Here is a 57671-nt window from a genome sequence, read left to right on the forward strand (position 1 = left end):
GAGCCATCGCCAAAGGTTGGGTTCTCAGAGATGTGTGCATGCCGTAGCCGCTTTGGGGGGGGCGAGGAACCGCTGCCGCGATGCCAGCGCTTCTCCAGCTTGGGTTCCTCGCCCCCCCCAAAGCGGGGGAGAGGTGGCGAGCCCGAAGGGCGAGACGGAGAGGGGGGTGCCTTGTCGGTCAAAACTTGCCTGAACAGTCTATAGCTTCTCGGGCTCCAACATCCCGCGAACGGCATCCACGCTGTCGGCATGCCACAGGGCACCGCGAGCAGCGGCCGCGTCTGGCCCCGTCGCGCGATCGGCATCCAGCTCGGCGACGACGGCGCGCAGGCGCCGGTAAATCTCCCCGGCCGCCCGGCCCAGCGTCAGGCCGGGCTCGCCGCGGCGGCGCAGGTCGACCGCCTTTGCGGCGACCATCGCCTCGATCGCGATCAGCCACCGCATCGGCTCGAGCTGCTCGCCGAACTTCGAGACGGCAAGCACGCTGTTGGTGGCGATGTCCTCGACCATGTCCGACACGACCACGCCGTCGATGCTGGCTGGCGTCGCCTTCAACCGGATCTCCGCGTGCAGGGCGGCGAGCGACTTCTGCATCGGGACGAAGCCGGCGGAGGCGCCGCCGACCGGTGAGAGATAGTTGGGCAGGCCGGAGAGTCGCCCCGTCATCAGCTTGATCGAACGCTGTACCGACGCGGTCGCAAGCTGCGCCAAGGCGATCGCCAGCGTGTCGAAGGCGAGCGCCAGCGACGGCGTCAGGAAGTTGGCCGAGGGCCGCACCACGCCGGCCGCGCCGAGCACGAGCGGATTGTCGGCGGCGCCGTTGAGCTCGACGCGGACCTCCCGCGCCGCCGCCTCGCGTGCGGCCATGACGGCGCCCGTCACCTGCGGCAGGGCGCGGAACGAAATCGCGTCCTGGACCTTGGCCGGCGCGCGCATGAAGAAGTCGCCACCGGCCAGCGCCCGGCGGAACAACGCCGCCGCCTCGACCTGACGCCCGGCCGGCCGCGCCGCCACGACTTCGGCGTCGAACAGGTGCGGATTGGCGCCGAAACCCTGGCAGGCGAGCGCCGCGGCGGCGACGTGCATGGCCAGCAGGTCGTCCAATTCGGCCAGTGCCAGCGCGGCCATGGCGCAGGCGACGGAGGAAGCGCTGCCGATGGAGAGCCCGTCCTTCGGCGCCAGCCGGGCAAGCGTCAGCCCGGCGGCCGCGAGCGCCTCCGCCGCCGGCATGGTCCGGCTGCGCCAGTGCACCGCGCCGGCGCCGATCGCAGCGGCGGCTAGGCTCATGGTCTGGACGAGGTCGCTGGCGCCGGTGGAGCCGCGCGACGGGATGACCGGGACGATGTCGGCCGCCAGCATCTCGACCAGCGTGTCGAAGACCGGCAGCGAGATGCCTGCTCCGCCCTGCGCCAGGCCGGCGATGCGGCAGAACAGGACGGCGCGGCTCACCTCGACCGGGAGCGGTGCCCCCACCCCGGCGACGCGCGCCATGACCAGGTCGGCCTGCAGCAGCGCCGCCTCCTCCGGCGCGATGCGGTGGCCGATATTGCCGCCGAGGCCCGTATTGAGGCCGTAGACCGGGATGTCGCGGCGCAGATGGTCGTCTAGGACATCGCGCGCCTGCCGCATGCGCTCGCGCAACTCCGCCGTCACGGCGATGCGCAGCTTTCCCCGCGATGCCGTGACGACGTCGACTATGTCCAGATTCCGCTCGCCGATCGTCAGCGTGGTCATGCCGGCCCCCTCGGTCAGGCGTAGCGCAGGCGGTGGCCGACGCCCAGCGCTTCGGCCTTGGTCAGGAAGGCATGGCCGAGCGCGATGTCGGAGAGCGACAGGCCGCGATGCCAGAACAGGTTGGTCTCGTCCTCGCTCTCGCGGCCGGGCTTGAGGCCGGCGACGATCTGGCCGAGCTCGGCGTGCAGCGTCTGTTCGGAGAGCTTGCCGGCCTCGACATGGGCGCGCAGCGAGCCGAATTTTCCAGCCTTGCACTGGCCCCAGTCGTCCACCACCATCTTGGCCATGATGTCGGTGAGCGACAGCTCGACCGCGCTCATCGTGCCGTAGGGCACGACCAGTGCGCCGCGCTTGATCCAGTCCGTCTTCAGCATCGGCTCCGGCCTGCTCAGGCGCGACGCCTCGACGACAATGTCGGCGCCGTCCACGCAGCTCCGCCAGTCCTCCGTCGCCACGACCGGCTTGCCGAGGTCGCGCGACAGCCGCTCGGCAAAACCGTTGCGGCTTTCCGGGCGGCGCGAATGCACGCGGATCTCGTCGAAATCGAAGAGATGGTCGAGCAGGCGGACGTTCCAGTAGGCAGTGCCGCGCGCCCCGACATGGCCGAGCACCTTCGAGCCCTTGCGGGCGAGATGCTTTGCGCCGATCGCCGTCACCGCGCCGGTGCGCATGTCGGTGATGCCGCTGGCGTCGAGGATGGCGGTCGGCTTGCCGGTGCGGGGATCGAACAGGTTGAGCACGCCGAACTCGGACGGCATGCCGTGCTTGTAGTTGTCGACGAAGTCGCCGACGACCTTCACGCCGGCCGCGTCGATCCCGCCGCCGATCCAGCCGCGCAGCACGTTGAAATGTCCCTCCACGCCGGCCCGCGGCTCCAGATGCATGCGCGGCTCGATCACCGTCTCTCCCCTCCCCTGCATGCCGAGGCTGGCCTCGATCGCCTCGAGGATCTCGGCGTCCGACAGCATCGCCGCCTCGATGTCGAAGCGGTTGAGATAGGTGATGTAGATGGGCTGCATCCGGCTGCTCCTGTGCGTGGGATCGACGGCTCGGTTTCGTATAGGCGCATATGAGGCATCGGTCGAACTCTCGAGCCCGCCGCCGTGCCCGTTGCAGCATCTGCCGATCGATGTCGAGCCGGAAAGCGCGGGAAAGCCCGCATTCAACTGTCGCCGCGACGCGCCTCGGCGACGGCCACGGCCAGCGTGATGGCGACGGCCATCGTTGCCGCAAGCGAACGGAACCCGGCGTGGTCGGCCTCGGCGATCTCGAACCATTGGCTCGCCGACTGGGCGAGCGGCGAGAACGCGCTGTCGGTTATGGCGATGACGTCGACCCCGAGCTCGGCCAGCGCGGTGGCATGGGCGAGGGTGGCCGGGGCATAGGGCGAGAAGCTGACGACGATCGCGGCATCCTTCTCCGTTGCGAAATTCAGGATCTCGGGATCCAGTCCCGCCGACGAATCGACCAGCAGATAGCGGATCCTGAGCTTGCCGAAGGCGTAGGCCAGATAGGTCGCGACAGGATAGGCCCGGCGGCGGGCGACGATGTAGATCGTCTCAGCCTTTGCCAGACGCACCACGGCTCTGTCGAGCTCCTCCTCCCCGAGCTTGTGCAGCATGGTTTCGAGCGACCGGATCGAGGCGCCGACGAAACCTTCGGCAATGCGGCGATTCCGGCTCCCCGCTCCGCTGCTTCGAAGCGCGTTCAGTCGCTCGTCATAAGACGAGGTTCGTTCCCGCAACCGTTCGCGGAAGACAGTTTGGAGGCTGGTGAAGCCGTCATAGCCCAGATGATGCGCGAAGCGGATCAAGGTGGATGGCTGAACGCCGGAGGCCGCCGCGATGCTGGCGGCCGTGCCGAAGGCGATCTCATCCGGATTATCCAGGGAATATGCGGCGACCTGGGCGATCCGCTTCGGCAGTTTCTGCCGCTGGCGGAGGATGAGCTCGCGAAGCGACTCGTAGTCCCGGGGCACCGTCAGGCCTTCGCTCATTCGTCCTCCGAACCAGATGCGGCCGCGCACAATGAACTAGTTATTCCATCCTGAAAAGTTGTGGAGTATCAAATGCGCCGCGAGCGTCCCTGGCCATCGCCCCATGCATTGCAAGAGGCAGCGCCGGACGGCCACGGCGGTCGTCCCGTCCGGGGCTCCAGCCCAAGCGGCCGCCCTGGTCCATGGCCGCAGGAGATCACTCCCCCACGACGCCCGCGACGTTCTGGTCGTAGTCGACGAGCGCTCCCGTCATGACGCCCCGACTGCGGACTGATCATATAGGTGATCAGCGCGGCGAGCTGGTGCGGCTTGACGAGTTGGCCCATGGGCTGGTCGGCTTCGGCCAGTTCGAGCCAGTTGTCAGGCGCGTCGTGGAATTTCCTCTGGACCGCGTCCTCGCCTTCCGTGTCCATCCATCCAGGGAGCACGGCGTTGCAGCGGATGCGGTTCTTCCGATAGCTCGCGGCGACGTTCTTGGTCAGGACGGCAAGCGCGCCCTTGCTGCTCGAGTAGGGCGTCAGGAACGACTGGCCGGCATGCGCCGACATCGACAGCACGTTGACGATGGAGCCCGGCGCCCTGGCTTGCAGCAGGCCCTTCACCACGCCCTGCATCAGGAAGAAGGGCCCGCGCACATTGGTGTTGAAGAGGAAGTCGAACAGTTCCGGCGTGGTTTCCGTCAGCGAGCCCCGGGCGGAAGAGGCAGCCGCGTTGACCAGACCGTTGATCGTGCCGAAACGCTCGGTCGCCTCCGCGACCGCCCGTGCACAATTGGCGGGGTCGGAGACATCGGCGCGGATGAAAAGCGCCTCGGCGCCGAGCCGCTCCAGTTCGGCGACCGCGGCCGCGCCCTTCTCCCCGGAACGCCCGACCAGCGCCAGCGCTTTGCAGCCTTCGGCGACGAGCTGCTTCGCGACGGCAAAGCCGATGCCTTGCGCGCCGCCGGTGACGATCGCCCGGGTAGCCTCGTTTCTTGCATTCGGATCCGACATTTTCATCCTCCGGGCTCAACCACCTATCCGCACTGCCTGTTGCCACGATCCGCTACCAGGCGCCCGGTTGACGGTCTGCAACAAAAATGCCGAAAACTCCAATTCGGCAAAATGGTCTTCAGGACGGAGCGGCAATGCAAGAGGCTATTCGCACCTGGCCGCACAAATGCCTGTCGGCCGTCGTCAGACGCTTTCCGGAACGAATATGTCGAACGGCAGGAATGTCTGGCTCGGCACCGCGGAAGCGCCCGCTGCCACGGCACCGGCCATCAGGTCCACGAGCGTGCGGCATAGCGTGGGAAGGGGCGTATTGATGACCATGGTCACCAGCCCCTCCGCAAGCGCGGCGCGACGGTCGGCCGTGATCTCGTTGCAGATCACCACCGGCATCCGAGCCGGTTTCACTTGCCGCATCGCCGAGATCGCGCCCTCAGCGCCACCACCGGCGACATAGCAGCCCACGAGATCCTCGTGCCCGGCCAGCAGGCCGACGAGCGACTCGCGCGTGCTTTCATGCGACTCGTGGTTGACCAGCGTCTCCAGCACCGTGAAGTCCATCGCCCGCTCGCGAAAGAAGGCGCGGAAGCCGATCTCGCGCAGTTCGTGCCCGTGAAACCGGTGGCTGCCGACGAACAGCGCCACCTTGCCCGGCCGAGGCGCGCATTTGGCGATCATCCAGGCGGCCGTTCGCCCCACCTTGAGGTTGTCGATGCCGATATAGCCAGCGCGCACCCCCGCGCCGAAATCGGACAGAAGCGAGAATACCGGCACGCCACGCGCCTTGAGATCGACGACCGCCGCCGTCAGCGTCGGATGGTCGGGGCTGACCAGGGCGACCGCCTCGCATTTGCCGGCCAGCCGCGACAGCCGCTCCACCATTTCTTCCGGTTCGAGGGATTCGGCGAACTCGATCACGGCGGCACCGCGAAAGCGCTGCGCCTGCGCCATCGCCCGCTCCAGTTCATCGGCGAACGTCCCATAGAAGCCGTCCTTCGACCGTAGCAGCAGGAAGCCCAGCCGGAATTCGGGCAATTCCTTGCGCAGCCGCTGCTCGATCAGCCCGGCCGCATGGTAGCCGATGTCGGCGGCGGCATCGCAGACGCGCCGGGCGGTCTCCTCGCGTACCGGCAGGCGCCCGTTCAGGACGCGGTCCACGGTCGCCACGCTGACGCCGGAAGCACGCGCAAGGTCCGATATGGTCGGTCGCTTGGCCAAGGTTACCTCTTATAATGATGATAGATAATGATAGAAAGTCTTGCAATATCATTGAGAGGAATGACCGATTTTGATATCCCACATGCGAGGCAGCGCGGCCGGCATGGCGGTTCCGCTGCAGGGAGGTCATCATGAGCATAGTCGCCAACGGTGCCAGGGGCGCCCGCATCTGCGTCGACCTCGGGACCTGTCCGGCCAAGGTCGAGGCAGGCAAAGTTCTGATCCGGATCGGGTGATGGCGGTGGATGGAGGCATGGTCATCGTGGGAGCGGGCGAGTGCGGCGCGCGCGCCGCGTTTGCGCTGCGCGAAGCAGGCTATGGCGGTCGCGTCACGCTCATCGGCGAGGAACGGCATCCTCCCTATGAACGACCGCCGCTCTCAAAGGATGCGATCACCGGCCCGCAGGCTCCCGGCGCGAAATCGATAGCGGAACCGGGCCGCTATGCGGACGCGGCGATCGAATTGATGCTGTCCTCGCCGGTTGTGTCGATCGACCGGGCAGCCCGTCGAATCTCCCTGGCCGACGGCGGCACCCTCCCCTACGACAGGCTGCTCCTGGCGACCGGCTGCTCGCCGCGCCGCCTCGCGCTGGCCGGCGAAGGCCCGCGCATCGCCTATCTGCGCACGCTGGACGATGCGGGCAGGATCGCCGAGCGGCTCGGTCCGGGAAAGCGTCTCGCCGTTATCGGCGGCGGTTTCATCGGCCTTGAACTCGCCGCTTCGGCGCGCCAGCGCAGGACGGACGTCACGGTCGTCGAAGCGCAGCCGCGCATCCTGATGCGCGGCGTTCCGGCTGACATCGCCGAACGCATTCACCGGCTGCACGCCGACAACGGCGTTCGCATCCTCTGCGGCGTCGGCATCGCCGCCATCGGGGACGCCGGAGACCGAGTCGCCGTGAGGCTGGCGGACGGCCGCACCGTCGAGGCGGAACTGCTGCTGGTCGGCATCGGCGCCGTGCCCAACGTGGCGCTCGCCGAGGCCGCCGGCCTCGCGCTCGACAACGGCATCGCCGTCGATGCCACGCTCGCCACCTCCGACCCCTTCATCTTCGCGGCGGGCGACTGCTGCTCCTTCCCGCTGGCTAGCCACGACGGCCGGCGGACCCGGCTGGAATCCTGGCGCAACGCCCAGGAACAGGGCGCCCTCGCCGCCCGGAACATGCTGGGCGCAGGCGAGGCCCACGCCGCCGTTCCGTGGTTCTGGTCCGATCAGTACGACCATACGATGCAGATCGCCGGCGTGCCCGATCACGCCGCGACGACCGTGCGGCGCGATCTCGCTGACGGGGCCTTCATTCTCTTCCAGCTAGCCGAGGACGGCCGGCTCATGGCCGCCGGAGGTGTCGGTCCCGGCAACGTCGTCGCGAAGGACGTCCGCCTCGCCGAGATGCTGATCGCCAGGGGCGCCAAGCCGGACCCGGCCAGCCTTGCCGACCCGGGTTTCAGGCTGAAGTCGCTACTGGGATAAGGTCGGCGCCGCGGTGCCCCGTAAGGCGCCGCGCCAGCCTTTCACGCGACGCCGCGGCGATCACGGCCGGTCCGTGGCGATTGCCACGCGACGGCCGCTCTCGAGCGACGCCAGCGCGGCTTCCGCGACCAGCGTGGCTGCAAGTCCGTCGCTGGCGTCGGCGCCGGCCGGCTCCTGTCCCCGCACGGACGCCAGCCATGCCTGGAGCTGCAGCCGGTAGGCGTCGCCGAAGCGCCCCCGCCAATCGCCGGGGAAGGAGCGGGCCTCCGTGCCGGCCCGGCGATGCAGGTTGGGAGCGGGCCGCCCGAGATCGACGGTGCCGTTCTCGCAGACGAGTTCGGTGCGGATGTCGTAACCGTAGGCGGCGTTCATGAACAGCTCGACGTCGGCCAGCACGCCATCCTGCATCTCGACCAGAAGCACGAGCGGATCGCGCAGGCCGCCGTCGCCCTTCCGCGCCGAGTTCAGGGCTGTCACGGCAATGATCTCGCTGCCGGTCAGCCAGCGGAGGATGTCGAATTCGTGCACGGCAGCGTTGGTGATGGACATTTCCGGCGTGAAGAAGCCGGGAGCGGTCGCGTTGCGATGAGCGCAGTGCAGCAGAAGCGCCTTCCCCAGCTCGCCCCGCGTCAGGACGCTGCGCATCTCGACATAGGCGGGATCGAAGCGGCGCATGAACCCGACCTGGATCAGGCGCCTGCCGAGCGCCCGCTCCGCTTCGAGTACTTCGCGGCATCCCGCGGAGGTCGGCGCCACCGGTTTCTCGCACAGAACGTGCTTGCCTGCCCCGAGACAGGCAAGCACGAAGCCGACATGCGTGTGATCGGGCGAGGCGATCAGGACGGCTTCGACCGCCGGATCCGCGATCAGTTCCAGGCAGTCGGTGAAGGGACGGCAGCCGGCGATCTCGCCGGAGATCGCCCGCGCACGGCTTTCATCCGGATCCGAGATGGCGACGAGCTCCGCGCCGCCAACATGACGCGCCACCGTTCGGGCGTGGTCGGCCCCCATGACGCCCGCACCGATCACCCCGATCCCTATCGTCATTCTTCCTCCCAATGTAGCCGTCGCAGTGCCTTGCGGCCCTGTCACGCGTTCCAAGCCGCTTACATCCGTTGCCACCGAAGTCCCATCGCATCTTCACCGCGGGAGAGTGCGAGGATGTCAGCCGAGCCGGACCCGAAGGATGTCCCCGTCGTTGGCGCGGATGACCTCGGCAAGGTCGTCCACCGTCCGGCGGTAGTGCTGATCGAGCAATGCCGATGCCTTCCCGGCGTCGCGGTCGAGGGTCGCCTGCGCCAGCGCGCTGTGCTCGGCCGGTACGTCGCGGCCCGCCGGCAGCGCCGCCGCGAGCAGGACGGGAATGCGGTAGCGCTCGGTCGCGGCATAGAGGCGCTCGAAGAACTCCAGTATCCAGGGCGAGTTGCAGGCCGCCAGCAGGGCACGGTGGAAGGCATGGTGCCGCGCCTCCAGCGTCCAGATGTTGGCCTCGCCGCCGGTGCGAGCCGCCTGCAGGTTCAAGGCATAGAGGGCGGAAACGATGCCCGACGCCCAGGCATCGTCGCCCTGGCCGATCGAGGCCTTGAGCGCCTCCGTTTCGATGACGATGCGAAGCGCCATCGCGTCGTGCAACTCGTCCAGCGACAGCGGCGCGACGCGAAACCCGCGCAGCGATTCGGCCATCACCAGCCGCTCGGCCTGCAAGCGGTTCAGCGCTTCGCGCAGCGGCGAAAAACCCATGCCGTAGCGCTGGCTGAGATCGGCGAGGCGCAGCGGCCGCCCCGGTGCGAGCTCACCGCGAATGATGTCGTGGCGCAGGGCGTCGTAGGCTTTTTCGGCAAGTGTCATCGGCTTCCCTTTGCCTAAAGGCTTAGCCCAGATGAGAAGTCGTCGGCAATTCCAAATTCTTTCGAAAATTCTGATTGCAATCGAAAATATCCTGAACCATGCTTGGGTCCGGAACCCAACGAGGAGACGGACGCGTGGCACAGCGCGAAAACCACCGCGAGGATATCGCCGGCCGGGCCAATGTCGAGGACACGCCCGAACTGCTCGCCTATTACGACGAACTCGACCGCCACAAGGCAGGCGCGCTCTGGACCGTCGCCAACAAGATCGAGCCATGGCAGCCGAAATCCGCGTCGGTCCCGGTGGTCTGGCGCTACCGCGACCTGCGCACGCATGTGCTGCGCTCCGTCGAACTGGTGACGCCGGAAAAGGCCGGGCGGCGCGTCGTCTACCTGAACAATCCGGGGCGCACCGACGTCGCGGCCGCCGTGGGCTGGATCTATGCCGGTCTCCAGGTGATGAACCCCGGCGAGGTCGCATCCGCACACCGCCATTCGGCATCGGCGATCCGCTTCATCATGGAGGGCTCCGGCGCCTACACGGTGGTGGACGGACACAAGATGACGCTCGGCGCCAACGATTTCGTACTGACGCCGAACGGCACCTGGCACGAACACGGAGTGGAGGCGACGGGCACGCCCTGCATCTGGCAGGACGGCCTCGACATCCCCTTCGTCAACGCCATGGAAGCCAATTTCTACGAGGTCCATCCGGATCTGAGTCAGGCGGTCGGCTACCCGGTCGACGACATGACCAGGACCTGGGGCAATCCGGGCCTGAAGCCGATGGGAGAGGCCTGGAGCAAGGGCTACAGCCCGATGTTCAAATACGAATGGGCTCCGACCTACGAGTCGCTGCTGAACTATGCCGGCTGCACCGACGGCTCGCCCTTTGACGGCGTGCTGATGGAGTATGTGAACCCAGTGACCAACGGCCCGGTGATGCTGACGCTCGGCGCCTCCATGCAGATGCTGCGTCCCGGCGAGCACACCAGGGCGCACCGCCACACCGGCAGCGGCCTCTATCACGTGGCCAAGGGCAGCGGCCATTCCATCATCGACGGAAAACGCTACGACTGGCGGGAGCACGATATCTTCTGCGTGCCATCCTGGACCTGGCACGAGCATGTCAACGGCTCGGACGGCGACGACGCCTGCCTGTTCTGCCTGTCCGACCTGCCGGTGATGCGCTCGCTCGGGCTCTACCGCGAGCAGGCATTCGGCGACAATGGCGGCCGGCAGCCGCTTCTCTGAAGGAACGATCATGAAACTCGTGACCTATCGCGCCTCGGTCGAGGCGGCGGCAAAGCTCGGCGTCCTCGTCGAAGACCTTGTGGTGGATGTGCAGGCGCTTGCTGCCGCGCAAGGCGTCGCGCTTCCCGCCTCGATGCTGGGGCTGATCGATGCCGGCCGGTCAGGGCTCGATGCGCTGCGCGGCTGCCTCGATCAGGCCGCCGGCCGCTTCCCCGCCGGCACGGCGACGGCGCTGGCGAATGTGAGGCTGCTGGCTCCCATCCCCCGTCCACGCAAGAACATCTTCGGCATCGGCCTCAACTATGTCGAGCACGTCGCCGAAAGCGCCAAATCGCTGGACACCTCCCGGGAGCTGCCGCAGCAGCCGGTCGTGTTCTCGAAGCCGCCGACGACGGTGATCGGACCGGGCGACGGCATCGAGCACAACCGCAAGATCACGCAGCAGCTCGACTGGGAGGTCGAACTCGCCGTCATCATCGGCACCACCGCGCGGCGCGTCCGCAGGGAGGACGCGCTCGGCCATGTCTTCGGCTATTCGGTGATGATCGACGTCTCGGCGCGCGACAACCGACGCGCCGGACAGTGGATATTCTCCAAGGGCCAGGACACCTACGCGCCGTTCGGTCCCTGCATCGTGACGGTCGACGAAATCCCCGACCCGCAGGGGCTCGACCTGTGGCTGACGGTGAACGGGGTCGAGAAGCAGCGCTCGAACACGCGCCACATGCTGTTCAAGGTCGACCACCTGATCGCCGACATCTCCTCGGGGATCACGCTCGAGCCCGGCGACATCATCGCCAGCGGCACGCCGGAAGGCGTCGGCGCCGGGCGGAGCCCGCAGGAATGGAGGTGGCCTGGCGACGTCGTGGTGGCCTGCGTCGCGGGCATCGGCTTGCTGCGGCACCCGGTGATCGACGCGACGCCGGAGTAGGCCGATGACCACGCCAGCACAAGACAGCGCGTTTCGACGCGTCATACTGCTGGTTTGACCGATGAGGCACCCCCTCACCGGCCCTTCGGGCCACCTCTCCCCCTGCCCGGGGGAGAGGAGAGTCGGCAGCGTGATCTGATGCGCTTCGACCTCGAGGAAGTCGGCACGCAGAACGCCTACAAGCTGCTGGTCGCCACGGTCATGCCGCGTCCGATCGCCTGGGTGGTGACGCAGGATCGCGAGGGAGGTACCAACGCCGCCCCCTACAGCTTCTTCAACGTCATGGGATCGGCGCCACCGACCATCGCTATCGGTATCATGGCTGACCCGGACAGGGGCTTCAAGGACACCGCCCGCAACATCCTCGACACCGGCGAGTTCGTGGTCAACCTGGTGCCGGAACGGCTGGTCCGGGCCATGAACCTGACCGCCATCGACGCGCCGCGCGGGATCGACGAACTCGCCCTGGCGGAACTCGCGACCGTCCCGTCGTCGCGCATACGTCCGCCGCGCATCGCCGAAAGCCCGGTCGGCTTCGAATGCGTTTCGCTGTCCTCGGTAGTCACCGGTCCGGCCCAGGTCGTCGTCATCGGCCGCGTCCTGACCGTGCATGTGAGCGACGAATACGTTCTCGACAGCGAGCGCGCCCATATCGACACGCCGAAGCTCGACCTCGTCGCCCGCTCCTACGGCAGCGACTACGTGCGCAGCCACGACACCTTCGGCCTGGCAAGGCCGGTATGGCGCGACTGGCCGAACAAGGGCTGAGCGGGCTTGGCCCATCGTGGCAGCACTGTTCGCTGGCAACACGGATCGTCACCGCCAAGGAAATCCGCGACGGCCGTGCCATGCTTTGCCTGTCGCAGCAGAAAGGGATCGGCCCGGACGATGGGGCGACCGGCTGTCGGACGGCTCGACGCGAGGCGCGCCTGCATGTGCCATCGGCACGATTACACGCCAAACGGAAACGTATCGGGCACCTTGCCGGGTTGCCCCTTACTGCCGGCCATGGGCGTGATCGGAGAAGTCTTGTCGAACCAGACGAAGGAGTCGAACTGCCGCGACACCGCCGCGTCGATGTAATGACTGAGGCGCTCCGTCTCCGGACGGTAGATAACGCCGATGAACCGTTCCGGACGAGGCGCCCGAAGCGCGTCGGAAACCGCATCGTTGCGCGTAAAATCCAGCAGGAAGGAACGGTTGCCGCTGTCATGGCATAGGCGCTCGACGCTGTCCGGTACGGAGGGCCTGACCTCCTTGATCTCCATCTCGCCGTCCCAATCGGAGGCGCAGGCGACTTTGCCCGAGTGGGTACCGAAGCCGATCAACGCCGCCTTGTTGCCGTATCGCTCGCGGCAAAGCTGGCCGACGTTCAGCTCGCCGCGCACCGAGCCCATGTCGGTATGGCGTGCATCGCCGATATGCGAATTGTGTGCCCATACCACCGCTTTGGAATCCGGGCCTGCCGCGTCGAGAAGGCGCTCCAGCGTCTCGAACATATGCCTGTCACGCAGGTTCCAGGTCTCGGCGCCGCCATAATACATGACGCGGTAGTATTTCTCGGCAGAGGCGATCAGCCTCGCGCTCTGCTGGGCATCCAGGAGATCACCGTTGTCCTCGGACAGCGAACGCTCAAGCAGGTCGCGACACTGCCTGACCACGGCGTCCTCGCAGGCCCTGTAGCCGGAGCGCAACACCACGCGGCCGTAGGTGGCGGGCTCGTTCTGCCAGGGTGTCAGGCAGCCATAGCGTTCCCGCGCGACAGCCGCGGCACTCGGATCCATCTTATCCAGATAGGCCAGCACGGCGGCAATCGATCCGCTCATGTTGTAAAGGTCGAGGCCGTAGAAACCGGCCTGCCGGCTCGCATCCTTGACCCCGTCGTTGTGCCCGCGCAGCCAGGCGATGAAGGCCGCGACGTCGGTGTTGCGCCACATCCACCGGGGAAAGCGCTGGAACGGCAGCGATACCCCGGCCGGTTGCGGTAGGCTTCGAACGTGCCGATTTAGATAAGCCGCGTCCGGCCAGTCCGCCTCGACCGCGACGGTCGTGAAACCATGCCTCTCGATCAAACGCTGCGTGATCGCGGCGCGGGCTCGGTAGAACTCCGACGTCCCGTGGCTCGCTTCGCCAAGGAGGATGACGCGCCTGTCGCCGAAGCGATCGAATTTCGTACCGAAGGCCGGATCGTCGATGGGCGGAAGGTCTTCCGCAGTTCCGGCGATCAGTTCCGGAAGCGATTTCCGGGTCTGGTGCGGTGAAAGTCTGTCATCTTCATCGATCCAGCCTTCCGCGCCCACAAGAGGCACAAACATCACGCCGCCAAGATCCTCTTCCTCGAACTTGTTGGCAGCGACGCGCGTGATGCGCAACAGGCGCTGTTCTCCGCGCCGATCTCCTACCGGAATCACCAGGCGTCCGCCGATATCCAGTTGCTCCTGCAGGGATAGCGGCACGGAAGGGCCGCCGGCTGCCACGACGATCGCGTCGAACGGCGCCTCCTCGGGCCAGCCCTTGGTCCCGTCGTCGACCTTTACCGTTACATGTCCATAGCCGGCACCGTGCAGCCGCTCCTCGGCCTGGCTTGCCAGTTCGCGATGCCGCTCGACGGTGAAGACCTCGGAGGCAAGCTCGGCCAGTATCGCCGCCGCATAGCCGGAGCCGGTGCCGATCTCCAGAACGCGGTCGGATGGTTCGATCTCGGCCGCTTCCGTCATTCTCGCGACGATGAAGGGCTGCGAGATCGTTTGTCCGCTGCCGATGGGCAGCGGGCTGTCCTCGTAGGCAAACTCCTCGAACCCTTCGTCGACGAAAGCTTCACGCGCGACCTGACGCAGGGCAGCCAGCACCCGTTCGTCGCGCACGCCTCGCCGCGAGATTTGCGCTTCGACCATGCGATGTCTGGCGTGTTCGTAGTCCAGCACGATCAATCGTCCGCGCGGCGCTTGTGATGCTCGCTTTCCTGACGTTCGCCACGGATGATCTGGCGGTCGTCCTTGTCCGTCAGTTCGACCCCCTCATCGCGAAGCCGGGTGCCTCCACGATGCGCTTCCCGCTCCCGTTTCGAGCGCTTCAGTTCTTCCTCGGCATTGAAATCGTCGCCGGCGTTGCTGGTGTTCTCGCGCTTTTCGATGATACGGAGCTGCTGCTCGTGGGTTTTCTTGCCGGCCATGTCGGCCTCCTGCTATTTGTTGGTACGACCCGTCTGATTGGGATCGACGCCGCCCTGCCGCGTGACGTCGTTCTCGACATCGCCCTCGAAGGTGTTGTCGCCATCGAGGCTTTCGTCTTCATCCAGGATTTCGCCGCCCTTGATCGTACCCCTGGAGGTGCCGATTCCCGGATTTTCCCGCAGATCCTTGTCGGTTGGCCTGTGAGTCTTTGGATGTTGATTGCTCATCGAACCTCTTCCTCGTTCGCATGGGACAGGACGGCGCCCTTTTGGGAAATGCAGCTTCGCCGCCGCAACCAACGCCTCCTTGCGCGTACGAACTCGTGAAGAAGGCGGAGGTTCCGGACTATCCGAGCCGCGGCTTGTCCGTCGCGTCATTCCTATTTGAATTCAGAGCGTTGCACCGCGACGGGGAACAGATCGCTCGCGCTCGAATTAGTCTGGCAGCGCCGGAATGAGTATGCCATGACCGATCCCACGCCAAATCCCAATGATCCGCAGCCAACGCCGGATGACCCGAATCCGGAACCGGTCCTTCTTCCCGCTCGACCTGAGACTCGGATGCTCGTCGTGGCGGCAGCAACGCTGCTGGGCTGGATGGGCGCCATCGGCTTGGCGGCCGGCCAAACACCAGATGACAATCATCATGCCGCGCCGACCGACCCCTGTCAGGTCGAGCCAGAGGACAGGAGCGAAGGCACCGGGCGGAACGGTGCGGGCGCCCGCCAGGATGAGGCAGGCGATGGCCATCGCCCGTCGCTGGAAAATTGCGACGGCGTGCTGACGCCGCCGCCCACCAGTGACCGCGAGATTGAGCAACCGCCTCCAGACACGGGAACCACCCCCGTGATTCCTCCCGGTACCGTGCCGGAACAGCCGCCGGATTAGCCTTCCCGATCGTGTCTGTCGCAAACGAAGGAGGCGCCGCTTCTTTCGCAGCATGCCGGCACCGAAGCTGACGGTGCCGGTTCAGGGACGTCGCGGCGACAGTGGTCAGGCGGCCTTGAGTTCCGCGGCCGGCTTGAGGATCGGGTCGGATATGGCGCGGTCGTCGTCGAGCTTGCGGGCCGCGACGAGGCCGGCCTTTTGAAGCTCGCTGTGATAGGCCCGCACTGCTTCCTCGGGCTTGATGGCGCCGTCGGCGACCTGGCGCATCAGCGCGATCAACGCGAGAGGCGCCTCAGCCAGGTTGATCTTGCGGCCGAACAGAGCGACTCGGCCGCCGTACTTCTCGGTCTGCGCAACGAGTTCGAAGGTATCGCGCGTGGTGCCGGCGCCGCCGCCGAGAATGCCGACGACCAGTGACGGGTCGAAACTGGCCAGCTCCTCGAGCGCCTTGGGTCCGTTGTAGGCGATTTTGAGGAATTGCGGCCGGTCGGCTTTCGAGACGCCGGCCAGAGAGCGCAGAATGCAGTCGTTCATGTATTCGCCGATTTGCTCGCGTGTCAGACCGCAGTCGACGTTCGGCACGAAAACCTCGTAGAAATACTTGAAACCGGACGCGGCGGCGTCTCGCCGAAAGTCGGCGAAGGCGCTCAGCGACACCATGTCGGCGTCGAGGTCGTTGTTGAACGTCACCGAATAAAGGCCGAGGTCGGTGCCAGTCACCGGTTGTCCCGGCTGAGGCTTCTCGGTACCCCACATCACCTGCGGCAAATGGGCGGTCCGGAATGGCCTTGAAGCGTGATGCGCGTAGCGGCCGTGGCGGACAGAGCCCCAGCAGTCGGTGGCCTCGTTGGCGCGTATCGCAGGCTTAACGGCGCTTTTGGCGAAAGCGCCGCGCTCATGCAGAACGTCGAGATTGGCGACCGACACCAGCATGATGTCGACGATGTCCTGGCGTACGACTTCCTCGATCGCATCCAGGAACTCTGCGCGGGTACGCTGCCGGCCCTGGGTGCCGTCCGCGTTTCGCAAGAATCCGGTTCCCGTCACGCCCGAACCCATGTCGCTGTCCTTGGCGTCGGCGATGATGAAATCGGACGGCTTGTAGCGGCCGCTCCGGATGTTCTCGAGTTTCTGATCCAGCCGCAGCATGAAGCCTCCTCTTGCGTGATCGCGCCAGGCGTATTGCCGTATCCATCGGCCCGCCCCTCTCAATCCGCCACATATAATCAAAAAACCCCAAAATCCAGAGCAAAGTTTGCGTGCCGCCGAAGAGGCAGCGCGCGCATAGCCTTAGACGCATGCAATATCCCGGCTGCGCAAGGAGCCATTAATCCCATATCCACTACCGGATACAGGGCCCAAGCTCGCAATTTCGCGGATGGCGCGTCACGATATGCAGACCAAATGTCAGTATTGAGCAATTTGCACACTTTTGACGTTTTTTGGTTGACAACGTGCCGAGAGAGCGAAGAATGAGGAAAACTGCGAACCCGCGTGGGAGGAGCGCGTGTTGACCATTTCGGATCGATCGCCGATTGCTGTTGCCTATCGTGACCTGGCCGGACGACTGCCGGCCATTGCTGCGGGTGCGCCGCTGACGTTCTGCGGCATGAGCGCCTGCGTCGACGCGACCATCAACATGGGCGAGATGACGGCTCTTATCGAGGCGACCGAGCCGCCCGGCGCAGTCGCCTTCGCGAACATGCTGAAAGGCAGGGCTGCCCGCGGCATCGGCGGCGAGGTGCGTGTCGAGTGGCCGGAGGGCCCGGCATGGCTGGCCGAGCGGCTCAGGCCCCGCTATTCGCTCGGCGGCACCGGCCCGCATGCAAGCTGGGTGCTTTCCACGCTGCGGGCGCCTGCGGTGCTCAATCTTGGCGATCGCAGCGAGCACATGCTGTCGCACCTGCCGGAACGTGTGCTGCTCGCGCAAGGCGATGCGCTTCTGCCCGCGGCGCAGGTGAAACGGCGCGGCGTTCGGCGCCCGAACATCTTTATCTTCGAATACACGGCTGGCGTGCCCGTGGGCGACGTGATGCCCACCCGCTCGACACGGATCATCGTGCGCTTCGACGATCCCGGCCTTGAGCACGACGACGACTTCGAGGCCGCGTCCGTGCGTGCGGGCGCTGACGCGGGTTCCGGGCTGGTCGCGGGGTTCGGCGCCATCTCCCTCGCCGAACTTCCCGGCGAGCTCGACCGCGTCTTCGGGCTGACGCGCAGATGGCATGCGGCCGGCATGCCCCATATCCACCTCGAGATGAGCGGCATCGACACGCCGCGACAGCGCGACCTGATGCTGGAAGCAGCCGCGGAGGGGCGCCTCAGCTCGATCGGGATGAGCCAGTCGGAACTCGTCGACATCTATCCGGAGAGCGCGGATACGGCGTTGTTGCCTCGCAAGATGGCCGAGCTCGGCGACCGCCTGCATCTGCGCCGCGTCTGCGTCCACGCCGACCATTGGGCGGCGAGTGTCACGCTGGACGACCCCGAAATCGAGCGCGACGCGCTGATGGCCGGCTGCCTGTTGTCGAGCTGCCGGGCGTCGGAAGGCCGTCCCGTCGTGCCGAGCGGACCGCCGGCGAAGGCCGAATTCGGCACGCCGCCTTTCGCAGCCGATGCGCGGGTCGGCAAATGGCGCGTGGTCGCCGTGCCGAGCCCCTATCTGGCGCGACCTGTCACGACGCTCGGACTTGGAGACACGTTCACGGCCGGGTGCCTGCTGGTGCTGGGAGCCACCAGCGCGGCAGCCGGACGCGAACGGGAGGAGGCTTGAGGCGGCCGGCGTCGCGGTCCGGCCGAAGGTTCACTGCGGAACGCCGGCGCACCGGCACTTGAGAGGAGGAAGGAAATGAAATCAGTCGTACTGGGAGGGCTCGCCGCGATGCTGCTATGCGGCAGCGCGCTGGCGCAGACCACGACGCTGACGGTCGCCACCGTCAACAACAACGACATGGTCGTCATGCAGCGCCTGTCGAAGCAGTTCGAAGAGCAGAACCCGGACATCAAGCTGAACTGGGTGGTGCTCGAGGAAAACACGCTGCGCCAGCGTCTGACGACGGACATTTCGACCAATGGCGGCCAATACGACATCATGACCATCGGCATGTTCGAGGCGCCGATGTGGGGTGAGCGCGGCTGGCTGGTTCCGTTCGAGAACGTGCCGGCAGAATACGAGTTGGACGACGTTCTCCAGTCGGTGCGTGACGGCCTGTCCTTCGATGGCAAGCTCTTCGCGCTGCCGTTCTACGCCGAGAGCCAGATGACCTTCTATCGCAAGGATCTGCTTGAGGCGAAGGGCGTCACCATGCCCGAGCGGCCGACCTGGAAGGACATCGGCGATGTCGGCGCGAAGATTCACGATCCGTCCAACGGCGTCTACGGCGTCTGCCTGCGCGGCAAGCCCGGCTGGGGCGAGAACGTCGGCCAGATCACGCCGGCCGCCAACAGCTACGGCGCCCGCTGGTTCGACGAACAGTGGAAGGCACAGCTCGACACGCCGCAGTGGAAAGAGGCGCTGGCGATGTATGTCGACCTTCTCAACAAGTACGGCCCTCCGGGTGCATCTTCCAACGGCTACAACGAGAATCTCGCCCTGTTCGCCAGCGGCAAGTGCGGCATCTGGGTCGACGCGACGGTGTCGGCCGGCTTCCTCGCCGATCCCGACCAGAGCACGGTGATCGACAAGGTCGGCTACGCTTATCCGCCGTACGGCAAGTTCGACAAGGGCAACCACTATCTGTGGGCCTGGTCGCTGGCGGTGCCGGTCTCGTCGAAGTCGCCCGAGGCGGCCAACAAGTTCATCTACTGGGCGACCTCGAAGGACTATATCGACCTGGTCGCCGAGGACACCGGCTGGGCGACGGTACCTCCGGGCACGCGTCAGTCGACCTATGCCAATGCCGAATACATCGAGGCGGCGCCGTTCGCGAAGATCACGATGGATACGATCCAGTCGGCCGACGTGAACGGCCCGACGCAGGAGCCCGTGCCGTATCGCGGCATCGGCTTCGTCGGCATTCCCGAATTCCAGTCGATCGGCACCGCCGTCGGCCAGGAGTTCGGCGCCGTAATCGCCGGCCAGAAGTCGATCGACGATGCGCTCAAGGCTTCGCAGGCCATCGCGCAGCGCGCCGTGGACGAAGCGGGCTACCCCAAGAAGTAATCCTCCCAAGCCCGCGCCGGGCCGCCAGTCATGGCGGCCCGGTTCTCCATCGTTCCCCGGCCTGACGGCCGTGCCCTCGCAGGTGCTTAACCGACGACATGCAACGCAACGCTTCCACGGACAGTATCGGTCCGATGATCTCGACGCGCCCGCTGCTGGCGCCCTCGGTGATCCTGCTGCTGATCTGGATGATCGTGCCGCTGGCGCTCACCCTGTGGTTCTCGATGCAGCGCTACAGCCTGCTCGACGCCTCGGCGGGCGGCTTCGTCGGTTTCCGCAACTACGTCTTCCTGTTCACCGATCCGAACCTCTTCAACGCGCTGGCCAACACGATCTTCCTGGTCGCCGGCGTCCTCGTCGCGTCGGTCGTCATCGGCCTTGCCTGCGCGGTGGCGCTCGACCAGCAGTTTCCCGGGCGCGGCATCGCACGGCTCCTCTGCATCGCACCGTTCTTCGTCATGCCGACGGTCAGCGCGCTGATCTGGAAGAACCTGCTGATGCACCCCGTGAACGGGCTGTTCGCCTATATTTCGCGCACGCTGGGCCTGCCCGTCGTCGACTGGTTCGCGCAATGGCCGCTGTTTTCGGTCGGCGTCATCGTCGCCTGGCAATGGATCCCGTTCGCGACGCTGATCCTGCTCACCTCGCTGCAATCCCTCGACCGGGACCAGGTGGAAGCCGCGCGCATGGACGGGGCCAAGGGCCTCCGGCTCTTCCGCTTCATCACCCTGCCTCACCTCGCCCGCTCGATCACCATCGTCGTGATGATCGAGACGATCTTCCTGCTGTCGGTCTTCGCCGAGATATTCGTGACCACTGCGGGCGGACCCGGCAACGCCTCCACGACGCTGCCCTTCCTGATCTACAAGGTGGCGCTGCTCGACTACAATGTCGGCTGGGCCTCGGCCGGCGGCGTGATCGCCATCATCCTCGCCAACATCGTCGCGTACTTCCTCGTGCGCACGATCTCCCACAATCTGGATCGCTGACGATGGAGCGGCCTCTGACTCAGCGCATCTTCGCCGCCGTCGCCGGATGGGGTCTGGCGATCATAATGTTCTTTCCCATCCTGTGGATGGCGATGACGGCCTTCAAGCGGGAGCCCGAAGCGATCGCCAGTCCGCCGCTGATCTTTTTCGAGCCGACGCTGCGAAACTTCGAGCAGGTTCTGGACCGCGCCGACTATCTTCACTTCTTCTTCAACAGCGTCATCGTCTCGGTCGGGTCGACGCTGCTTGGGCTGGCGGTCGGCCTCCCGGCCGCCTATGCGCTCGCATTCCACCCTGGCAAGCGCGCCAAGGATCTGCTCGTCTGGATGCTGTCGACCAAGATGATGCCGGCGGTCGGCGTGCTCGTGCCGATCTACCTGATGTTCAAGTCTGCGGGGCTGCTCGACAGCCGCATCGGCCTTGTCGTGCTCTACATGCTGGTCAACCTGCCGATCATCATCTGGATGCTGTTCACCTTCTTCCGCGAAGTGCCGCGCGAGATCCTCGAAGCGGCGCGCCTCGATGGGGCTCGTCCGTTGCGGCAGTTCATCCACCTGCTCATTCCGCTGACCGCGCCAGGCATCGCCTCGACAGCGCTGCTGTCCATCATTCTGGCCTGGAACGAGGCGTTCTGGAGCATCAACCTGACCGTGTCGAACGCCACGCCGCTCACTGCATTCATCGCTTCGTTCTCGAGCCCGCAGGGCTTGTTCTGGGCCAAGCTGTCGGCCGCGTCGCTGCTTGCGATCGGCCCGATCCTCGTCTTCGGCTGGATCACGCAGCGGCAGCTGGTACGAGGCCTTACCTTCGGCGCAGTCAAGTAGGGATATCGATGGCGACCGTCACGCTCAACAACATCCGCAAGAACTACGGCAGCCTGGAGGTCGTCAAGGGCGTCGACCTGGAGATACGCGACCGCGAGTTCATCGTGCTCGTCGGTCCCTCGGGCTGCGGCAAGACGACGTTGCTGCGGATGATCGCGGGGCTGGAGACGATCACCTCCGGCGACCTCGCCATCGACGGCAAGCGCGTCAACGACGTTCAGCCGGACGAGCGTGGGCTGGCGATGGTGTTCCAGTCCTACGCGCTCTACCCGCATATGAGCGTCGCGGACAACATGGGCTTCGCGCTGCGCATGGCGGGTGTTCCCAAGGCCGAACGGCAGAGCAAGGTCAGGGACGCGGCGCGCATTCTGCAGCTCGAGCCCTATCTCGACCGGCGGCCGGGCCAGCTCTCCGGCGGCCAGCGCCAGCGCGTCGCCATCGGCCGCGCCATCGTGCGCAATCCAAAGGTGTTCCTGTTCGACGAGCCGCTGTCCAATCTCGACGCGGCCCTGCGCATGCAGATGCGCATAGAACTCGCCCGCCTTCATCACGAACTCGATGCGACGATGATCTACGTCACGCACGACCAGGTGGAGGCGATGACGCTGGCCGACCGGATCGTCGTCGTCAATGGCGGCCGCATCGAGCAGGTGGGCGCGCCGATGGAAATCTACGCCAATCCCGTGTCCACCTTCGTCGCAGGCTTTATCGGCGCGCCGAAGATGAACCTCCTGGCAGGCAAGTTTCAGTGCACTTCGGACGCGGCCCAGGCCATTCTCGAGGACGGTTCGGCGGTCACCCTGCCGTCCCGGCCCGAGCTGGCGAACGGCGACGCGATCACCATCGGCATCCGCCCGGAGGCGCTGCGGGTGATGGCCGACGGTTCGTTGGCCGGGCGCGTCACCGTGGTCGAACATCTCGGCGGCGAGACGCTGACCCACATCGAGCTCGCAAGCGGGCAACTGGCGACCGTCAAGACGGATGAGCGGGCACCCGCGAAAGTGGGCGAGACCGTCAGACTTGGCGTCGATCCACGACGTCTTCACCTATTCGGACCCGACGGGCGGGCGGTCTCGCGCCGCTCCGAAGCACTGCAGCCAGGATGAGCAAGCGTCATGTATAAGCAAAAGTTCGATCTGTCGGGCCGCTGGGCCTTCATCACCGGAGGCGGCAGGGGCATCGGGCTCTGCACGGCGGAAGCCCTGCTCGAGCATGGTGCCGGCGTCGTCATTTCCGACCGTGATCCGGCGGTGCTTGAATCCGGGCGCGCCGCGTTGGCTGCAAAAGGCTTCGACGTCGAGACGGTCTTGCTCGACGTTACAGATTCCGCCGCCGTCGGCCGCGCCGCGGCCGAAGCCAACGCCAGGCATGGCATCGACATCCTTGTCGCCAATGCCGGGATCGCATGGCCCGACACGCCCGGAGAATCGATGTCGGACGAGGTCTGGCACAAGGTCGTCGATGTCGACCTCAACGGCTGCTACTGGTCCTGTCGCGAGTTCGGGCGCGCCATGCTGGAGCGCGGGCGCGGCTCGATCGTCACGGTCGGCTCGATGTCCGGCCTGATCTCCAACAAGCCGCAGCGGCAGGTTCACTACAACGCCGCCAAGGCAGGCGTGCACCACATGACCAGGTCGCTGGCCGGCGAATGGGCCGAACGTGGCGTGCGCGTGAACTCGGTCGCGCCGACCTATGTCGACACCGCCATGTCGCGCGGCGGCTTTACCGACGACACGCTGATGCCGCACTGGATGGAAGGCACGCCGATGAGGCGCGTCGCCACCGCCGAGGAGATCGCCTCCACCATCCTGTTCCTGTCGACCGACGCCTCCAGCGCAATGACCGGTTCGATCGTGGTCGTAGATTGCGGATATACCATCTGGTAATTACGGAAGCGCGGCACGCCGGGGCCGGAGGTCCTGCCTACATTCGGCGGTACGTTCCGGAATGCTGACGGAAAGGACGATCCGGCCAAATGGATACTCAGGCGACGAAACGCGTCGAAATCATTCCGGCAAAACGCCGGGCCATGATTCTCGAATATGTTCGGCGCAACGGGACTGCTTCCATCCAGGAACTCACCGAAAACATCGGCGGGTCGCCGTCGACGATCCGTCGCGACCTCGAACAACTCACCGAGGGCGGATATCTGGAGCGTACGCATGGTGGCGCGCTTCTCGTTCCTCCCCTGCGCGCAACGTTCGAGCGTGAAACCTCGCTCAACGCGCATTTCCAGCATCGCCAGAAAAGCGCCATCGGCGACCTTGCCGCGCAGAGGCTGCGGGGCGGCGAGAGCGTGATCTTCGATTCCAGCTCCACCGTGGTGGAAGCGGTCAAGGCCGCCGCGTTGCGCCAGATCAACCTGACGGTGGTGACGAACAGCATCGAGATCGCGCGGATCGGCGCCAATGTTCCGCAATGGCGGGTTATCGTCGCGGGCGGCACGGTGCGTCCCGCGTCGCACCTGCTGGTCGGCGAGCCGGGCGAATCCTTCTTCGAGAACATTCATGCCGATGTCTGCTTCATCGGCACCTATGCCGTCACCGGGTCGCGGCTCACCGACGCGACGATGGAAGTGGCGGCGATCAAGCGGGTGATGATCCGCTCGGCACGGCGCACGATCCTGCTTGCCGACAGCTCGAAGTTCCAGGCGCCCGCCTTTGCCACGTTTGGAGATCTATCGCAGATCGCGGAGGTTATCAGCGACGAAGGCATCGACCCGGCCGTCGCGGCAAGCATCGGCAGTTTTGGGCCGAACCTGACGGTTGTTCCGGTCCCGGCCCAGGAGGAATAGCCTCTCTTGGCTAGGCCGCGTTAGCTCGGTCCACTCCTACACCGCAGCCGCCAGGGCGCATCGCTGGATGCGGCGCGGCGACAATCTCGCCGTAGGCGCGGCAGTGGCCGCCAGCGCTTTGATCTCGAACTGTTTGGGATGTCGACGGGGACCGATCCGCCTCATTCTCGACCGCGCGCCGGTCCATCGCGGCGAGGACCGATAGCGTCCGGCTGGCCGCAGGAGAGGGATAACTTTCAGGAAGATAACCCTGACCGATGCCGACAACGACAGCCGCGCCTGAGCCGGCCTGTCCGACGATCGTCGAATAATCATCGATTTTCGAAAATCGCGATTGACAGCCTTACCGAAATCGTGAAACTTAACTCACGAGTAAAGAAATCCGAAAACACCGGATCGTCAATGGGAGATTTGCGATGCTGCAAGAGCGCATCGAAGGGCGGTGGCTTGACTGCTTCCGGCGCGTGTTCGCGCTGAACGCGATCGGCAGGGGGACGCGGGTCGCGATCCTGTCGGAGACGCAGTCGCGCCCGGTGCTGGTCCATCTGTCCGAACTCGCCCTGCACGATCTCGGCGCCGAATTCTGCATGATCCAGATGCCGACGCCACGCCAGACCGCGCCGGTGCCGGTGAAGTCCACCGGCACGTCCTGGGCGATCCAGGGCAACCGCGCCGTCATCGAGGCGCTGAAGCTCTGCGAGGTGATCGTCGACTGCACGGTCGAGGGGCTGATCCATGCCCCCGAATGGCCGGAGATCGAGGCGGCGGGCCGCACCCGCCTGCTGGTCGTCACCAACGAGCACCCGGAGATCCTGGAACGCACCGAGCCGACGGCGGAGCTCGGCCCTAAGGTGGCGCTGGGCGTCCGCATGCTGCGCGACGCCAGCGAGATGCGCGTCACCTCGCCGGCCGGAACGGACCTCGTCATCGACCTCACCGACGCTCCCTGCGGCGGCACGCCGGGCTTCGGCACGACGCCGGGCGCGGTGGCGCACTGGCCGGGCGGCCTCTGCCTCGCCTTCCCGGGGAAGAACTGCGTCAACGGCCGCATCGTCATGGACGTCGGCGACATGAATTTGACGTTCAAGACGACGCTGACCAGCCGCATCGACTTCACGGTCGAGGACGATTTCGTCACCGCGATCAAGGGCGACGGCGTCGATGCCATCCATTTCCGCGAATACATGGAAGCCTGGGACGACCGCAACGCCTACGGCATGAGCCATGTCGGCTGGGGCATGCACCCGCGCGCCCGCTGGGTGTCGGCGGCGATGTACGACAAGCGCGACATGCAGGCTGTGGAATTCCGCGCGCTGGCCGGCTCCTTCCTGTGGTCGACCGGCGCCAACCAGTATGCCGGCCGCTATACGCTCGGCCATTTCGACCTGCCTATGCGCAACTGCACCATCACCCTGGACGGGAAAGTCGTCGTCAGGGACGGCGTCCTGCAAGGCGAACTGGCGCTCTGACGCCCGCGGAGAAAAGCATGAGCGATATTGCCGACTATTACGATCTCTCCCGCATCCGACCCGAGGTGCAGGCCAAGCTGCGGCTGGTCAACGAACTCGGCCGGGAGAAATTCGCGGGCCGCGCCAAGGGGATCGACGACGACGCCTCCTTCCCGGTCGAGAACTACAGGGACCTGGCGGCGGAAGGCTTCCTCGGCCTGTGCATTCCCGAAGAGTTCGGCGGCTGGGGCTTTTCGATGTTCGAATACGCCATGGTCGGCGCCGAGATCGGCAAATATTGCGGCGCCACCGCGCTCACCTTCAACATGCACAACTCGTCCATGGCGTGGTCGCGCTTCATGTTCGACATGCCCAACCTGACGCCGCAGGAGAAGGCGGCCTTCGCGCCGCTACGCGAGCGCCAGTTCCGCCGCGCCATCGCGGAGAAGGCCATCTATTCGCAGCCGATCTCGGAAGGCGGCCAGAACTGGACCTCGAAGCCGAACCAGACGCAGTGCCGCAAGGTCGACGGCGGCTGGCGGATCAACGGCTTCAAGAAGTTCGCGTCGCTGGCCGGCTATTGCGACTACTACACCATCGTCTGCACCGAGGTCTTCGAGGGGCAGGAGCCGCGCCACGAGGACACGATGCTGTTCGTCGTCCACAAGGACGCGCCGGGCTTGAGCGTCAGGGGCGAGTGGGACCCGCTCGGCATGCGCGGCACCAACAGCCGCGACCTGATCCTCAAGGACGTCTTCGTCACCGAGCGCGACCTCTTGATGCCGCGCGGCATCTTCAACAAGACGCTGCCGAACTGGCCGCACATGATGATCACGCTGTCGCCGACCTATATGGGCGTGGCGCAGGGCGCCTTCGACTTCATGGTGGACTATCTCAAGGGAAAAATCCCCGGCCAGCCGCCGATCGACCGGCGCATGTACGCCACCAAGCGCGTCGCGGTCGGCAAGATGTATGCGCGCCTCGCCAACATGCGGGCGCTGTGGTGGCAGGCGTTCGGCGAGGCCAAGGGTTTTCCGGGCAAGGGCGAGGTGCTGCGCATGTATGCCGCGCAGTACAACGTCATGGAGGGCGCGGCCGAGATGACGTCGATGGCGATCCGCACCTGCGGCGGCCAGTCGATGCTGAAGTCGCTGCCGCTGGAGCGCATGTATCGCGACAGCCGCTGCGGCGCGCTGATGCTGCCCTTCACCTCCGAGATCATGGAGGATTATCTTTCCGTCCTGGCGCTCTACGACATGGACGAGATCGACTCGGCACCGGGCGACGAGGGCGGCGCGCGTACCTCGCTGTGGCGCGGCGACGCGGCCGCCTCGGCTTCGGCCCGGTAGACGGTGATGCCGCGCGACACGGTCGAGGTCGTCGGCGTCCTTGCCGCCTCGCCGGAGGCGGTGTGGGCCGTCGTCTCCGACTTCTGCGGCAGCTGGCACCCGGCGATCGCCACCATCCGCGCCGAGCGCGATGGCGGCGGCGCGCTTGTCCGCGCCTTCACCGTCCATGGCGAGGACACGCTCTACCGCGAGCGGCTGACCTGGTTCAGCGACAGCGACCGCACGCTCGCCTACACCCATCTTGAGGGGATCGCCGGCGCAGAGGCCTATGACGCCCGCATCGCCGTCAGCGCCGGCGAGCGCGGCGGAAGCGTCGTGCGGTGGAGCGCGACGGTGGCGGCGGCCGAGCCGCGACTGGCGGAGATCTGTGCCGGCACGAAAGCGATCTTCGAGGCAGGGCTTCAGGCGCTCGCCGAGGCAGCCGGCGGGATCGACGGCGCCAGGGCTATCACAGATGAATTGACCCCCACCCCTAACCCCTCCCCACAAGGGGGAGGGGAACCGGCTGGCCTCTCCGCCAGATGCCAATCGTCAACGGTTTCGCATGGCATAGCGGCCGCAAAGTCCCCCTCCCCCTTGTGGGGAGGGGTCAGGGGTGGGGGTACGAAGCAGCGAAGTTCATCGCGGTTTGCCATATGCGATTGCCCTGCCCGCGGCGTGGAGGACATCGTCATTGCTGGCGACCCGGACCTCGCACTGAGTGTAGCTCCGGGTCCCGACCATGGGCCGCTCTGCCTGTTCCTGCATGGCATAGGCGGATCGCGCCACAACTGGCTGCCGCAGTTGCAGGCCGCCGGCAGCCTCATGCGCGCCGCCTCTCTCGACCTGCGCGGTTATGGCGGCAGCGGGCTCGGCCGGCATCAATCGACGGTCGACGATTACTGCGCCGACATCCTTCGCGTACGGGAAGAACTCGGCGCGGATCGGCTGGTGCTGGTCGGCCTGTCCTATGGATCGTGGATCGCGACGTCGTTCGCCATGCGTCACCCGGAACTGCTGGCCGGGCTGGTGCTTTCCGGCGGCTGCACCGGCATGTCGGAGGCCGGGCCGGAGGAGCGCGAGGCGTTCCGCGTCAGCCGGCAGGTGCCGCTCGACCAGGGCCGGACGCCGGCCGACTTCGCGCCGGCGGTGGTGAGCGTGCTTGCCGGCCCGTACGCTTCGGACGCCGTCAAGGCGAAGCTTTTCGAATCGATGGCGGCGATCCCGTCGGCGACCTATCGCGACGCGCTGGCCTGCTTCACCGATCCGCGCGAAAGATTCGATTTCTCGCGCCTGACCATGCCGGTGCTGATGATGACCGGCGAGCACGACCGGCTGGCCCCGCCGGCCGAGATCCGCGGCGTCGCCGAGCGCATCCTGGCCGAGGCGCGACGGCCGGACGTGCGCTACGAGACGATCGCCGATGCCGGGCATGTCTGCAACGTCGAGCAGCCGGAAGCCTACAGCCGTATCCTGCTCGATTTCCTCGGGAGGCTGCCGCGATGACCGCGCTGCCGAAACGCCAGCAGAACAGGATCGAGCGCGAGCGGCGCATTCTCCGGGCTGCGCTGAAGGTCTTTTCCGAAACCGGCTATTCCGGCGCGACCATGGACGCGGTCGCCGTCGAGGCGGGGCTCTCCAAGCCGACGCTCTACCAGTACTTCCAGTCCAAGGAAGCGCTGTTCTCGGCCATGATGCTGGGCGAGCGCGACCGCATGCTGGACGTGTTCGAGCATCCTTCGCCCGGCGGCATGGTCGAGGATCTCCTGGGCTTCGCCTGGGACTACGCCGACACGGTGATGCGGCCGGACATGCTGTCGCTCGCCCGGCTCATCGTCGGCGAGGTGCAGCGCTTTCCCGAGATCGGCCGCGCCTACCAGGAGGTAGGCCCCGACCGCCTGCTGCGCGGCATCATGGATTATCTGGACGGCCAGCGGCGCGCCGGGCGGCTGGCCTTCGAGGATGCCGAGCTTGCCGCCCAGGACCTGTGGGGCCTCATCCTCTCGGCGCCGCGCACGCAGGCGCTCTACATGCCCGACCGCCAGCCCTCGCGGGCCGAGATCGCCCGCTACGTCAACAACGGCCTGCGGGTCTTCCTGAAGGCCTATTCGACCGATCCCGAGGGCGACCTCGCCGAGCTCGAGCCGCTCATCCGCGCCCATTCCGTCAAGCAGGTGGACCATGACAGTTGAGGACTACCTGGCCGACCCGGCCAGCCGCTTCGCCACCGTGGCGATGACCGACACCAATGGCCTCCTGCGCGGTCAGATGGTCTCGGCCGGCAGCCTCAGGGGCATCATGAAGAACGGCATGGGCATGTCGCCGGCGCAACTGGCGCTGGACCCGACCGACGCGATGCTGACGATCCCCGGCGTCAACGACGACAGGGGCGATTTCCACGACGATCCGCTGCAGGTCGATCCCGCCTCGGCGCGCCGCCTGCCGTGGTCGAAGCCGGGGCACGACCTGCTGGTGCTGTCGAACTACACCGGCGCGTCGGCGACAATCTGCCCCCGCGCGATCCTGAAAGCCGTTCTCGCCCGTGCCGCCGAGGCGGGGCTGGTGCCCAAATATGGGATGGAGCTGGAATACACGCTGTTCGACGAGACGCCGGAAAGCGCCAGGGCCAAGGGCTACCGCAACCTCAAGACAGCGACGGCGCATGCCAGCCACGACCTGATCCTCTACCAGGTCGTCCAGACCGAATGGTACGAGGCGGTGGCCGCGATGTGCGAGCCGCTGAGGATCGACCTCGCCAAGATGCACGAGGAGATCGGCGCCGGCTTCATGGAGGCCTGCATCGGCGCCGGCGAAGGCACCGAGCCTGCCGACCAGCTCGTTCTCCTGAAGAACTTCATCCGCGCGCTGGCGCTGCGGCAGGGTCGGTCCGTCACCTTCATGCCGCGCTGGAGCGAGAAGGCCGACAGCCAGTCGATCCATCTTCACGTCAGCCTGAAGGACAAGGCCGGCAAGCCGCTGTTCTGGGACGAGAAGGAGAAGAACGGGGTCAGCCGGACGTTCCGCCACTTCCTCGGCGGCCTGCAGGCCCATGTCGGCGACCTGACGCTGGTGTTTCAGCCGACGGTGAACAGTTTTCGCCGCTTCGCGCCCGGCACCTTCGCGCCGCCCGGCCTGACCTGGGGCTTCGAGAACCGCACCACCTGCTTCCGCCTGGTCGGCCACGACGCGGGGTCGCTGCGTGTCGAGAACCGCCTGCCCGGCGCCGATTGCAACCCGTATCTCTCCGCCGCCGCCACCATCGCCGCCGGCGTCGCCGGCGTCATCGGCGAGATCGAGCCCGATCCGGAGACTATCGGCTCGGGCTATGCGCAGGAGCCGGGCCGCGACTTCGCCCGCTCCATGCCGGAGGCAATCGAGCGGCTGCGCGGCTCCGCCTTCGCCAGGGACTGGCTGGGCGAGCGCTTCGTCGAGGCCTTCACCTCCACCCGCCAGTGCCAGCACGACGAGTTCCGCCGCAAAGTTCCCGACGTGGAGCTGGAGCGGTTCTTCGATCTCGGGTGAACGCCATGGATGCCGACCTGCGCACCCGCTTCGTCGAAGGCATGAGCCGCGTGGCCGCCGCCGTCACGGTGGTCACGACCGACGGCGACGCCGGCCGATACGGGGTCACGGTCTCATCGATGACGTCGGTCTCGGCCGATACGAGCAAGCCCTCGCTGCTGATCAGCGTCCACCATCTGAGCCCGGCCTGCGAGGCGATCCGGCAGAACCGGCGGTTCTGCGCGAACGTGCTCTCCGGCAACCAGAGTTTCGTCTCCGACCTGTTCTCCGGCCGGCTCAAGCATCTCAACGAGGACCGGTTCAGCGCGATCTCCTGGCACGGCGGCGCAACCGGCGCTCCTATCATCGACAATGCGGTCGTCTCGCTCGATTGCGAGCTGAAGACCGCCCTGCTCTGGGGCACGCATTTCATCTTCATCGGCGAGGTCGAGCAGATCGACCTTTCCGCGCAACGCTCGCCGCTCGTCTACGCCAACCGGGGCTACCGGCGCGCCATCCCGATCGCGCCCGATGACCATCAGCCGCAACGGCGGGAAAACCAGCTGCATATCGGCTTCTTCATCACCCTCGGCCCCCAGCTCGTGCCGGCCCTCGTCGCCGACTTCACCAGGGAAAGGCCCGACGTCGAAATCCGCCTGCTGGAAGCGGATCACGACGATCTGGTCGAGCAGATGCGCGCCGGCCGGATCGAGGCCGCGATCACCTTCGGTCCGGTGGAAGAGGCCGACCTCGACGTGGAACTCATAAGCCCGCCCGCCCCTCATGTGCTGGTGGGCACGATGCATCCGCTGGCCGCGCGGTCCAGCCTCAGGCTTGCCGATCTCGCCGAGTTGCCGATGATCATGCTCGACTATCCTTCGGTCCGGACGGCAACCGCCGCCTTGTTCAAGCGCAACCGGCTCCAGCCGCTCGTCCGCCTGCAGTCGCCGTCCTTCGCCATGGTGCGGGGACTGGTCGCGCAAGGCCTGGGATATTCGATCGTCCCGCAGCCGCCGCAATCGAGAACCGGGCCCGAAGGCAAGGAAATTCTGGCCATACCGCTGGAGGAGGATTTTCCGGAGGGCGCGGTGGTTGCGATCGCCCAGCCGGCGGATCGCCGCAGCCAGCTGGCCGGCGACTTTCTCGCAAAGTGCAGGGCGGCCTTCGGGCATGTCCGCCAAGACAAGGAAATCCCGGCTCGACCGGGGCCAGCCGGCTGAACGGGCAACAGCCGGCGCAGGAACCAACCGCGCGGCCGGATGGATCGACAACGGGGAATAAAGCTCAGAGGGGACTATGGACATGAGTAGCGTGGGGACCAATCAACTTCGCAGGAATTCGCTCGGACTGATCGCCGTCACCTTCATGGTGATCTCGGCGGCGGCGCCGCTGACCGGCGTCGCCGGCGCGATGCCGCTGGCGTTCATGCTGGGCAATGGAGCCGGCATTCCGGCGACCTTCATCTTCGTGACGCTGGTCATGCTCGCCTTCGCGGCCGGCTACGTGGCCATGTCGCGGCACGTCACCAATGCCGGTGCCTTCTACGCCTATGCCGCGCGCGGCCTCGGCGGCCGCACCGCGGGTGCAGTGGCGATCGTGGCGCTGGTCGCCTACAACGCCATGCAATTCGGGCTGATCGGCCTTTTGGGCGGCATCGCGGCCGGCGTCTTCGGCGAATTCGGCCTGGTTCTTCCCTGGTGGGGATGGAGCCTCATCGCAATCCTTCTCGTCGGCTTCCTCGGCTACCGGCAGGTGGATCTTTCGGCCAAGGTCCTGGTGGTCATCGTCGCGCTCGAATACCTCGTCGTGCTGATCGTCGATTTCGCCATCATCGGCGCCGGCGGGGCCGCCGGACTGTCGCTGAACCTCTTCGACGCCAATGCGATCTTCTCCGGCTCGCTGACCGCCGCCGTGCTGTTCTGCCTCGGCTCGTTCATCGGCTTCGAGGCGACCACGATCTACGCCGAGGAGGCGCGCGAACCGGAGAAGACCATCCCGCGCGCAACCTATCTGTCCGTGCTGATGATCGGCATCTTTTTCGTCTTCACCACATGGCTGATGATCGTCGGCATCGGCGCCGACCAGCTCGTGCCGACCATCCAGGGCTACGGCGACCCCTCGGCGCTGTTCTTCGATCTGGCGGGCCGCTATGTCGGCGGTCCTGTGCCCGCGATCGCCGGCGTCCTGCTGGTGTCCAGCCTGTTCGCCGCGCTTTCGGCCTTCCACAACTACATCGCCCGCTACAGCTACGTGGCGGGACGCGAGGGACTGCTGCCGGCCGCGTTCGGGCGCACCCATGACGACCATCAGAGCCCTCACATCGGCTCGGTCGTCCAGACGATCGGCGCGCTGCTCGTGCTGGCGGTCTTCGCGGGCCTCGGGCTCGATCCGGTGCTCAACATGTTCACCTGGATCAGCCAGGTGGGAACGCTCGGCGTCCTCGGCATGATGACGGTGACCTCGCTCGCGGTGATCGTCTTCTTCCGCGGCAAGGCGACGGATGCTTCGGCCCTGGCGACCCTCATCCTGCCGGCGGTCTCGGGTCTGATCATGGCGGCGCTGTTCGTCTACATCTTCCTGCATTTCGGCGACCTGACCGGCACGACGGGCGGTGCCCTCGGCATCGTCCTGCCGTCGCTGATCCCCCTAGCCGCGGTCGTGGGCTATCTGCTGGCGGTCCGGCTGGAGAAGGCCGATCCGGCCCGCTTCGCCCGGATGGGCCAGAACCGGTGACGGCCCTGCATTGCCGATTTCACCTTCAACGGGACGGAGGACCATCATGAGCACCAGCGCGCCGAGCGAGCGGACAGCTTTCTATTTCGACGAGAAATGCCTGTGGTTCAGCGCCGGACCGGCGGCGCTGGTCCTGCCGGTCGGCGGCTGGGTGCAGCCGATGGCGAGCGGCGGCCACGCGGATTCGCCCGAGCCGAAGCGGCGCCTCAAATCGCTGATGGACGTGTCCGGCCTGACCGATCGGCTCGACTGGCGCAAGGCGCCCGCCGCCACGCGCGAGGACCTGCTGCGCATCCATCCGGCATCCTATATCGACGCCTTCAGGGCGATGAGCGACGCCGGCGGCGGGGCGCTTCATCCCACCGCGCCGTTTTCGGGCGGCGCCTTCGAGATCGCGCAGCAGTCGGCCGGCCTCGCCATCCAGGCCGTCGGCGACGTGGCTGATGGAAGCTGCCGCACCGCCTATGCCGTGACCCGGCCGTCCGGCCACCACTGCTCGCCGGACACGCCCATGGGCTTCTGCATGTTCGCCAATGTCGCGCTGGCGGTCGAGGCTGCCAAGGCAAGGCACGGCTTGAAGAGGATCGCGGTGCTCGACTGGGACGTGCATCACGGCAACGGCACGGAGGCCTGCTTCTACGGGCGCGGCGACGTGCTGACCATTTCCATCCACCAGGAACATTGTTTTCCGCCCGGTGCGTCCGGCGGCGCTTCCGACGCCGGAGCGGGGGACGGCGCGGGCGCCAACATCAACATCCCGCTCTGGCCCGGCAGCGGGCACGACATGTACCTCGCCGCGATGGAAGGCATAGCCTTGCCGGCGATCCGCGAATTCCGTCCCGACCTGATCGTCGTGGTGAGCGGCTTCGATGCCAACGGCGTCGACCCGCTGGCCCGCATGCTGGCGACCAGCGAGACCTTCCGCACGATGACGCGGCTGGTCAGGCAGGCCGCCACGGAGCTGTGCGACGGCCGGCTGGTCATCGTCCAGGAAGGCGGCTATGCGGAGACCGCCGTGCCCTTCTGCGGCGTGGCTGTCCTGGAAGAGCTTGCCGGCGTGAGCACCGGGGTCGTGGACCCTTATCTCGGCCTGGTCTCGCTCCAGCAGCCCTCGGCGGCGTTCAACGCGGCCCAGCTCGCCGTGCTGAAGCAGCATCCGCGCTATAGCGCGGTCCCCGGCGAAGCAGCCCCGGCAAGCTAGCGGTCCCTCGGAGTGGCAGTCGGACCGCCAAGGTCTGGTCCGCGGTCTGTCAGTCCAAAGCGCGTCGCATCGAATCGAATTCGTACGGCACGCTTTGGTTCTCACGCATCATCTCCAAATCGATCCGCCTTGTTGCGGGATATAACTTGAATGCTATAATCATATTTTAGCGCGCGGCTTTCGCACGGGATCCCTCGGGCGACACCGGGATCATCCCAGCATGGAAGCGACCTTCAGTCCGAGGATGCACAGCTCGACACACGGGTTCTCCGTGGTCGGCGCCTTGAAATGGCGCATGTGGAAAGGCGTCGTCGCCGACGTCTGGGAAGTGGATTGCGCCGTCGATGCGCGCGGCAACTATGTCTCTCCGGACCCTCGCCTGTTCGTGGCGCTGGAGCTCGGCGCCGGCGGCTCCTTCGTCCTCGACCAGCCGGAGATGCGCAGGGTCGACCGGCACGACGCGCCGCTGTCGATGAGCTTCGTGCCGGCCGGAACGCCAATCCTAGGCAGGGCCGAGGGGCTGAAGCGCATGAAGCACCTCGACCTGCACTTCTCGGAGACATCGCTTCTGCAGCGCTTCGGACGCGCGCTGGACCGCGACCGGCTGCGCGAGCCCCGGCTGAGCTTTCAGGACCCGCGCATGGCAAACCTCGCGGCCGCCATCGCCGCCGAATGCGACAACGCCGATCCCTTCCACGATCTCTACGGAGAGGGGCTGGTCAACGCGCTGCTGGCGCTGCTTTTCAAGGTCGAGCGCGAGGCGGGACGGCCCAGGGCCGCGCTTTCGCGGCAGCAGTTGCGCTGCGTCACCGAATTCATCGAGGAGCATTGCTTCGAGCCCATCCGGCTGTCGGATCTTGCAGCACTTGCCGGCGTTTCCGAGAGTTACTTCAGCCACGCCTTCAAGGCCGCGACGGGCGTGCCGCCGCACCGCTGGCACATGCAGACGCGCATAAGGCGCGTCCAGGATCTCCTTTCGCCTGGCTCGGTCCTGACAGAGGTCGCGGCGATGGCGGGATTTGCCGACCAGGCGCACCTCACCCGCGTCTTCAAGGCGGTGGCCGGCGTGACGCCATCCACCTGGATGAAGGCGACATTCGCGCGAAAGCAGTGACATTTCTGCATCATCGACGCGACGAGAACGTCGAAAACGCCAAAAACGAGCAAGAAGGACAGGAACGTCCAAGCCCCACGATATAAGTAGAGTTATGGAGTCCACTTATTCCGGCGCGGTGCCCGCGACGGGGTTTGGGGCTTGCAAGGGGCAATTGATGCGTAGGTTTCGTAGTTTCCTGGCATGCGGCGTGTCCGCCGTCGCGTGGCTTTCGCCGGCCTTGGCGCAGGACAACGGGGCGACCGTGCTGCAGGAGATCACCGTGCAGGGCGAAGGGACCGGCCAGGAAGCCGGCGTCGGACCGGTGAACGGCGTCGTCGCCAAAAAGACGCTGACAGGCTCGAAGGTCGCGACCGACATCAAGGAGATCCCGCAGTCGGTTTCGGTCATCGGCCGCGAGGAGATCGACGAGCAGGGCGCGCAGAAGGCCGACGAGGCATTGCGCTACACGGCCGGCGTGTTCGCGCAGCCCTTCGGCGCCGACAGCGACACCAACTGGATCTACATCCGCGGCTTCGACGCCACCGCGACCGGAACCTACATGGACGGGCTGCAGCTCTTCAGCTACGGCTTCGGCGGCTTCTACGTCGATACGTTCGGGCTGGAGCGGATCGAGGTCCTGAAGGGCCCGGCATCGGTGCTTTACGGCGGCTCCAATCCCGGCGGCCTCGTCAACTATGTCAGCAAGCGCCCGACCTTCGAGCGCAAGCGCTACGTCGAGACGGGCGTCAACGACGCCGGCAACGTCTACATGGGCTTCGACGTCGGCGACGTGACGAGCGACGAGGTCGTCAGCTGGCGCGTCAACGGCCGCGTCGCTGGCGGCGATACCTACAGCGACGACCAGGACGGCTGGCGCGGCTTCATCTCGCCGAGCATCACCTGGCAGCCCGACGAGGGCACGAGGCTTACCATCCTTGCCAACTACACCCATATCGACGAGAACCACGGCGGCGGCAGCTTCCTGCCCTACGACGGAACCGTTCGGGACTACGTCGCCGGAGGCGTGAACTACGGCCGCATCCGCCCCGACTTCAATCCGACCGACACGGACATCGACGAATACAAGCGCGACCAGGGCGGGATCGGCTACGAGTTCGAGCACGCGTTCGACAATGGCTGGACGGTCCGTTCGAACGCCCGCTTCGGCGCGGCCGACATCAACGAGGTCAGCGTCTATCCGTTCGGCTGGGTTGCCGGGACGCCGAACCTGACGCTGATCGACTTCGGCCACGACTCGCAGGTACGGACGTTCCTCGCCGACAACCAGATCGAGGGCAGGTTCGAGACCGGGCCGGTCGAGCACACGCTGCTCGCCGGCGTCGACTACAAATATTACAATCTCGACCATGTGCAGGCGTCGACCTTCGGCCTCACCGCGATCGATCCCTTCACCGGGGAAGTGACGGGCACGCGCGGGGACCGCGCGGTGTACCTCAACCAGGAGATGACGCAGAAGCAGGTCGGCGTCTATGTCCAGGATCAGCTCCGCTTCGCCGACGGCTGGCTGGTGACGCTCAACGGCCGCTATGACTGGGTGGCTATCGACGCGGACAATCGTCCCAACGCCTATGGCACGCCGGCGGATTTCTCCAAGGACGACGGCGCGGCGTCGGGGCGCGCCGGCCTCGCCTATGAGTTCGACAACGGGCTGACGCCCTATGTCAGCGTCGCGACCTTCTTCAATCCGATCTTCGAGACCGACGTGCTCACCGGCCGTCCGTTCGATCCCGAGGAGGGCGTCCAGTACGAGGCGGGCATCAAGTACACGCCCACCTTCATCGACGGCCTGTTCACCCTGTCGGTGTTCGACCTGACCCGCCAGAACGTGCTGACGGCCGAGGCGCCGTCGGCCGAAAATCCGTTCCCGAGCAGCGTCCAGACGGGCGAGGTGCGCTCGCGCGGCTTCGAATTCGAGAGCAAGGTCAACATCACCGAGGACTGGAGGCTCACGGCCGCGGTCACCGCCTACGAGCTCAAGGTAACCAAGGACGCCAACCCGGCTTTGGTCGGCAAGCAGCCCTTCCTCGTGCCGGAGGTGATGGCGTCCATCTGGACCGACTACACCTTCCGGGGCGACGCCTGGTATGACGGCGTCAGCATCGGCGGCGGCGTGCGGTATGTCGGCTCGTCCTATGCCGACAGGGAGAACACGCTGAAGGTTCCGGACGTGACGCTGCTCGACCTGAAGGTCGGCTACAGCCGAGACAATTGGGGCGTCGACCTGAACGTCAGCAACGTCTTCGACAAGGAGTATGTTTCGGGCTGCCAGGGCGTCAACGTCTGCAGCTACGGCGAAGGGCGATCGGTGAAGTTGAAGGCACACGCCAGCTGGTAGGCGGCGGCACCGTCGAATGCATGGTTGGCGGGAACGGCGCGAGCCGTTCCCGCCGCTTCTTGACAGGAACAGGATGATCCCGGCCAGTTCGAACGAACCCCTCTACCGGATCGACGGCGTCAGCTTCGTCGCGGGCGGCCGCGCCATCCTGGAGCCGCTCGACCTGGCGCTGGAACGCTCCCGCATCTACGCGCTGGTCGGGCCGAACGGCTCGGGCAAGAGCTCGCTGGTCAAGCTGCTTGCGCGCCAGCAGGCGCGGAGCGGCGGCGTCATCCGCCTGCTCGGCAGGGACATCGCCGGCTTCGGCGAGCGCGAGTTCGCCCGCACCGTCGCCTACATGCCGCAGTTCACGCCGCCGGCCGAGGCGATGACGGTGCGCGAGCTGGTGGCGCTCGGGCGCTTCCCCTGGCACGGCACGCTCGGGCGGTTCGGCGATGAGGATCATGCAAAGGTCGAAGAAGCGCTGCGCCAGACCGACCTGCAAACCTTCGCCGAACGGCTGGTCGACAGCCTGTCCGGCGGCGAGCGCCAGCGCGCCTGGCTCGCCATGATGCTGGCGCAGGACACGCGCTGCCTGCTGCTGGACGAGCCGACCTCGGCGCTAGACATCGCGCACCAGGCCGAGATTCTCGCGCTGGTCCGCGAGCTGGCCGGCGCGCGCGGCATCACCGTCATGGTCGTGCTGCACGACGTCAACATGGCCGCGCGCTACTGCGACGAGATCATCGCGCTGACCGGCGGCCGGGTCTTTGCCAGGGGCGCGCCGGCGGAGATCGTCCGGCCCGACGTGCTGGCCGCGGTCTACGGCGTCGCCATGGGCACCAGCCCGCATCCGCGGACCGGCGAGCCGCTGGCCTATCTGATCTGAGCCGCATGACCACACCCATCACCAGACGCAGCCTGCTGGCTTCCGCGCTTCTGTCCGCGGCATTGCCCGGCCGGCTGCGCGCGGCGCCGCAAAGCGTCGCGGTGATCGACTGGGGCATGCTGGAGACGACGCTCGCCCTCGGCGTCCAGCCGGCGGCGGGGACCGAGCTCGTCCAGTTCCGGCAGCTCGTGATCGAGCCGGAGCTGCCCGAGGCGATCGCCGACCTCGGCCTGCGCGGCACGCCCAATTACGAGCTGCTGCGCCTCGTCGCGCCGGACCTAATCGTCATCTCGAATTTTTACGAATACCAGCGCGCCGCGCTGGAGCGCGTGGCACCGGTGCTGTCGCTGCCGGTCTACGAAGCCGGAAAGCCGCCCTATCCGCTTGCCGAGCAGGCGGCGGTCGCGCTCGGCGATGCGCTCGGAAGGGTTCAGCAAGCGGCCGCACTCGTCGAGGACACTGCCAACTTCGTGGCGCAGTGCCGGGAGATTCTGCGCCCGCTCGTCGCGCGGCCGGTCTTCGTCGTCAATCTCGGCGATTCCCGGCATTTCCGAGCCTTCGGCGCCGATTCGATGGCCGGCGACGTGCTGACGCGTCTCGGCCTCGCAAATGCCTGGACCGACCCGACCAGCTACAGCGCCGCCGCGCCGGTGGGCATCGAAGCGCTGGCGCGCCAGCCCGACGCGGCGATCGTCGTCATGGCGCCGCTGCCGCCCGAGGTGGCGCGCACGCTGGCCGACAACGCGCTGTGGAACGCGCTGCCGGCCGTGCGGCAGGGCCGCGTCGCCGTCATCGACCCGGTCAACCATTTCGGCGGCCTGCCGTCCGCCCGGCGCTTCGCCCGCCTGCTCACCGATGCCGCCTCCCAATGGGGTCGCGATGGCTGAGCGCAGCACCGTCCTGACGATGCTGTGGGGGCTGCTGGCCGCCGCGGCGCTGGCGCTGTTTGCCCGGCAGGTCGCGGCCGCGTGGCCAGATCCGGCAGTCGCCGGCATGGATGGCGACCTGCAGCGGGTTATCCTCTGGTACACGGTGCTGCCGCGCGCCGCGGTGGCGATCCTGGCGGGCGCCGCGCTCGGCCTCGCCGGCCTGCTGCTGCAGCGCGTGCTGCGCAACCCGCTGGCAGAACCCTCCACGCTCGGCATCTCCGCCGGCGCCCAGCTCGCCATGGCGGTGGCCACCCTCTACGCGCCGGCCGCGATGGCGTGGTCGCAGGGCGCGGTCGCCTTCGCCGGCGGCGTGTTGGCGGTGGCGATCGTCATGGCGCTCACCTGGCGGCGCGGCCTCGAACCGGTGTCGGTGGTGCTTGCCGGCATGATGGTGGCGCTGACCTGCAACGCCGGCAGCGCCGCCCTGATCCTCGCCAATGGCGACTACCTGTTCTCGCTGTTCATCTGGGGCGGCGGCTCGCTGGTGCAGCAGAGCTGGGGACCGGCCGCCGCGATCGCCCCGCCGCTCTGCCTCGGCATCGGAGCGGCACTGCTCATGCTGCGGCCGCTGTCGATCCTCGGCCTCGACGACGCCTCGGCGAAGAATCTCGGACTGGCGCTGAATGCCACGCGCCTGCTGGTCGTCGCGCTTGCCGTGTGGATCGCGACGACGGTGGCGGCGGAGGTCGGCGTCATCGGCTTCGTCGGCCTGGCGGCGCCGGCGCTGGCCATGCTGTCGGGCGCGCGCAGCCTGCGCCAGCGGCTCGTCGCGGCGCCGCTCATCGGCGCCATCCTGTTGTGGCTGACGGACGGGCTGGTGCAGCTCGCCGCCGGCCCGGGCGGCGAACGGGTGCCGACGGGCGCGGCGACCGCACTGCTCGGCGGGCCGCTGCTCCTGTGGCTGCTGCCCCGGCTGAAGATGTTCGAATGGCCGTCGCTCAGCCGCCCGGCCGCCACGGCTCGCCGCAGCGACGCGCCCGGCCGTGTGCTGCTGCCCATCGTTATCGGTACGCTGGTGGCCGCGGCCGTGGCGCTGCTCGTCGGCCAGGGGCCGGACGGCTGGTTCGTCGCGACCGGCCCGCTGCTCTCCGAACTCTGGGAATGGCGCGTGCCCCGGCTCGCGCTGGCGGGGGCGGCGGGCGGCATGCTCGGCGCGGCCGGCGTGGTCATCCAGCGCATGACCGGCAATCCGCTGGCGAGCCCGGAGGTCTTGGGCGTCGGCAGCGGCGCCGGCGCCGGACTTACCGCGGTGATCCTGCTGGACTTCACGGCGGGGCTGGGCTGGCAGCTCGCCGGCTCGGTCGCCGGAGCCTTCCTGGCGCTGCTCGCCATACTGGCGACGGCGGCGCGCAGCCATTTCGGCCCGGAACGGCTGCTCTTGGCCGGCGTCGCCATGAGCGCCCTGTTCAGCGCCGTCTTCACCGCCGTGATCTCGCTCGGCAACGCCCAGTCCTACATCCTGCTGCGCTGGCTGAGCGGTTCCACCAGCGGCGCGACAATGCCGCAGGTGTGGACGGCGGTCGCTCTGCTCGCGGCGACCTGCCTGCCGCTGCTCGCCGTGTCGCGCTGGCTCGACATCCTGCCGCTCGGCGCCGGCACGGCGCGGAGCCTCGGCCTGCCCTTGCGCGGCGCCCGGCTCGTCCTCGTCTCGCTGACAGCCCTCATCACCGCCGGCGCGTCGATGTTCGTCGGCCCGCTGAGCTTCATCGGCCTGATCGCGCCGCATCTGGCGCGGCTGTGCGGCCTTGCCGACGCGCGTCATCACCTCGTCGGCTCGATCCTGTTCGGTGCGGCGGTGATGATGGTGTCGGACTGGCTGGCGCGCATGGTGGCCTTCCCCTATCAAATGCCGGTCGGCCTGTTCGCATCGCTCATCAGCGGACCCTATTTGGTCTACCTGCTCGGCAAAGGAGTCTCGCGTCATGGCTGACATGCCCCGCTTCCTGAAGGCGTCGGCGGAGATCGCGCTGGCCGCGCCCGAGGATGTCATGAAGCGCCTGTGCGCGCATTTCGCGGAGTACGGCCGCGCTGAAGTCCAAGGCCGGTGCGCGCGCATCGACACCGGCTTCGGCGTGGCGGAACTCGAAGCCTGCGAACGCTGCCTGAAAATTTTCGCCGAAGGCCGGGACGACACCGCGCTCGCCTATGTCAAGCTGGCGGTGGCCGAGAACCTGCTCCACCTCGCCGCCGCGGACAGGCCGCGCATCGCCTGGCAAGGCGACGGCGCCGCCGGCAGCCCCCTGCCCTATTTCCGCGAAATGCGGGTCGCGCGCGCCGTCGACATCGGCCCGCACATGCGCCGGCTCACCCTGTCGGGACGCGATCTCGGCCGCTTCGCCGCGGGCGGCCTGCATGTGCGCCTGCTCATCCCGCGCGACCGCGACGCCGTGCCGGCCTGGCCGGTGACGGGCGAGGACGGCCGCCCCTCATGGCCGAGCGAAGCGCGGCCGGACGTGCGCATCTACACAATCCGCCGCATCGACGTGGACCGCGGAGAGGTCGACATCGACTTCGTCCTGCATGACGGCGCCGACATGCCCGGCGCCCGCTTCGCCGCCACTGCGCAGGCAGGCGACCGCGTCGGCATGACCGGCCCGGGCGGCGGCTCGATCGGCAACGCCGACTGGTATCTGCTGGCCGGCGACGAGACGGCGCTGCCGGCCATCGCCCGCATCCTCGAGGAGATGCCGGCCGGCAAGCATGCGGTCGTGCGCATCGAGGTCGGCGACGCGAGCGACGAGCTGCCGTTGCGTTCCGCCGCGACCCTCGACGTCCAGTGGCTGCACCGCGGCGGGTCGCAACCGGGGACGACGGCCCTGCTGGCAGACGGCGTGCGCGACGTCGCCTGGCCGGACGAAACCGTTTCCGCCTTCGCCTGGGCGGGTTGCGAGCACAAGAGTTTCCGCGCCATACGCAGCCATCTCAGGCGCGAGCGAAACCTTCCCCGCGACCGACATCTTGTCGTCGCCTACTGGCGCCGCGGCGCCAGCGGCGACGAAGCCCGCAAAGAGGATTGACGGCGGACGCCGCATATCCGACAGAGCCGCCGCCATGATCCGACGTTTCTTCGAATATTACCGCCCGTGGAAGGGACTGTTCCTTCTCGATTTCTGCTGCGCCGTGCTGTCCGGCCTGCTGGAGCTGGGCTTTCCGATCGCCGTGAAGCTGTTCGTCGACGAACTGCTGCCGACGCAGCAATGGATGATGATCGTGCTGGCCGCCGCCGGACTGCTGTTCATCTACATCGTCAACACGGGCCTGATGGCGGTGGTGGTCTACTGGGGCCACATGCTCGGCATCAACATCGAGACGGAGATGCGGCGGCGCAGCTTCGACCATCTGCAAAAGCTGTCCTTCCGCTTCTACGACGACCACAAGACCGGCCACCTGGTCGCCCGCGTCACCAAGGATCTCGAGGAGATCGGCGAGGTCGCCCATCACGGCCCGGAGGATCTGTTCATCGCCGTGATGACCTTCCTCGGCGCGCTGGCGCTGATGTTCTGGATCGACGCCGAGCTCGCTCTGATCACCGCCGCCGTCATCCCGCTGGTCGCCTGGGTCACCAGCCGCTACGGCGCCCGCATGACCCGCAACTGGCAGGCCATCTACCGGCGCGTCGGCGACTTCAACGTGCGGCTCGAGGAGAACATCGGCGGCATGCGCGTGGTCCAGGCCTTCGGCAACGAGGAGCACGAGCGCGGCCTGTTCGCCAGGGACAACGCCAACTACCGGCAGACCAAGCTCGACGCCTACCGCATCATGGCCGCCAGCACCTCGCTGAGCTACCTGAGCATGCGGCTGATCCAGCTGATCGTGATGATCGCCGGCAGCTATTTCGTGCTGACCGGCGAACTCACCAACGGCGGCTTCGTCAGCTTCCTGCTGCTGGTGAACGTGTTCTTCCGACCGATCGAGAAGATCAATTCGGTGATCGAGACCTATCCCAAGGGCATCGCCGGCTTCCAGCGCTACCTCGACCTGCTCGACACCGAGCCCGACATCGCCGACCGGCCGGGCGCCAAAGCCGTCGGCACGCTGGCCGGCGACATAAGCTACGAGGGCGTCTCCTTCGGCTATGACGACGGCCGCCCCGTCCTCAAGGACATCGACCTGACGATCAACGCCGGCGAGACCGTCGCCTTCGTCGGGCCATCGGGCGCCGGCAAGACCACCATCTGCTCGCTGCTGCCGCGCTTCTACGAATGCCAGGCGGGTGCCATCCGCGTCGACGGCATCGACATCCGCGACATGACGCTGGCATCGCTGCGGGCCAATATCGGCATCGTCCAGCAGGATGTCTTCCTGTTCGGCGGCAGCATCCGCGAGAACATCGCCTATGGCCGGCTGGATGCCCATGAGAGCGACATTGTCGAAGCCGCCCGCCGCGCCCGCCTCGACGGGCTCATCACCTCCCTGCCGGACGGCCTCGACACCATCATCGGCGAGCGCGGCGTAAAGCTGTCCGGCGGGCAGAAGCAGCGGCTGGCGATCGCCCGCATGTTTTTGAAGAACCCACCGATCCTGATCCTCGACGAGGCCACCTCGGCGCTCGACATACAGACGGAGCGCGAGATCCAGGCATCACTGACGGAGCTTTCGCAGGGCCGCACGACGCTCGTCATCGCGCATCGCCTGGCGACGATCCGCCATGCCGACCGCATCGTCGTGGTGGCGGAAACCGGGATCGTCGAAACCGGCTCCCACGCCGAACTCGTCGGCCGCGGCGGACTGTACAGCCGGCTGGACGCGGCCCAGCAGGGCGCCTTCATGAGGACGGGCGGGGACTGATTTTCGCGCGCACGGCGTCCGCGCGCCACAGAATCACCCTGCGGCGCGCTGGCTGCCGTATCAGGCCGGGAACAGGAATGCGGCGGCGGGATCGAAGAACACCCGGCGGCCGCCCGAGGCGCCGCCCCGATGCGCGTCCGCCATGTCTGACGTCGGCCTGATGTCGATCTCCTGCCCGGAGGCGGTGCGCGCCACTACCCGGCGCCGCTCGCCGAAGAAGGCGGTGTCGACGAACTCCACCGCCAGCCCGGCGCAGGCATGGTCCGGCGTGAGACGGAAGGCCTCCGGCCGCACCATCAGCCTCGCCTTCTGGCCCCGGCCGAAATCGTGATTGACTCTCACGCCGGACACGACCGAACCGTCTGCGAGCCGGATCGTCGCCGCGCCATCGGCCGTCTCTAGGCATTCGGCCGGCAGGAAATTCGAGTTGCCGATGAAGCCGGCGACGAAGTCGGTTGCCGGGCGCAGGTAGAGATCCTCGCCGCTGCCGATCTGCTCGATGCGCCCATCCCTGAACAGGGCGATGCGGTCGGAAAGGTGCAGCGCCTCGTCCTGGTCGTGCGTGACATACAGGATCGTCACGCCGGTTTCGCGATGGATCCGGCGGATTTCCGCCTGGATTTCCTCGCGAAGCTTCTTGTCCAGGGCGGAAAGCGGCTCATCCATCAAAAGAATCGGTGGATCGTAGGCGAGCGCCCGCGCCAGCGCCACCCGCTGCTGCTGGCCGCCCGACAGAGCGCCCGGGCGCCGGTCGGCGAACCCTTCGAGCCGCACCAGCGCCAGCATGTCGCCGACCTTGCGCTTCACCTCGGCGTCCGGCCGGCGGCGGACACGGAGCGGGAACGCGACGTTCTCGGCGACGCTGAGATGCGGAAACAGCGTGTAGCGCTGGAACACCATGCCGATGTTGCGCTTGTGCGGCGGCACCAACAGGAGCGAGGCGCCCTCCAGCAGGACGTCGCCCGAGGTCGGGTCCTGGAAGCCGGCGATGGCGTAGAGCGTGGTCGACTTGCCGGAGCCCGACGGGCCGAGGAAGGTGAGGAACTCGCCTTTCGGGATATCGACGGTGACGTCGTGCACCGCCACGACGCTGCCGAACGTCTTGCGGATGGCGCGTATGGCGAGGAACGGCTGGGTCATTTCGAGAACCTCCAGCGGATCAGCGCCGCTGCGATCATGAGCAACAGGGTCAGCAGGACGAGCAGGCTGGACGCGGCGGCGATCACCGGGCTGAGATCCTGGCGCAGGCTGCCCCAGATCTTGACCGGCAGGGTCTGCAGCGTCGGGCTGGCCATGAAGATGGCGACCACCACCTCGTCCCAGGAGGCGAGAAAGGCGAAGATCGCCGCCGAGAAGATGCCGATCCTGATCGACGGCAGGGTGATCCGCAGCTTCGCCTCGAGCGGGCTGGCGCCGCAGACGATCGCGGCGTCCTCGATGGTCTTGTCGAAACCTTCCAGCGCCGTGGCGATCGGGATGATGGCGAAGGGCAGCGCCAGCACCGTGTGGGCGATGACGAAGCCGACCGTCGTACCGCCCAGTCCGAGCCGCAGGAAGAAGGCATAGATGGCGACCGCGAAGACGACGACCGGCAGCACCATCGGCGTCAGCAGCAGCCCGCGCAGCACGTTGCGCCCGCGAAACTCGCCGCGCACCAGCGCGAAGGAGGCGAACAGCCCGATGACGACCGCCAGCGCGGCGGCAATCGCCGCGATGCGCATGCTGGTCAGCGCCGCGCCGAGCCAGGCCGGATCGGCCAGCAACTCGCCGTACCATTTCAGCGTCCAGCCTGGCGGCGGGAAGGCGAGCCAGCGCGACGACCCGAAGGACAGGAGCACGATGAACACTACCGGCAGCAGCAGGAAGGCGGTCACCAGCCCGGTGATGCCGAGAAGCATCACGCGCAGCCAGCCCATGCGGTCGTAGTCGAGCAGCACCTCAGGCCCCTCCCCCCACACGCCTGGCGCCGACGAGCCGCAGCTGCAGCGCGTAGAGCGCCATGGTCACGGCAAGCAGGACGAAGGCGGCGGCGCTGCCGAGGCCCCAGTTGAGCAGCGACTGGATCATCTGGGCGATCATCTCGGCCAGCATCATGTTCGACGTGCCGCCGAGCAGCGCCGGCGTGACGAAATAGCCGAGCGACATGACGAAGACCATGAGGCCGCCGGCGGCGACACCGGGAAGCGACAGCGGCAGCAGGATGCGGCGGAAGGCGGCGAAGGGGCTCGCGCCGCACAGCGCCGCGGCGCGCAGCGTCATCGGGTCGATGGCCCGCAAGGTGCCGACCAGCGGCAGGATCATGAACGGCAGCATGATGTAGACCATGCCGATGGTGACGCCGGTCAGGTTGTTGATGAGCGGCAGCGGCTCGTCGATGATGCCGAGGCCGATCAGCGTCCGATTGATGACGCCGGTGCGCTGCAACAGGACCATCCAGGCATAGGTGCGCGTGAGCAGGTTGGTCCACATCGACAGGATGATGACGCCGAAGACGATCGAGCCGAGAGCGGGCGGCATGATCGCCAGCATCCAGGCGACGGGAAACGCCACGACGATTGTGACGGCGGTGACCACCGACGCGACCAGGAAGGTGTTGAGGAATATCCGGGCATAGGTGCCGTCGCCGAACAGGGTCGCGTAGTTCTGCAGGCCTGGCTCCGGCTCGGTGACGCTGCGCAGCAGCAGCGCCACGACGGGCACAACGAAAAACAGGGTGACCAGGACTAGGGCGGGGAGCGCGCCGCCCAGTCCCGCGGGAAATCCGAAAGGCGCTTTGCCCGGCATGGCAGCGGTCCCGGCTTGCCCCGCGGGAGCCTTCGACTCCCGCAGGGTCAGGTTGACGTCCGCCACGCTATTGCGCCTGCCAGGCGTACCAGCGCGTCGCGATCGAATCGCGGTTCTCGGCCCAGTAGTTCATGTCGAGATTGATCTGCCCGTCGACAAAGGCGTCCGGCAGCGACTTGACCACCTCTTCCGGCATCTCCGCCTTGGCCGCGGTGTTGATCGGCGCGTAGCCGCTCGCCTCGGCGAAGCTCGCCTGCGCCGAGGGGCTGGTGGCGGCGGCGAGGAACTTCATCGCCAGATCCTTGTTCTTGGCGCCCTTGGGGACGACCAGCACGTCGGCCGCCGTCATGTTCTGGTTCCACGACACGCCGACATCGGCGCCCTCTTCCTGCAGCGCGAACACGCGGCCGTTCCAGAGCTGCCCGAACGTCGCCTCGCCCGAGGCGATGAGCTGCTGCGACTGCGCCCCGCCGCTCCACCAGACGATCTCCGGCTTGATGGTGTCCAGCTTCTTGAAGGCGCGGTCGAGGTCGAGCGGATAGAGCTTGTCGGCCGGCACCCCATCGGCCAGCAACGCGATCTCGATGACGCCCGGGGCCGACCATTTGTAGAAGGTCCGCTTGCCCGGGTATTTCGTCAGGTCAAACATGTCGGCCCATCCGGCCGGCTCGCCGGACACGGCGCCCTTGTTCCAGGCGAGCACGAACGAATAGTAGAAGCTGCCGACTGCATGATCGGTGGTGAAGCGCGGATCGAGATCGGCCTTGGGCACCACGTTGAAATCGATCGGCTCGAGCAGGCCGTCCTTCGCCGCCTTGATGGCGAAATCCATCTCGACGTCGATCACGTCCCAGCTCACGCTGCCGCTGTCGACCATGGCCTTCAGCTTGCCGTAGTCGGTCGGGCCGTCCTGCAAGACCTTGATCCCGGTTTCGGCGGTGAACGGCTCCGCCCAGGATTTGGCCTGCGCTTCCTGTGTGGTGCCGCCCCAGCTCGTGAACACCATTTCCTCGGCCTGTGCGGCGGTGGCGGCCAGAAGCCCGGCCATGATGCCGGCCAGTACAAGTTTCATGTCATTCTCCTCTGTGGTTTGTTCTGATTTTGCTCTTGCTTCACTGTTGGCGCTCCCCATCCGAGCGCCTACCTTCACCGCATCACGAACGGGTCGGGGATCGGCTCGTCGGAGGTCCGGATCCAGACGGATTTCGAGCGCGTGTAGTCGCGGATGGCGTCCAGCCCGCCTTCCCGGCCGAGGCCGGACAGGCCGTAACCGCCGAAGGGCACCAGCGGCGAGACGGCCCTGTAGGTGTTGACCCAGACGACGCCGGCGTGAATGCCGCGCGCCATGCGGTGCGCCTTGCCGAGATTGGTGGTGAAGACGCCCGACGCGAGGCCGAACGGCGTGTCGTTGGCGAGCGTCAGCGCCTCGGCCTCGGTATCGAACGGCAGCACGCTCAGCACCGGGCCGAACAGCTCCTCGCGCACGCAAGGCAGGTCGGGGCTGCCGGCGTCGATGATCGTCGGGGCGTAGTAGAAGCCGCTCGCGCCGCCCTCGGGCCTTTTTCCGCCGGTGACGAGCTTGCCGCCTTTCGCCAGGCTTTCGGCCACGATCGCCTCGATCCTTTCGCGCTGGCGTACCGTAGCCAGCGGCCCCATTTCGGTGGCCGGATCCTGCGGGTCGCCGATGCTGATGGTTTCCGCCTTCCGCTTCAGGCTATCCAGAAATGCCTCCTTGACGGAGCGCTCGACCAGCAGCCGCGAGCCGGCGACGCAGCTCTGGCCGCTCGCGGCGAATATGCCGGCAACGACGGCGTTGGCGGCGCTATCCAGGTCGGCGTCGGCGAACACGACGACCGGGCTCTTCCCGCCGAGCTCGAGCGTCGTGTAGGCGAGGTTTTCGGCGGTGTTGCGGACGATCTCGCGCGCGGTGGACGGGCCGCCGGTGAAGGCGACGCGCGCGACCAGCGGATGGCCGGTGAGACGCCGGCCGCAATCCTGGCCGAAACCGGTGAGGATGTTCACGCTTCCGGCCGGAAAGCCCGCTTCATCGACCAGTTCGGCGAAGGCCAGCAACGGCGCCGGGCCCTCCTCCGACGCCTTGAGCACGACGGTGCAGCCGGCGGCGAGCGCCGGGCCGAGCTTGACGGCGGACAGGAAGAGCTGCGAGTTCCACGGCACCACCGCGGCGACCACGCCGATCGGCTCCGGCCGTACCGTCACCTCCATGTCCGCCTTGTCGATGGGAACGTAGGCGCCCTCGTGCTTGTCGGCGAGGCCGCCGTAATAGCGGTAGTAATCGCCGACATAGGCGATCTGCGCCCGGGTCTCGCGGATGATCTTGCCGGTGTCGCGGGTCTCGAGCTCGGCCAGCCAGTCGGCATTGGCGGCGACGAGATCGCCCAGGCGCACCAAAAGCTTGCCGCGGGCGGTCGCCGTCATCGACGCCCACGGCCCGGAGCGCAGCGCCCGGTGCGCGGCTTCGACGGCGCGGTCGACGTCGGCCGCCGTTGCCGCCGGCATCGTCGCCCAGGCCGCACCCGTCGACGGATCGACGCTGTCGAAGGTCGCCGCGGCCTCGGCGAACCGGCCGTCTATGTAGTTGCGGAATGCGGCTGCGGTCATCACCATCTCGCTTACTGGAAAGCCGGCATCACCCTGTCGACGAAGAGCTGAAGCGACTTCTTCTTGCGCTCGTGCGAGAGGCCGCTGTCGATCCAGATGGAATACTGATCGTAGCCGAGCGCCTCATACGCCTTCAGGCGGGCGATCACCGCGTCGGCCTCGCCGATCACCAGGTTCCGCCTAATCGTCTCCGGTGCATATTGCGGCATGGCCGCGATCTCGTCTTCGGTCAGCGCTTCGAGGAACCCCTGGCGCACCGGCTTCTTGTTCTGGAACCACGCCCCGAACTGGCAGTAGAAATTCGACAGGTCGCCGGTCAGCCGTTCGGTCTCGGCGGCATCCTCCGCGACGAAGGTATGCATCAAGAGCATGATCTGCGGCCGCTCCACCTCGGGGTGCGCGGCGCAGGCGTCGTTGAAGCGCTCCATCAGGCTGGCCACCTCCGCGTCGCCCGACGCGAGCGGCGTCACCTGCACGTTGCACCCGCCGGCCACGGCGAAATCGTGCGAATTGGGATCGCGGGCGGCCACCCAGATCGGCGGATAGGGAGTCTGCACCGGCTTGGGCGACGACGTCGTGGCGGGGAACGACCAGAACTCCCCGGACATCTCGAAATCGCCGTCCCACAGGCCCCGGATCGCCGGGATGATCTCGCGCATGCGCTGGCCGGCACCCCACGCGTCGAGACCCGGCGACAGCCGCTGATATTCGTAGCTGTAGGCGCCGCGCGCGATGCCGATGTCGAGCCGGCCGCCGGTGGCGACGTCGGCCATCGCTGCCTCGCCGGCAAGCTTGATGGGATGCCAGAAGGGGGCGACGATGGTGCCGGTGCCCAGGCGGATGCGCTTCGTCCTGGCGCCGAGATAGGCGATGTTGATGAACGGGTTTGGCGAGATGGTGAACTCCATCCCGTGATGCTCGCCGATCCAGGCCGCCTCGAAGCCCGCGTCCTCCGCCATCAGCACGAACTCCTCCAGCTCCGCCAGCAGCTCGACATGCGGCTTCGCCGGATCGGAACGTTCCATATGCACGAAAAGCGAGAACTTCATTCTTCTACCTGACACCGGAGGAAGGGACGGCGGCGGGCACCCGCCTGGCCAGCGGCTGCACCTCGCCTTCGATCTCGCTGCCGACATAGACGCCGAAGGCGTCCTCGGTTCGCTCCCGGACGTAGCGGGCGAGCATGATGCGCACCGCCGGGTCGGCTATCTTCAGGTCGGCGATGCGCTCTATGTCCACGAGACGGGCCTGACGGTCGCCGGGCAAGGGCGCATCGAGCGTACCACGGTAGTAGACGTGGGTGCGCGACGGCCTCGCGGTGTCGTCCCAGACCGCGAAGAGAAAGCCGAGTTGAGCGTCGACGGCCCTGGCTGCCAGGCGTCCCTTGAGGCTTGCGGCATCGCCCGGTGCGCCCAGGCCGATGCCGGCGGGCAGTACGTGCGAGCCGTCCGCCGCCTCGAAGAACAGCACGCGGCCTTCATGTTCGAGAATGGCGCCGACCTCCATGTTCGGCGGCGCGGTCGCCAGCGCTTCCTGGCTGAGACCGAAATTGACGTAGGCGCCGCGGCAATAGCCGAGCGGCTGCGATGCATTGTGGGAAAAATCGCGGACCCGGCCGATGAGGATCGAATGATCGCCGGCGTCCACCAATTGCTCCATGTCGCAATCGAAGGCGGCGACGGAGCCGCCGATCATCGGAGAACCTGTCGAGCCCGGACGCCATGAGACCGCCGCGAACTTGTCCGCCGCCTTCGACGCAAAGACGCCGGACGCGGCCTTCTGGCTCTCGCCGAGCACGTTGACGGCAAAGCTCCGCGAGGCGGCGAACACCGGATGGCCGTGCGCCTTCTTGGCGATGCAGACCAGAACGAGCGGCGGATCGAGCGACACCGAGGTGAACGAGTTGGCGGTGAACCCCCGGGGTTCGCCGTCGGCGCCGACCGTCGTCACGATGGTGACGCCGGTCAGGAACGAGCCGAGCGCCCGCCTGAATTCCATGGCATCGACGCCCGCGTCGGCTTGCGACCCGGTCGACCACCCCGCATCGGCTTGGAGAAAATCGGCGATATGCCGCGTCACCTTCTCGGGCGAAGCGAGGGCCATCATGTGCCTTTCGCCGTCCAGCACGACACAGCGGCCGAGCGGTGCCAGCCGCGCCATCGCCGCCGACATCGCCGGCGACGAGTTCGCGTCGTCCGATCCCGTCATGAACAGGGCGGGCATCGCCAGGTCCGGCAGGCGCTCGACATGGTCCGCGTCGGCATGTGCGAATAGCCGATAGGTCCGCGTGTAACCCTCGGGATCGACGCGCGTCAGCGCATCGCGGGCTTTCGCCGCGGCATCGGCCAGTCCGGCAGGCACGGGATCGCCAAACCAGCGCGCGATGGTGGCATCGACGCCGGAGCCGTGATGGTGACCGTTCAGGCCGGCGGCACGCTCGCGCACCGCCCGGGCGAGCGACGGCGGGCGCCGGAACACGGCGTTGAGCGACACGATGCGCCTGACGCGTTGCGGTGCGCGCAGTGCCACTTCCTGGGCGACCAGCGCGCCCATCGAATGGCCGACGATCGACACCCTGTCCAGGCCGAGATGATCGAGCAGCTCGATCACCTGCCCGGCGTAGTCGGCGAGAACCGGATTTTCCGGCGGCAACCGGGATTCGCCATGGCCGAGCATGTCGATGGCGACGACGTCGTAGCGCTCCTTCAGCAACTCGATCTGCGGCTGCCAGATCGCCGCATTCATGCCGACGCCGTGGATCAGCAGCAGCGGCTCGCCCGCGCCGGCGCGGATATAGCCGGTCCCGGCAGAGGCGCCGCCGCGCAGGCGGGCGGGCATGGCGAGCCGCTCAGCCATGAAGGTCGCCGACCTCCTTGAGATCCTGGTAGCGGTCGCCGATGCGGTGGTGCGGCCGGCCGCCGATCGACGCGCCCAGCGCCACGACGAGCTCGTCGGGTGCCGGCGCATCGCCGATCTGGAAATGCACGGTCAGATAATGCGAGCGGCGGCCCTCGTCGTTCTTGTCCATCAGCGGGATCATGATCGGGGTGTTCGGCCCGCCGCGCAGGTTGGTGAAGGCGAGATAGGTCTTGGCGCCGACCGCGCGGCGATAATGATTGCCGAAATGCAGCGTGTGGATCAGCGCCGACGCATGCTCGATCTCGCCCGCCGTGCCGCAGATGGCCGCCTTGCCATAGCCTTCGATCGCGTCGCCCGAACCGGCGACGGCGAGAATCTCGCGCGTCAGCATCTCGCCGAGCACCGGCGCGCAGGCGCGGATTTCCGGCGACAGATCCTCTGTGAAGCCACGCCCCGCCCACGGATTGGCCAGCACCGCGGCGACGCCGATCAGCCGCAGCGGCCGGGGCGCTGCCTTGCCACCCTCGACCAGCGTGTTCTCGACATAGGTGACGGTCTTTCGGATGGCAGGCGTCATGAGAGGGTACCTCGACAGGCCGGGCATGGCTCAGCCTTGCATTGTCTTATGGTATACCATACTACTATCGACCACATACCCTGTCAATGGATCGCCGAATCTGTTTTCTTGGGCTTCGCAGAAAAGGCTTCCCGCCCGATGGACGAAACGCTCCGGATCGAACGCTCGACCAAGACCTTGCGGACGCTGGCGCTCGAGCGGATGCGCGAGGCCATCATGGATTTCCGCTTCCAGCCCGGAGAACGGCTGGTCGAGCGGCCGCTATGCGACCAGCTCGGGGTGAGCCGGTCGGTGGTCCGCGAGGTTCTGCGGCAACTGGAGACCGAGGGACTCGTCGAGATGATCCCCGGGCACGGCCCCGCGGTCGCCAAGCCGGATCTCAACCGCACCGACGAGATCTATGAATTGCGGGCGCTGCTGGAGGGGATCGCCGCGCGCGCCTGCGCCCAATCGGCGACGGATCGGCAGATCGCCGGCCTCGATGCCGCCTTCGACGGATTGCTCGAAGCATGGGCGGCCAGCGAACCGATCAAGGTGATGCGCGCGACGACGAAATTCTACGAGGAGCTTTTCGGGGCCGCCGGCAAGCACATCGCCTGGGAGATCGTGCAGGGGCTGAACGTGCGCATCAACCAGTTGCGGTCCATGACCATCGCCTCGGCGGACCGCCGCAAGCCGGCCATCGCGGAGATGACGGCCATCATGGATGCGATCAGGTCGCGTGATCCCGAGCGGGCGGAAGCAGCCGCCCGGCGGCACGTCGAGCAGGCCTGGCATATCGCGCAGAACCTGCTGCGGTCGCGGTGATGGAAGCCGGCGGCGCTCGGCCGGGTCGCCGGTCGTGCGGATAGCCGGGCAGTCCGCCGGCTTCCGGCGATCTGCCCGGCCCCTGCCCTCCGCGTCCCGCCCTGCCGGCGGCGGAACGCGGCTGCCCCGGGCGGTCTAGGCGATCGAGAAGTCGGCGTTGGTCAGCGCCAGGCCGACGGTGAGCGTGGCGAAGTGGATGCCTGCGGAACCGCCGGCGCCGTCAGCGTCGTAGAACAGCTTTCCGGTATCGCGCTCATAGATGATGCGGTCGGAAGCATCCTGCGCCAGCCCAGTCGTGTTGGCGCGGAAGGCCGCCGCCGACAGCGTGCCGGTGTCGAGCGCCGTGAAGAACGCGTCCGACAGGAGCATGCGATCGGCCGGCACGCTGAAGTCGACGATCCTGTCGACATTTCCCGCCCCGAGCTTCGAAGCGAACACGAACGTGTCGGCGCCGCTGCCGCCGCTCAACGTGTCGTTGCCGCCCTTGCCCTCCAGCCGGTTGGCGCCGGCATTGCCGATGATCTGCTGGCCGAACTCGTTGCCGGTCAGGTCGATCGCCGCCGTTCCGGCCGAGCCGTTGGTCTGCATGATCTCGACCTGGACGGCGGCGCCGAGCTTGTAGTCGACGGCGGCGATCACCTTGTCGCCGCTCCCCTGGCCGGCCTTCTCGACGATGACGTCGCCGGAATTGAATACCCGGTAGCTGTCGTTGCCGCCGAGGCCCGTCATCACGTCGGCCTTGCCGCTGCCGCCGTCATGCAGGACGTTGGCGCCGGCGTTGCCGGTGATCTTCTGCCGCAGTTCATTGCCGGTGAGGTCGATGGCGGCCGTGCTCGTGGTGTTGGTCGTCGTCAGGATTTCGATATCGTCGGTGGACTGAAGGGCGAAGTCCACCGCGGCCGCCACCCGGTCGGCCGTCCCTTCCCCGGCGCGCTCGATGATGTTGTCTTCCCTGAAGTCCACAACATAGAGATCGTTGCCCAGGCCGCCGGTCAGGCCGTCCGCGCCGGCGCCGCCGTCGAGCAGATCGTCGCCGCCGCGTCCTTCCAGCAAGTCGTTTCCGTCCCCTCCCGACAGCTTGTTCGCACCGTTGCTGCCGACCAACCCGTCGTCGAAGCGGGAACCAGTCAGGTTTTCGATGCTTATGAGTTCGTCGCCAGGCGCATCGCCCGATACGACGAAAGTATCGTCGTCGGAGATGTTCACGATGATGGCCGAGGCGGCATTGGCATAGCTCGCCGTGTCGATGCCCGCGCCGCCGTTGATCTTGTCGCCGCCGGCGCCGCCGACAAGGATGTCGTTGCCGGCGCCGCCGTCGAGTGCGTCGGCGCCGCCATCGCCGAACAACTCGTCGTCACCGCCTTCGCCGGACAGCACGTCGGCGCCGTTGAGGCCGCCGAGGAAATTGTTGGCGTTGTCGCCGGCGAGCGTGTCGTTGAAATTCGAACCGACGACCTCCTCGATGCCTTCCAGCGTGTCGCCCTGCGCATCGCCGTCGAAGCCGAGCTTCGAGCCGAGAACGACCAGAACGCCGGCGCCGGAGGTGTGATAGGAGACGCGATCTATGCCGGCGCCGCCGTCGAGTGTGTCAGCGCCAGCGCCGCCGACCAGGACATCCCGGCCGTCGCCGCCGAACATCTGGTCACTGCCGGCGTCGCCGAACATCGTGTCATCGCCGGCGTCCCCGGCAAGGAAGTCGTCGGCATTGAGGCCGCCGAAGAAGTTGTTGGCGGCGTCGCCGACCAGGAGGTCGGCGAAGTTCGAGCCGACGACTTCCTCGATACCGCTAAACGTGTCGCCCTGCGCGTCGCCCTGGAAGCCCAGTCCGCCGTCGAGGAAAACCTGCACGCCGGCGCCCGAGGCGACATAGTTCGCCCGGTCGATGCCGGTGCCGCCGACCAACTGGTCCGCGCCGGCGCCGCCATTGAGCAGATCGTTGCCGGCGCCGCCGAACAGCTTGTCGCCGCCGAGGCCGCCGTCCAGCGAGTCGGCGCCGTCCAGCCCGCGCAGCGTGTCGCCGCCATCGAGGCCGAAGAGCACGTTGCCCCCATTGTCGCCATCCAGCGTGTCGCCGAAGCGCGATCCGATCAGGTTTTCGATGCCGGAGAACGTGTCTCCGGCCGCATCGCTGCCCGTGCCTGAGTTCGCGGCAAGGGAAACCGTGACGGCGCTGCCGGCGTTGGCATAGGACGCGGCGTCGACGCCGGCGCCGCCTATCAGCACATCCGCGCCGGCACCGCCGACGAGAACGTCGCTGCCGTCGCCGCCGTCCAGCCCGTCATTGCCGGCGTCGCCGAACAGCGTGTCGTCGCCGCCCTGGCCGAGCAACTGGTCGGCGCCGTTCAACCCGCCGAGGAAGTTGCGATCGTTGCTGCCCTCGAGCACGTCGTCGAAATTCGAGCCGACGAGGTCCTCGAACCTGATGATCGTGTCGCCCGCCGCATCACCGAACAAGGCGACGTTGCCCGCGAGGCTGACGAACACGCCGGCCGACGAACCGGCATAGCGGAGCTGGTCGATGCCGGCGCCGCCGTCCAGCAGGTCGGCATCGGCGCCGCCCTCGATCTTGTCGTTGCCTGCGCCACCCTCGATCTTGTCGACGCCTGCGCCGCCCGCCAGGAAATTGGCCGCTCCATTGCCGAGGAGGTGGTCTCCATGGGTCGAGCCGAGCAGGTTCTCGATGCCGAACAGCCTGTCGCCACCGGCATCGCCGAGAAAGCCGAACCCATCGGTCAGGTTGACTGTGACGCCCTGGTTGCTGTTCGAATAGTCGGCCGTGTCGATGCCGTCGCCGCCGGTCATGACATCGCCGCCGGAACCGCCGACGAACGTATCGTTGCCCTCATTGCCGTCGAGCGTGTCGTTGCCGAGGCCGCCGATCAGCAGGTCGTCGCCGCCGGCGCCGCTCATCGTGTCGTCGCCATCGCGGCCGTCGAGCACATTGGCTCCGGCATTGCCCAGGATGGCGTCGCGGAGGGTGGATCCGGTGACGTTCTCGATGCTGATCAGTTCGGCGCGGCCCTGTGTTCCGCCGTTGACGACGGCAAGTCCGGTTTGCAGATTGATCGTCCAGCCGAAACCCAATGCGTCGAAGAAGGCGGTGTCGACGCCCGAGCCGCCATCCAGGACATCATTGCCGAAATCCCCGTCGAGTACGTCGTTGCCGCCGAGGCCGCGAATGACGTCGTCGGAGTTGAACTCGATCGCTTTCAGGAAATTGTCCTCGTCGTTGCCGATAATTTCAGCCATTGTCGTTGTTCCTTCCAAAATTTTGCTTCGCCGCAGGAGCGGCCAGGTTTGCTGCCGGCGAGCGGCAGGGTTCGCCGGCCGATATGGCCGGCGGCGCGAAATTCCAGCTGGATGGAGAGTGGCGTCAGGTCGTTTGCGGCAAGCAGCCGGATGCATCGACCGTCGGTCGTGATCCTGGCGGCTGAAACCGCGGCGCCTTTGCCTTGTTGTTATGGTGGAGCTTCGATCAGCCTCCGAGCACGTGCGCCAGCATGAA

49 protein-coding genes (1 of these 49 running past the window's edge) are annotated in these 57671 nt (G+C 67.0%); 28 read left to right on the forward strand and 21 right to left on the reverse strand.

What is annotated here, in order from left to right; genetic code table 11:
* Positions 1-198: 198 nt before the first annotated feature.
* From AC5JDC_RS11900 to AC5JDC_RS11920, 5 genes are all read right to left on the reverse strand, one after another.
* Positions 199-1734 carry an aromatic amino acid lyase gene (locus tag AC5JDC_RS11900; RefSeq protein WP_495841534.1) on the reverse strand — a complete coding sequence of 512 codons (1536 nt, stop codon included), beginning with the start codon at positions 1732-1734 and terminating at the stop codon, positions 199-201.
* Between the two features lie 14 nt (positions 1735-1748).
* On the reverse strand, positions 1749-2753 hold the full coding sequence (locus AC5JDC_RS11905) for an ornithine cyclodeaminase family protein (RefSeq protein ID WP_495841535.1): 1005 nt from the start codon (positions 2751-2753) through the stop codon (positions 1749-1751).
* Between the two features lie 143 nt (positions 2754-2896).
* A complete protein-coding gene (locus AC5JDC_RS11910) occupies positions 2897-3730 on the reverse strand; it encodes a MurR/RpiR family transcriptional regulator (protein ID WP_495841595.1) in 834 nt (277 codons plus the stop codon).
* A 68-nt stretch (positions 3731-3798) separates the two neighbouring features.
* Positions 3799-4722: an SDR family oxidoreductase gene (locus tag AC5JDC_RS11915; RefSeq protein ID WP_495841536.1), complete on the reverse strand. Its 924-nt coding sequence runs from the start codon at positions 4720-4722 to the stop codon at positions 3799-3801.
* 183 nt (positions 4723-4905) lie between these two features.
* Positions 4906-5937: a LacI family DNA-binding transcriptional regulator gene (locus AC5JDC_RS11920; RefSeq protein ID WP_495841537.1), complete on the reverse strand. Its 1032-nt coding sequence runs from the start codon at positions 5935-5937 to the stop codon at positions 4906-4908.
* Between the two features lie 235 nt (positions 5938-6172).
* On the opposite strand from AC5JDC_RS11920, the gene AC5JDC_RS11925 reads away from it, so the two are divergent.
* The gene (locus tag AC5JDC_RS11925) at positions 6173-7408 is read left to right on the forward strand and encodes an NAD(P)/FAD-dependent oxidoreductase (protein ID WP_495841538.1); all 1236 of its coding nucleotides are present in this window, start codon (positions 6173-6175) and stop codon (positions 7406-7408) included.
* A 60-nt stretch (positions 7409-7468) separates the two neighbouring features.
* Here the strand turns inward: AC5JDC_RS11925 and AC5JDC_RS11930 are convergent, their stop codons facing one another.
* Both AC5JDC_RS11930 and AC5JDC_RS11935 read right to left on the reverse strand, forming a co-directional pair.
* On the reverse strand, positions 7469-8455 hold the full coding sequence (locus AC5JDC_RS11930; RefSeq protein ID WP_495841539.1) for a Gfo/Idh/MocA family oxidoreductase: 987 nt from the start codon (positions 8453-8455) through the stop codon (positions 7469-7471).
* Positions 8456-8572: 117 nt separating this feature from the next.
* The gene (locus AC5JDC_RS11935) at positions 8573-9256 is read right to left on the reverse strand and encodes a GntR family transcriptional regulator (protein WP_495841540.1); all 684 of its coding nucleotides are present in this window, start codon (positions 9254-9256) and stop codon (positions 8573-8575) included.
* Between the two features lie 134 nt (positions 9257-9390).
* Here AC5JDC_RS11935 and AC5JDC_RS11940 point away from each other — a divergent pair, with 134 nt between their 5' ends.
* The 3 genes from AC5JDC_RS11940 (at position 9391) to AC5JDC_RS11950 (ending at position 12208) form a co-directional block, all read left to right on the forward strand.
* A complete protein-coding gene (locus AC5JDC_RS11940) occupies positions 9391-10509 on the forward strand; it encodes a cupin domain-containing protein (protein ID WP_495841541.1) in 1119 nt (372 codons plus the stop codon).
* A 10-nt stretch (positions 10510-10519) separates the two neighbouring features.
* On the forward strand, positions 10520-11440 hold the full coding sequence (locus tag AC5JDC_RS11945) for a fumarylacetoacetate hydrolase family protein (protein ID WP_495841542.1): 921 nt from the start codon (positions 10520-10522) through the stop codon (positions 11438-11440).
* A gap of 138 nt (positions 11441-11578) precedes the next feature.
* On the forward strand, positions 11579-12208 hold the full coding sequence (locus tag AC5JDC_RS11950; protein WP_495841543.1) for a flavin reductase family protein: 630 nt from the start codon (positions 11579-11581) through the stop codon (positions 12206-12208).
* A 182-nt stretch (positions 12209-12390) separates the two neighbouring features.
* Here the strand turns inward: AC5JDC_RS11950 and AC5JDC_RS11955 are convergent, their stop codons facing one another.
* From AC5JDC_RS11955 to AC5JDC_RS11965, 3 genes are read right to left on the reverse strand one after another with little or no spacing between them, the layout of a single operon-like run.
* Positions 12391-14364 carry a protein-L-isoaspartate(D-aspartate) O-methyltransferase gene (locus AC5JDC_RS11955; protein ID WP_495841544.1) on the reverse strand — a complete coding sequence of 658 codons (1974 nt, stop codon included), beginning with the start codon at positions 14362-14364 and terminating at the stop codon, positions 12391-12393.
* A gap of 2 nt (positions 14365-14366) precedes the next feature.
* A complete protein-coding gene (locus AC5JDC_RS11960) occupies positions 14367-14612 on the reverse strand; it encodes a hypothetical protein (protein WP_106774621.1) in 246 nt (81 codons plus the stop codon).
* A gap of 12 nt (positions 14613-14624) precedes the next feature.
* Positions 14625-14840, reverse strand: coding sequence for a hypothetical protein (locus AC5JDC_RS11965; RefSeq protein ID WP_495841545.1), 216 nt, complete (start codon positions 14838-14840; stop codon positions 14625-14627).
* Positions 14841-15077: 237 nt separating this feature from the next.
* Between AC5JDC_RS11965 and AC5JDC_RS11970 the strand changes: the two genes are divergently transcribed.
* A complete protein-coding gene (locus AC5JDC_RS11970) occupies positions 15078-15500 on the forward strand; it encodes a hypothetical protein (protein WP_495841546.1) in 423 nt (140 codons plus the stop codon).
* Between the two features lie 105 nt (positions 15501-15605).
* Here AC5JDC_RS11970 and AC5JDC_RS11975 read toward each other — a convergent pair whose 3' ends face one another.
* Positions 15606-16649, reverse strand: a complete 1044-nt coding sequence (locus AC5JDC_RS11975; RefSeq protein ID WP_495841547.1) for a hypothetical protein — start codon at positions 16647-16649, stop codon at positions 15606-15608.
* Between the two features lie 358 nt (positions 16650-17007).
* Here AC5JDC_RS11975 and AC5JDC_RS11980 point away from each other — a divergent pair, with 358 nt between their 5' ends.
* From AC5JDC_RS11980 to AC5JDC_RS12085, 22 genes are all read left to right on the forward strand, one after another.
* Positions 17008-18273 carry an ADP-dependent glucokinase/phosphofructokinase gene (locus AC5JDC_RS11980; protein ID WP_495841548.1) on the forward strand — a complete coding sequence of 422 codons (1266 nt, stop codon included), beginning with the start codon at positions 17008-17010 and terminating at the stop codon, positions 18271-18273.
* Positions 18274-18348: 75 nt separating this feature from the next.
* Positions 18349-19662: an ABC transporter substrate-binding protein gene (locus tag AC5JDC_RS11985; protein ID WP_495841549.1), complete on the forward strand. Its 1314-nt coding sequence runs from the start codon at positions 18349-18351 to the stop codon at positions 19660-19662.
* A 134-nt stretch (positions 19663-19796) separates the two neighbouring features.
* Positions 19797-20651, forward strand: coding sequence for a carbohydrate ABC transporter permease (locus AC5JDC_RS11990; protein WP_207771057.1), 855 nt, complete (start codon positions 19797-19799; stop codon positions 20649-20651).
* A 2-nt stretch (positions 20652-20653) separates the two neighbouring features.
* Entirely contained in the window at positions 20654-21475 is an 822-nt protein-coding gene (locus tag AC5JDC_RS11995; RefSeq protein WP_106774614.1) for a carbohydrate ABC transporter permease, read from the forward strand.
* An 8-nt stretch (positions 21476-21483) separates the two neighbouring features.
* Positions 21484-22581, forward strand: coding sequence for an ABC transporter ATP-binding protein (locus AC5JDC_RS12000; RefSeq protein WP_495841550.1), 1098 nt, complete (start codon positions 21484-21486; stop codon positions 22579-22581).
* Between the two features lie 9 nt (positions 22582-22590).
* Entirely contained in the window at positions 22591-23361 is a 771-nt protein-coding gene (locus AC5JDC_RS12005; RefSeq protein ID WP_106774612.1) for an SDR family NAD(P)-dependent oxidoreductase, read from the forward strand.
* Positions 23362-23450: 89 nt separating this feature from the next.
* Positions 23451-24269, forward strand: a complete 819-nt coding sequence (locus AC5JDC_RS12010; RefSeq protein WP_495841551.1) for a DeoR/GlpR family DNA-binding transcription regulator — start codon at positions 23451-23453, stop codon at positions 24267-24269.
* 416 nt (positions 24270-24685) lie between these two features.
* Positions 24686-25738 carry a 2,5-dihydroxypyridine 5,6-dioxygenase NicX family protein gene (locus tag AC5JDC_RS12015; RefSeq protein ID WP_495841552.1) on the forward strand — a complete coding sequence of 351 codons (1053 nt, stop codon included), beginning with the start codon at positions 24686-24688 and terminating at the stop codon, positions 25736-25738.
* A 17-nt stretch (positions 25739-25755) separates the two neighbouring features.
* On the forward strand, positions 25756-27066 hold the full coding sequence (locus tag AC5JDC_RS12020; RefSeq protein WP_495841553.1) for an acyl-CoA dehydrogenase family protein: 1311 nt from the start codon (positions 25756-25758) through the stop codon (positions 27064-27066).
* Positions 27067-27072: 6 nt separating this feature from the next.
* Complete coding sequence (locus AC5JDC_RS12025) at positions 27073-28551, forward strand: alpha/beta fold hydrolase (protein ID WP_495841554.1); 1479 nt, start codon at positions 27073-27075, stop codon at positions 28549-28551.
* Positions 28548-29237, forward strand: a complete 690-nt coding sequence (locus AC5JDC_RS12030) for a TetR/AcrR family transcriptional regulator (protein ID WP_106774607.1) — start codon at positions 28548-28550, stop codon at positions 29235-29237. The genes AC5JDC_RS12025 and AC5JDC_RS12030 overlap by 4 nt, the downstream gene beginning before the upstream one ends.
* Positions 29227-30567 (forward strand): glutamine synthetase family protein, encoded by a 1341-nt coding sequence (locus AC5JDC_RS12035; protein ID WP_495841555.1) that lies wholly within the window; start codon positions 29227-29229, stop codon positions 30565-30567. The genes AC5JDC_RS12030 and AC5JDC_RS12035 overlap by 11 nt, the downstream gene beginning before the upstream one ends.
* Before the next feature lie 5 nt (positions 30568-30572).
* A complete protein-coding gene (locus tag AC5JDC_RS12040; protein WP_495841556.1) occupies positions 30573-31766 on the forward strand; it encodes a LysR substrate-binding domain-containing protein in 1194 nt (397 codons plus the stop codon).
* Positions 31767-31848: 82 nt separating this feature from the next.
* Positions 31849-33279 carry an APC family permease gene (locus AC5JDC_RS12045; protein WP_495841557.1) on the forward strand — a complete coding sequence of 477 codons (1431 nt, stop codon included), beginning with the start codon at positions 31849-31851 and terminating at the stop codon, positions 33277-33279.
* A gap of 46 nt (positions 33280-33325) precedes the next feature.
* The gene (locus AC5JDC_RS12050; protein WP_495841558.1) at positions 33326-34480 is read left to right on the forward strand and encodes a class II histone deacetylase; all 1155 of its coding nucleotides are present in this window, start codon (positions 33326-33328) and stop codon (positions 34478-34480) included.
* A 220-nt stretch (positions 34481-34700) separates the two neighbouring features.
* Positions 34701-35594: a helix-turn-helix domain-containing protein gene (locus AC5JDC_RS12055; RefSeq protein WP_495841559.1), complete on the forward strand. Its 894-nt coding sequence runs from the start codon at positions 34701-34703 to the stop codon at positions 35592-35594.
* 157 nt (positions 35595-35751) lie between these two features.
* Positions 35752-37932 (forward strand): TonB-dependent siderophore receptor, encoded by a 2181-nt coding sequence (locus tag AC5JDC_RS12060; RefSeq protein ID WP_495841560.1) that lies wholly within the window; start codon positions 35752-35754, stop codon positions 37930-37932.
* Positions 37933-38005: 73 nt separating this feature from the next.
* Positions 38006-38800, forward strand: coding sequence for an ABC transporter ATP-binding protein (locus AC5JDC_RS12065; RefSeq protein WP_495841561.1), 795 nt, complete (start codon positions 38006-38008; stop codon positions 38798-38800).
* Between the two features lie 5 nt (positions 38801-38805).
* Positions 38806-39687 (forward strand): iron-siderophore ABC transporter substrate-binding protein, encoded by an 882-nt coding sequence (locus AC5JDC_RS12070; RefSeq protein WP_495841562.1) that lies wholly within the window; start codon positions 38806-38808, stop codon positions 39685-39687.
* Complete coding sequence (gene fhuB, locus AC5JDC_RS12075) at positions 39680-41659, forward strand: Fe(3+)-hydroxamate ABC transporter permease FhuB (RefSeq protein WP_495841563.1); 1980 nt, start codon at positions 39680-39682, stop codon at positions 41657-41659. Before AC5JDC_RS12070 ends, fhuB begins: the two co-directional genes overlap by 8 nt.
* On the forward strand, positions 41652-42746 hold the full coding sequence (locus tag AC5JDC_RS12080; protein WP_495841564.1) for a DUF2218 domain-containing protein: 1095 nt from the start codon (positions 41652-41654) through the stop codon (positions 42744-42746). Before fhuB ends, AC5JDC_RS12080 begins: the two co-directional genes overlap by 8 nt.
* Positions 42747-42780: 34 nt before the next feature.
* A complete protein-coding gene (locus AC5JDC_RS12085) occupies positions 42781-44517 on the forward strand; it encodes an ABC transporter ATP-binding protein (protein ID WP_495841565.1) in 1737 nt (578 codons plus the stop codon).
* Positions 44518-44577: 60 nt separating this feature from the next.
* On the opposite strand, the gene AC5JDC_RS12090 is transcribed toward AC5JDC_RS12085, so the two are convergent.
* From AC5JDC_RS12090 to AC5JDC_RS12125, 8 genes are all read right to left on the reverse strand, one after another.
* Positions 44578-45657, reverse strand: coding sequence for an ABC transporter ATP-binding protein (locus AC5JDC_RS12090; RefSeq protein ID WP_495841566.1), 1080 nt, complete (start codon positions 45655-45657; stop codon positions 44578-44580).
* Complete coding sequence (locus AC5JDC_RS12095; RefSeq protein ID WP_495841567.1) at positions 45654-46454, reverse strand: ABC transporter permease; 801 nt, start codon at positions 46452-46454, stop codon at positions 45654-45656. Before AC5JDC_RS12095 ends, AC5JDC_RS12090 begins: the two co-directional genes overlap by 4 nt.
* A 1-nt stretch (position 46455) precedes the next feature.
* Entirely contained in the window at positions 46456-47301 is an 846-nt protein-coding gene (locus AC5JDC_RS12100) for an ABC transporter permease (protein ID WP_495841568.1), read from the reverse strand.
* A 67-nt stretch (positions 47302-47368) separates the two neighbouring features.
* Positions 47369-48373, reverse strand: a complete 1005-nt coding sequence (locus AC5JDC_RS12105) for an ABC transporter substrate-binding protein (RefSeq protein ID WP_495841569.1) — start codon at positions 48371-48373, stop codon at positions 47369-47371.
* A 74-nt stretch (positions 48374-48447) separates the two neighbouring features.
* Positions 48448-49923, reverse strand: a complete 1476-nt coding sequence (locus tag AC5JDC_RS12110) for an aldehyde dehydrogenase (protein WP_495841570.1) — start codon at positions 49921-49923, stop codon at positions 48448-48450.
* An 11-nt stretch (positions 49924-49934) separates the two neighbouring features.
* The gene (locus AC5JDC_RS12115) at positions 49935-50972 is read right to left on the reverse strand and encodes an LLM class flavin-dependent oxidoreductase (protein WP_495841571.1); all 1038 of its coding nucleotides are present in this window, start codon (positions 50970-50972) and stop codon (positions 49935-49937) included.
* A gap of 4 nt (positions 50973-50976) precedes the next feature.
* Complete coding sequence (locus AC5JDC_RS12120; protein ID WP_495841572.1) at positions 50977-52779, reverse strand: alpha/beta fold hydrolase; 1803 nt, start codon at positions 52777-52779, stop codon at positions 50977-50979.
* The gene (locus AC5JDC_RS12125) at positions 52772-53359 is read right to left on the reverse strand and encodes an amino acid synthesis family protein (RefSeq protein WP_106774591.1); all 588 of its coding nucleotides are present in this window, start codon (positions 53357-53359) and stop codon (positions 52772-52774) included. Before AC5JDC_RS12125 ends, AC5JDC_RS12120 begins: the two co-directional genes overlap by 8 nt.
* 138 nt (positions 53360-53497) lie before the next feature.
* On the opposite strand from AC5JDC_RS12125, the gene AC5JDC_RS12130 reads away from it, so the two are divergent.
* A complete protein-coding gene (locus tag AC5JDC_RS12130) occupies positions 53498-54166 on the forward strand; it encodes a GntR family transcriptional regulator (protein WP_495841573.1) in 669 nt (222 codons plus the stop codon).
* 135 nt (positions 54167-54301) lie between these two features.
* On the opposite strand, the gene AC5JDC_RS12135 is transcribed toward AC5JDC_RS12130, so the two are convergent.
* Both AC5JDC_RS12135 and AC5JDC_RS12140 read right to left on the reverse strand, forming a co-directional pair.
* On the reverse strand, positions 54302-57415 hold the full coding sequence (locus tag AC5JDC_RS12135) for a beta strand repeat-containing protein (protein WP_495841574.1): 3114 nt from the start codon (positions 57413-57415) through the stop codon (positions 54302-54304).
* Positions 57416-57641: 226 nt separating this feature from the next.
* Positions 57642-57671 carry the end of a hypothetical protein gene (locus AC5JDC_RS12140; protein WP_495841575.1) on the reverse strand. 417 nt of this gene lie beyond the right edge of the window, so 30 of the gene's 447 nt are visible here — the last part of the coding sequence; the start codon falls outside the window, past its right edge — the gene reads right to left on this strand; its stop codon occupies positions 57642-57644.

The organism is Kumtagia sp. (genome assembly GCF_059502445.1).

Bases quoted from the DNA above. Each gene is read 5' to 3' on its own strand.
- AC5JDC_RS11900 (WP_495841534.1), bottom strand. From the start codon at position 1,734: ATGACCACGCTGACGATCGGCGAGCGGAATCTGGACATAGTCGACGTC.
- AC5JDC_RS11905 (WP_495841535.1), bottom strand. From the start codon at position 2,753: ATGCAGCCCATCTACATCACCTATCTCAACCGCTTCGACATCGAGGCG.
- AC5JDC_RS11910 (WP_495841595.1), bottom strand. From the start codon at position 3,730: ATGAGCGAAGGCCTGACGGTGCCCCGGGACTACGAGTCGCTTCGCGAG.
- AC5JDC_RS11915 (WP_495841536.1), bottom strand. From the start codon at position 4,722: ATGTCGGATCCGAATGCAAGAAACGAGGCTACCCGGGCGATCGTCACC.
- AC5JDC_RS11925 (WP_495841538.1), top strand. From the start codon at position 6,173: ATGGCGGTGGATGGAGGCATGGTCATCGTGGGAGCGGGCGAGTGCGGC.
- AC5JDC_RS11930 (WP_495841539.1), bottom strand. From the start codon at position 8,455: ATGACGATAGGGATCGGGGTGATCGGTGCGGGCGTCATGGGGGCCGAC.
- AC5JDC_RS11935 (WP_495841540.1), bottom strand. From the start codon at position 9,256: ATGACACTTGCCGAAAAAGCCTACGACGCCCTGCGCCACGACATCATT.
- AC5JDC_RS11945 (WP_495841542.1), top strand. From the start codon at position 10,520: ATGAAACTCGTGACCTATCGCGCCTCGGTCGAGGCGGCGGCAAAGCTC.
- AC5JDC_RS11950 (WP_495841543.1), top strand. From the start codon at position 11,579: ATGCGCTTCGACCTCGAGGAAGTCGGCACGCAGAACGCCTACAAGCTG.
- AC5JDC_RS11960 (WP_106774621.1), bottom strand. From the start codon at position 14,612: ATGGCCGGCAAGAAAACCCACGAGCAGCAGCTCCGTATCATCGAAAAG.
- AC5JDC_RS11965 (WP_495841545.1), bottom strand. From the start codon at position 14,840: ATGAGCAATCAACATCCAAAGACTCACAGGCCAACCGACAAGGATCTG.
- AC5JDC_RS11970 (WP_495841546.1), top strand. From the start codon at position 15,078: ATGACCGATCCCACGCCAAATCCCAATGATCCGCAGCCAACGCCGGAT.
- AC5JDC_RS11975 (WP_495841547.1), bottom strand. From the start codon at position 16,649: ATGCTGCGGCTGGATCAGAAACTCGAGAACATCCGGAGCGGCCGCTAC.
- AC5JDC_RS11985 (WP_495841549.1), top strand. From the start codon at position 18,349: ATGAAATCAGTCGTACTGGGAGGGCTCGCCGCGATGCTGCTATGCGGC.
- AC5JDC_RS11990 (WP_207771057.1), top strand. From the start codon at position 19,797: ATGATCTCGACGCGCCCGCTGCTGGCGCCCTCGGTGATCCTGCTGCTG.
- AC5JDC_RS11995 (WP_106774614.1), top strand. From the start codon at position 20,654: ATGGAGCGGCCTCTGACTCAGCGCATCTTCGCCGCCGTCGCCGGATGG.
- AC5JDC_RS12000 (WP_495841550.1), top strand. From the start codon at position 21,484: ATGGCGACCGTCACGCTCAACAACATCCGCAAGAACTACGGCAGCCTG.
- AC5JDC_RS12005 (WP_106774612.1), top strand. From the start codon at position 22,591: ATGTATAAGCAAAAGTTCGATCTGTCGGGCCGCTGGGCCTTCATCACC.
- AC5JDC_RS12010 (WP_495841551.1), top strand. From the start codon at position 23,451: ATGGATACTCAGGCGACGAAACGCGTCGAAATCATTCCGGCAAAACGC.
- AC5JDC_RS12015 (WP_495841552.1), top strand. From the start codon at position 24,686: ATGCTGCAAGAGCGCATCGAAGGGCGGTGGCTTGACTGCTTCCGGCGC.
- AC5JDC_RS12020 (WP_495841553.1), top strand. From the start codon at position 25,756: ATGAGCGATATTGCCGACTATTACGATCTCTCCCGCATCCGACCCGAG.
- AC5JDC_RS12025 (WP_495841554.1), top strand. From the start codon at position 27,073: ATGCCGCGCGACACGGTCGAGGTCGTCGGCGTCCTTGCCGCCTCGCCG.
- AC5JDC_RS12030 (WP_106774607.1), top strand. From the start codon at position 28,548: ATGACCGCGCTGCCGAAACGCCAGCAGAACAGGATCGAGCGCGAGCGG.
- AC5JDC_RS12035 (WP_495841555.1), top strand. From the start codon at position 29,227: ATGACAGTTGAGGACTACCTGGCCGACCCGGCCAGCCGCTTCGCCACC.
- AC5JDC_RS12040 (WP_495841556.1), top strand. From the start codon at position 30,573: ATGGATGCCGACCTGCGCACCCGCTTCGTCGAAGGCATGAGCCGCGTG.
- AC5JDC_RS12045 (WP_495841557.1), top strand. From the start codon at position 31,849: ATGAGTAGCGTGGGGACCAATCAACTTCGCAGGAATTCGCTCGGACTG.
- AC5JDC_RS12050 (WP_495841558.1), top strand. From the start codon at position 33,326: ATGAGCACCAGCGCGCCGAGCGAGCGGACAGCTTTCTATTTCGACGAG.
- AC5JDC_RS12055 (WP_495841559.1), top strand. From the start codon at position 34,701: ATGGAAGCGACCTTCAGTCCGAGGATGCACAGCTCGACACACGGGTTC.
- AC5JDC_RS12060 (WP_495841560.1), top strand. From the start codon at position 35,752: ATGCGTAGGTTTCGTAGTTTCCTGGCATGCGGCGTGTCCGCCGTCGCG.
- AC5JDC_RS12065 (WP_495841561.1), top strand. From the start codon at position 38,006: ATGATCCCGGCCAGTTCGAACGAACCCCTCTACCGGATCGACGGCGTC.
- AC5JDC_RS12070 (WP_495841562.1), top strand. From the start codon at position 38,806: ATGACCACACCCATCACCAGACGCAGCCTGCTGGCTTCCGCGCTTCTG.
- fhuB (WP_495841563.1), top strand. From the start codon at position 39,680: ATGGCTGAGCGCAGCACCGTCCTGACGATGCTGTGGGGGCTGCTGGCC.
- AC5JDC_RS12080 (WP_495841564.1), top strand. From the start codon at position 41,652: ATGGCTGACATGCCCCGCTTCCTGAAGGCGTCGGCGGAGATCGCGCTG.
- AC5JDC_RS12085 (WP_495841565.1), top strand. From the start codon at position 42,781: ATGATCCGACGTTTCTTCGAATATTACCGCCCGTGGAAGGGACTGTTC.
- AC5JDC_RS12090 (WP_495841566.1), bottom strand. From the start codon at position 45,657: ATGACCCAGCCGTTCCTCGCCATACGCGCCATCCGCAAGACGTTCGGC.
- AC5JDC_RS12100 (WP_495841568.1), bottom strand. From the start codon at position 47,301: ATGCCGGGCAAAGCGCCTTTCGGATTTCCCGCGGGACTGGGCGGCGCG.
- AC5JDC_RS12105 (WP_495841569.1), bottom strand. From the start codon at position 48,373: ATGAAACTTGTACTGGCCGGCATCATGGCCGGGCTTCTGGCCGCCACC.
- AC5JDC_RS12110 (WP_495841570.1), bottom strand. From the start codon at position 49,923: ATGACCGCAGCCGCATTCCGCAACTACATAGACGGCCGGTTCGCCGAG.
- AC5JDC_RS12115 (WP_495841571.1), bottom strand. From the start codon at position 50,972: ATGAAGTTCTCGCTTTTCGTGCATATGGAACGTTCCGATCCGGCGAAG.
- AC5JDC_RS12120 (WP_495841572.1), bottom strand. From the start codon at position 52,779: ATGGCTGAGCGGCTCGCCATGCCCGCCCGCCTGCGCGGCGGCGCCTCT.
- AC5JDC_RS12125 (WP_106774591.1), bottom strand. From the start codon at position 53,359: ATGACGCCTGCCATCCGAAAGACCGTCACCTATGTCGAGAACACGCTG.
- AC5JDC_RS12130 (WP_495841573.1), top strand. From the start codon at position 53,498: ATGGACGAAACGCTCCGGATCGAACGCTCGACCAAGACCTTGCGGACG.
- AC5JDC_RS12135 (WP_495841574.1), bottom strand. From the start codon at position 57,415: ATGGCTGAAATTATCGGCAACGACGAGGACAATTTCCTGAAAGCGATC.